Source organism: Agrobacterium sp. LR_9 (assembly GCF_041954855.1).
In the GTDB taxonomy this organism is placed as follows: domain Bacteria; phylum Pseudomonadota; class Alphaproteobacteria; order Rhizobiales; family Rhizobiaceae; genus Agrobacterium; species Agrobacterium leguminum.
In genome coordinates, this window is record NZ_JAVAYA010000016.1 from 1 (window position 1) to 56,968 (window position 56,968).

Here is a 56,968-nt window from a genome sequence, read left to right on the forward strand (position 1 = left end):
TGCAACATATTGATTTTATTCGACGTGATCAGATCCTCGGCACAGGGCCGAGGATGACGCCGAGAGAGTGTTGATACTCAGCGGCTGACTTTAACGGGTACTGGGGACCGTCCGGCATTTAAACCGGACGAAAGTGGCACAGGGGCCGATGATGAGAGAATGTAGGCTCACCACCGGCTTCAGAGCCGTTGAGGCCTCACCCTAAAAGTCCTGCCACTCCTCATGCTTGACGGCAACCGCAGCGGAACCACGCGCCGCAAGCGGGCGGGGTGCGCTGCGATGCGAGCTCACCGGCGCGGATTGCTGCTCGAAGCCGCTGCGCGCTGAGGCGGAGGATCGGGCCATGTCCTCGAACCGGAATTGCCCGAGAAGTTCGAACAGGGCCGCCGCTTCCCGCGCAAGGCTGTGGCTTGCGGCAGTCTGTTCCTCGACCATGGCGGCGTTCTGCTGGGTGCCCTGATCGACGGTGTTGACCGCCTGATTGATTTCCGCAAGCGCCGTGGACTGTTCGCGCGCGGCATCGACAATCGCAACGACATTGGTGTTGATATCCCGCACCTGCTCGGCGATTTCCTGCAGGGCCGAACCCGCCCGGGTGACGAGGCCAACGCCGTTTTCCACCTGCGCGCCGGAGGCATTGATCAGGCTCTTGATTTCCTTGGCGGCCGTTGCGGAACGCTGCGCGAGTTCGCGAACCTCCTGCGCAACCACGGCAAAACCTTTGCCCGCCTCACCCGCGCGCGCGGCTTCCACGCCTGCATTCAATGCCAGAAGATTGGTCTGGAAGGCGATTTCGTCGATCACGCCGATAATGTTGGAAATCTCGCGTGATGATTTTTCGATCTGGTCCATGGCGCCGATCGCATCGCGCACCACCTGGCCCGAATGTTCCGCATGGTCACGGGCACGGGCGACGATCTTGCCGGCCTCTTCGGCGCGGCGGCTCGAATCGTTGACGGCGGTGGTGATTTCTTCGAGCGCGGCTGCCGTTTCCTCAATGGAGGCGGCCTGCTGCTCCGTGCGTCTGGCGAGATCGTCGGCAGCGGACCTGATCTCGTTGGAACCGGAAGAAATGGCGCCGGCATTTTCAGACACCAGCGTCATGGCCCTTTTCAGCTTTTCCGAAGCCGCGTTGAAATCCGTGCGCAATCTTTCAAGCGAGGGGATGAAGGGTTTCTCGATGCTCTGGGCAAGATCGCCTTCGGCCAGATCGGTGAGACATTGCGCCAGCTTTTCGACATTTTCGACGCGGCCGGTCACGTCGGTCGCGAATTTGACGACCTTGAACACCTTGCCGTTGAGATCGAAGATCGGGTTATAGGACGCCTGAATGAAGACCTTGCGGCCGCCCTTGCCAAGCCGCATGAACTCATCCGCCACGAGATCGCCGCCGGCCAGCCTTTCCCAGAACTGCTTATATTGCGACGACTGCGTATAGGCCGGTTCGCAGAACATGGAATGATGCCTGCCCTGCACTTCCGCCAGCGAATAACCGAGCGCGGCCAGAAAATTCTCGTTTGCGGTCAAAACCTCGCCATTCGGGGAGAATTCGATGATGGCCTGCGCCCGTGACAGGGCGTCGATCTTGCCCGAATCTTCCGCCGCCTTCAGCTTGCGGTCGGTAATATCGGTGGCGATCTTGACCACCTTCACCGGCTTGCCGCGACGAAACACCGGATTGTAGGACGCCTCGATCCAGACTTCCCGGCCGCCCTTGCCGATGCGCTTATATTGCCGCTGATCGAACTGGCCGGCCGAGAGCTTGGACCAGAAGGCCTTGTAATCCTGCGAGGACACGACCGCCGGCTCCACGAACATGCTGTGGTGCCTGCCGACGATTTCCGATAGCTCATAACCGAGCGCCCGACAGAAATTTTCGTTGGCGTTAAGAATTTTTCCCGAAAGGTCGAATTCAATGATGGCCTGGGATTTGGAAAGCGCGGCGAGAACCGCAAAAGCATTGGCACCACGATCAAGAATACTCACGCGCGTTTCTCCGATGGAAAGGGATGATTCCTATTCAAAATCATTCGTGAATATTATGATTACATTCTTAAATAATATTTAAGGATAAAGTTGATGTTCATCATCTGAAGTTGCAGATACCGTGCAATGTGTTGCCTGCCGGCTTTTTTCTCGCCGCCTTTTTTTGGGAACGTTCGGCGCATGGTCGCATTCTATACCGAATGGGGAACCGGCAATGGCCGGCGAATTTCCGCGCCGGCGCTACGACGATTTCAATTTGGGAGGAGCACACAAATGGAAAAGAACACGATCTGTATCTGGTACGACAAGGATGCCGAGGCCGCGGCCAGATTTTATGCCGAAACCTTTCCGGATAGCGCGGTAACCGGCGTTCACCATGCGCCGAGCGACTATCCCTCCGGCAAGAAGGGAGATGTGCTGACGGTGCAGTTCACCGTGGCAGGCGTTTCCTGCATCGGCCTCAATGGCGGGCCGGTCTTCAAGCAGAGCGAGGCTTTCTCGTTCCAGATATCGACCGAAGACCAGGAAGAAACCGACCGTTACTGGAACGCCATCGTCGGCAATGGCGGGCAGGAAAGCGCCTGCGGCTGGTGCAAGGACAAATGGGGCGTTTCCTGGCAGATCACGCCGCGCGTGCTGATGGAAGCCATGGCCGCCGGCGGTGCGGAGGCCAAACGCGCCTTCGAAGCGATGATGGACATGAAGAAAATCGACGTCGCCGCCATCGAGGCTGCACGTCGCGGTTGACTGGCGAAAGCTGTTCAGCAGCAAGTAGCGAGGCAGGTCAAAAACCGGAAGCCCCTGATAAATCAGCTTAAATTCCGGTTTTTTGTATTTGTCGCCCATTTTTTGCCGCGCAGAATGGGCTGCGCGGCCAGTCATCATAAAACGTTCAACAAACTGTAAGCCATCCGTCAAAGACGGCTGTTAGCAGAGCCTCCGTGGCTTCGTGCCGGGGACGTGAAGTCCTTGCCGAGCAGGCCATCATTCCAGCAACGGGGCTCAACTCATGAAATCTTCCGCTCTGACTTCCTTCGTGGCCGGCGTCGCCATCGCCGCCGCCTTCGGCGCCACCGCCGCCCAGGCAGAAAAGACCAAGTTCGAATTCTGGTACGGTCTTTCCGGCGATCTCGGCGACCGCGTGCAGGACACCTGCAAGAAGTTCAACGACTCCCAGGCCGAATTCGAGATCGTCTGCACCTCGCAGAACGATTACGAATCCACCCTGCAGAACACCATTGCCGCCTATCGCGCCAAGAAGCAGCCCGCCATCACCCAGATTTATGACGCCGGCACGCTGGACATGATGCTGTCCAAGGCTTTCGTTCCCGCCAAGAAGCTGATGGCCGAGAATGGCTACAAGATCGACTGGAACAATTATTTCCCCGGCATCGCCAATTATTACGCCACGGCTTCGGGTGAATTGAACTCCTTCCCCTATAATTCTTCGACCGCGATGTTCTATTACAATGTCGACGCTTTCGAAAAAGCCGGCATCACCTTCAAGCCCGACACATGGGAACAGGTCGAAGAAGCTTCCAAGAAGCTGAAAGCCGCCGGTTTCGAATGCCCGCTCGCCTTTAACTTCGACACATGGATGCTGATGGAGCAGTTCTCCGCCATCCACAACCAGCCGATCGCCACCAAGGCCAACGGTTATCAGGGTCTGGACGCGGAACTTGCGATCAACAAGACCAAGTTCGTCGACCACGTGAAATTCTTCAAGAAGATGCAGGACGAGAAGCTGTTCGTCGTCAAGACCAAGCAGCTCGGCATGGATATCCTGCCGGCCTTCACCTCGCAGACCTGCCAGATGTTCATGACTTCCATCGCCAACCACGGCACCGTCGGCAAGTCCATGCCGGAAGGCGTGAAGTGGGACGTCGCCATGCTGCCGATCTGGAAGGGCACCGAACGTCACAACTCGCTGGTCGGCGGCGCTTCGCTGTGGGTCATGGCCGGTCGTCCGGAAGCCGAATACAAGGGCGCTGCCGCATTCCTGAACTTCATCGCCCAGCCCGACATGGTTGAGTGGTGGTCGACGGTCACCGGTTACATCCCGGTCACCAAGACCGGCTTCGACGCCATGAAGGCCAATGGTTTTTACGACAAGGCCCCCTATAAGGGCCGCGAAAAGGCCATCGAGAGCCTGACCTTTACGCCGCCTTCCGAATATACCCGCGGTATCCGCCTCGGCGGTTTCACGCAGATCCGCAAGGAAGTCGCCACCTCGCTCGAAGCCATCTTCATGCAGAACGCCGATATCCAGGCTGAACTCGACAAGGCCGTCGAGCGCGCCAACACCGGCCTGCGCCGCTTCGAAAAGACCTATGAAGGCGCCAAGCTGAACTAAGCGTTCTTTCCTCGCCGTCAAAGGCCTGTCCGGACAGTCGTTCGGGCAGGCCCGCCGAAATCTCGAACTCTGCCGGACTCCAATGGAAAAGCGTACCGTCTTCAAAAGCACATGGCTGCCTGTGCTCTTCGCCCTGCCGCAGTTTCTGCTTATCCTTCTGTTCTTCTATTGGCCGGTTGCGGCGGTGCTGAACTGGGCATTCACCCTGGAGCCACCCTTCGGCGGCCAGGCGGAATTTGTCGGTTTGGCCAATTTCATCGAAACCTTCGGCGATCCGCTTTATTGGCAGTCGATCCTCACCAGCCTGATCTTTGCGGTCGCCGGGCCGTTTTTCGCGATCCTCATCGGCCTTGTGCTCGCCCTTGCGGTCGATCGCCAGCTTCCTGGCTCCGGCTTTTTCCGGGTGCTTTATATCCTGCCCTACGCGATCGCCGGTCCCGCCGCCGGCATGGCCTTCCGCTTCATCCTGTCGCCGGAACGCGGCATCGCCGCATCGCTGAATGCCTGGTGGCCCGATATCTGGAACCCGGCCAAATATGGCGAGCACGCGCTCATCCTCGTCATCGTCATCTTCATCTGGAAATGGGCGGGTTACACTTTCATCTTCCTGTTCGCCGGCCTGCAATCCGTGCCGCGTTCGCTGACCGAGGCCGCCGCCATGGACGGTTCCGGGCCCATTCGCCGTGCCATCGACATTCAGGTGCCGCTGCTTGCACCCACCCTGTTCTTCCTCACCGTCATCATGATGACCGAGGGTTTCGTCGGCGCCGATACGTTCGGCATCGTCGCCTCCACCACCGAGGGCGGCCCCAACCACGCCACCGAAGTGATGGTCTACCGCATCGTCAGCGAGGCCTTCGAGGGGCTGAACTATTCCGGCGCCTCTGCCCAGAGCCTCGTCCTCATCGGCCTCATCATGGTCTTCACCTTCATCCAGTTCCGCTTCGTCGAGCGGCAAGTCCATTACAAGTGAGGCGGCGATGATCCAGCGCACACCCTATGCCGACGCCCTGACCTATGCGATCATGGTGGCCGGCTTCGTCCTGCTCATCGGCCCTTTCATCGTCGTCATCTCAGGCGCCAGCCAGACGGTCCAGCAGGTCAACAGCGTCCCCTTCAGCTTCATGCCGCAGGGCGAATTCTTCACCAATGCGCAGGCGGCCTGGCAACGCGCCAATCTTGGCAACGCCCTCCTCAACAGTATCATCATGGCGACGCTGGTGACCGTCGGCAAGGTGGCCCTTTCGGCCTTCACCGCCTTCGCCATCGTGTTCTTCCGCTCACCGCTCAGGCATCTGTTCTTCTGGACGGTGTTCATCACCCTGATGCTGCCGCTCGAAGTGCGCGTGGTGCCGACCTATTCGGTCGCCGCCGATCTTTTCCAGCCGTTCCGCTCCATCCTCGGCCTGTTCGGCATCGAGGTCACCTTGGAATGGAACCTGCTGAACTCCTATGCCGGCCTCACCCTGCCGCTGATCGCCACCGCCACCGGCACTTTTCTCTACCGGCAGTTCTTCATGACGATCCCGGACGAGCTGGCGGAGGCCGCGCGCATGGACGGTTCGGGTGCGGCGCGTTTCTTCGTGGACATGCTGCTGCCGCTGTCGCGCACCAACATGCTGGCGCTCACCACCATCATGTTCGTTTACGCCTGGAACCAGTATCTGTGGCCGCTGCTGATGATCACCGATCCGTCCTACAAGACGGTGATGATGTCGCTGCGCGCGCTTCTGCCCGCCGATGACGGCACGCCGGACTGGAACGTCACGCTGGCCGGTTCCCTCATCATCATCCTGCCGCCGCTTCTCGTCGTGGCCTTCCTGCAACGCTGGTTCGTCCGCGGCCTCGTATCGTCCGACAAGTAACAGCGCGGCTTTCAACAACAAGGTTTCCCATCATGGCTCAGATCGATATCCGTCAGGTCCGCAAATCCTATGGCAAGACGCCCACCCTGCACGGCGTGGACCTCACCTTCGACTCCGGCGAATTCGTCGTCATCCTCGGCCCATCGGGCTGCGGCAAATCCACGCTCCTGCGCATGATCGCCGGTCTGGAGGACATCACCTCCGGCGAGATCGCTATTGGCGGGCGGGTGGTCAACACGCTGGAACCGCGCGAGCGCGGCTGCGCCATGGTCTTCCAGAACTACGCGCTTTATCCGCATATGTCGGTGGCCGGCAATATCGGCTATGCGCTGAAGGTCGCCGGCGTTCCGAAGGTCGAACGCCAGCGCCGCATCGAGGAGACCGCAAAGATCGTCGGCCTTTCCGATTATCTTGAGCGCAAGCCCGCGGCCCTTTCCGGCGGCCAGCGCCAGCGCGTCGCCATGGCCCGCGCCATCATCCGCGAACCTGCAGTGTTTCTCTTCGACGAGCCGCTCTCCAACCTCGACGCCAAGCTGCGCGTGACCATGCGCGCGGAAATCCGCAAGCTGCACCAGCGTCTCTCCGCCACCTCCATTTTCGTCACCCACGATCAGGTGGAGGCCATGACGCTGGCCGACCGGCTGGTGGTGATGAACAGGGGCAATGTCGAGCAGGTCGGCCATCCGCTGGATATCTATCACCGCCCGGCCAGCACCTTCGTTGCCTCTTTCATCGGCTCGCCTGCCATGAACCTGTTCAACACGAGGGTGGAGGTAGAATCCCCCGCCGTGATGCTGCATGGCACGCCCATAAAGCTCTTCCCCGAAACCGCGCTGGAACTGCGCGGCCGCGACGTAACCGTCGGCGTCCGCCCGGAACAGTGCGTGGTCAGCACGGATGGCGCCGGCGTGCCGGCAGTCGTGGATTTTGTCGAAGAACTGGGCTCGGGCCGCATCGTCCATGCCGATATCGCCGGCGAGACCTTCTCCGCCGCCATCGGTGAGGACCTTTCGGTAAAACCCGGCCAGCGCATCCACCTCGATCTCCCCGCCGCCCACCTTCATTTCTTCGATCCGGCCACGGGAAAACGGATCGAAACCGAGGGCGCCGTCGAAACCACCCGCATCGGCAACGAGAAACTGCTGGCGGTTTAGGCCCGCGTAAGATGCCTCCGGTGCGGTTTCGGATATAGTCCACCCGCACCGGCTCCGGAAGCGATGGTGTCGAATGACTGATCAAGTCGGATAAATCACATCAGAAAACCTATTTAATATATTGAATATTATATATTTCTTCATGGAAATTTGACAGCGAAAGCATCCACCGTCAACTGTCTTGCCGTGGCCACTCCGCCGTTGCACTTCAAAGATGACCGAGCGGCTACCGCCACGGGATCATCGCCAGATGCAGAATTTCAGCAAAAATCTTTCGGTTCGGAAATCATAATCGGAATAGTCTTTGCCGCGCCAATCCCCCGGCGGGGATATCGTCGCGACGAGCAAAGGCCTGCCTGCGACAAACGCGCCGCGCAAGCCAAAACATCGACGAAAGTGAAGCCCAATGGCAAATGATCGCAAACTGCATCTCGGCGCCTTCATGCGGCCCGTCAGTCTCCACACGGGCGCATGGCGTTATCCGGGCGCCTTCCCGGATGCGAATTTCAATTTCGCCCATCTGGCGCGCTTCGCGCAACAGCTCGAGGCCGCGAAGTTCGATGCATTCTTCATGGCCGATCATCTGGCGGTGCTGAACATGCCCACCGAGGCGCTGCGCCGCAGCCACACCGTCACCTCCTTCGAGCCCTTCACCCTGCTTTCGGCGCTCGCCGCCGTCACCTCCCGCATCGGGCTGGTCGCCACCGCCTCCACCACCTTCGATGAGCCATATCACGTCGCCCGGCGTTTCGCCTCGCTCGATCACCTCAGCAACGGTCGCGCCGGCTGGAACATCGTCACCACGTCAAATCCCGACGCGGCCCGGAACTTCGGCCGCGAGGAACAGCCGGATCATGCCGAGCGCTATGGCCGCGCGCGGGAATTTTACGATGTCGTCACCGGTCTCTGGGATTCCTTTTCCGACGACGCTTTTATCCGGCATGTCGATAGCGGGCTGTTCTTCGATCCCGAAAAGATGCATGTGCTGGACCACAAGGGACCTGAATTTTCCGTGCGCGGGCCGCTCAATATCGCGCGTCCAGTGCAGGGTTGGCCCGTCATCGTGCAGGCCGGAGCTTCCGAGCCGGGACGCCAGCTTGCCGCCGAGACGGCAGAGGTGGTTTTTGCCGCAACACCCACGCTTGCGGCGGGCAAGGCTTTTTATAAGGACGTCAAGGACAGGACCGTCGCCGCTGGCCGTTCACGCGACGGAATTGTCATCCTGCCGGGCGCTTTCGTTCTCGTCGGCGACAGCGTCGAAGAGGCGAAGGCCAAACGCGCCCGGCTCGACAGTCTCGTCCATTATGACAGCGCAATCGCCTCGCTTTCGATTGCGCTCGGCCACGATGTTTCCGGCTTCGATCCTGATAGCCCCCTACCTGATATTCCGGAAACCAACGCCAGCAAATCCAGCCGTGAAAGGGTGATCGAGCTTGCCCGAAGCGAGGGCCTGACGGTGCGCCAGCTTGCCCAGCGGCTGGGCGGTTATGCGGGTCTTGCCTTCGTCGGTACGCCAAAGACCATCGCCGACGAGATGGAGCAATGGCTCCATGAAGAGGGTTCGGACGGTTTCAATGTCACCTTCCCTTTCCTGCCTGCCGGCCTCGACGACTTCACGACGAAGGTAGTGCCGGAACTGCAAAGGCGCGGGCTGTTCCGCAGGGACTATGAGGGGCCGACATTGCGCGACCATCTTGGCCTGCAACGACCAGCCAATCGTTTTTTCACCTGAATAAAGCGCCGTCGCGCCGATTGCGCTCCCGGTAGGGAGATTTTTCGCGCCACAGCTCTCCAGTCTCAAGAACGAGGTACTGACCGCCCTGCACAATGCCCACTCACCCCTTCACACCAGACGAAATCATGATCGCCTCCGTCACGCGCCGCTGGAAGATGACATAGGCGATGATGACCGGCAGGGCCGCCAGCATGGCGACCGCCATCAGCCGCGCATAGGCGACGCCGAAAGCGTCGTTGACCTGGGTGATGCCGACCGGGATCGTCATCATGTTTTCGGAAGTGACCACGAGGAAGGGCCAGAAGAAGGCGTTCCATACCGTAATGAAGGTCACGATCGCCATGGCGGTCGTGATGCCCCAGTTGAGCGGCAGATAGACCCGGAACAAGATCGTGTATTCACCGCCGCCATCCAGCACCACCGCTTCGCGCATCTCCTTCGGCACGCTATCGAAAAACTGCTTGTAGACGATGATGACGATGGGCGTGATCAACTGCGGCAGGATGATGCCCGCCCAGGTGTTGATGAGGTTGAGGTTCTTCATCAGGATGAACTGGGTGACGACCAGCGTTTGCGCCGGCACCATGAAGCTCGCCAGCACGATGCCATAAAGCAACCGCCTGCCCGGAAAGCGTATCTGCGACAGCGCATAGGCGCAGAGCATGGAAATGAACAGCACCGAGATCGTGACGATGACGGCGACGCCGATGGAGTTCACATACCAGGTCATCAGCCGGGTATTGAATATCGCATTAAAATAAGCGCCGAGGCGAAACTCGTCCGGCAAAAGCGACATGTTGCCGGCAACGTTCTCATCGGCGCGAAGCGAGGTGACGAAGCTCCAGTAGAGCGGAAAAATCCAGACGAGGGCCGCCGAAAAAGTCAGCAGCGTCAGAACGAGGTTCTCGAGTTTTCTCATCGGGCTCATGAATTCCTCCGGATGCGCAGCAACTGGAACTGGAAAACGGAAACGATGACGATCAGCAGGAAAAGCACCGTCGCGACGGCAGACGCATAACCGCCATTGTTCATCTGGAAGGCCTCGCGATAGACCTTGAGAAGCAGAACGAAGCTGGAATTGAACGGCCCGCCGCCGCTTAAGAGATAGATCTGGTCGAATATCTTCAGTTGCAGGATCAGTTGCAGCGTCAGCACCAGCGCCGTCACCGGCCACAGAAGCGGCCAGGTGACGCGGCGGAAGCGCTGCCAGGTCGTCGCGCCATCCAGAGCCGCCGCCTCATAAAGCTCGGCCGGTATGTTCCGCAACCCGGCAATGAAGAGGAGCACATTAAAGCCGTTCGTCCACCAGATGGTGACGACGGCGACCATCGGCATGACCCAGTAGGGGTTCTTGAAAACGGCGACGGGTTTGCCCGCCAGCAGCGATATGACCGGCTGGAGAATGCCGAACTGCAGATCGAGCATCCACGCCCAGATTTCGGTGACGACCGAAACCGGCAGCACATAGGGCAGGAAAAACAGGCTCATGGCAATCGTCTGTTTCACGCCCGAAAGGCGGCTGATGGCGAGAGCGATCATTAGGGCGATGACGGTCGTGGGCACGACGGTCAAAAGCACGAAATAGCCGTTGTTCTTGAGCGAGGTGACGAACAGGCGGTCGCCCAGCAGTTTCGCGTAATTCTCCAGGCCGACCCAGTTTCCCTCACCGATCAGCGGCGCATCGGTGAAGCTCGTGCGCACCATCTCTATCAGCGGATAAAGAAAGAAGGTGGTGAAGACCAGAACGAACGGCGTCACCATCGACAGCGCGATCAGCGATTTCTTGCGCCGGTTTTCAATCATTGCCATGGAATGTCTCCGGGAGCTTGCGCATTGCAGCCTGCCCTGCGGCCTCAAACCGTAGGGCAGGCTGTCGATTACTTGAGCTTGCCCTGCAGCTCATCCTTGATCTGCTCCACGGCGTCGGTGCTGCTCATGAAGCCCTGAATGGCAGGGGCGATGACGTTGAGAGCGGCGTCATAGGCGGGCGAAGCGACCCCGGTTATGGTGGTCTTCGGATCGAACACCGCCGCTTCCGCCAGCGAGGCATAGGTGGCATTCGGCTGCATCGCCTTGTATTCGCTGCTTTCGGTGATGGACTTGTAAGCCGGAATATGCCCGGCATCGGCCCAGCTGATGGCGTGTTTCTCCATCCAGCCGATCACCTTCATCACCGCAGCGCGTTTTTCGCCGGAGACCGTTTTGTCACCTTCATTCGGAATGGCGAAAGCATGGGAATCCGCCCAGGTGGCGCGCTTGCCCATCAGGGGCGGCACTTCCACCGCACTCCATTTGAAGCCGAGCTTGCCGTTCTTTTCCAGATCCTTGTAGGTCGGAACTTCCCAGACGCCGTTCAGCTGGAACGCGGATTTGCCGGCGGAAAACAACGCCACCGAGGCTTCATATTCCGCCTGTTCCGGGGCCCAGCCGTTTTCCCGCCATCTGGACATGGTCTCGATGGCCTTTGCCGCCTTTTCGGCATTGTCGCCGGCCAGAACCTCTTTTTCAGTGACGAGTTCGCCGCCCTGTTGCGACAGCAGCGTATAAAAGACGCGCCACACCCCGCCTTCGCCACCCGATTGATAGGTGATGGGCGTCTGAACGCCATTGTCCTTCGCCCAGGCCAGCGCCTTCTCGAAATCCTCGATCGTCTTGATGCCGGTCAGCTTGCCCTCGGCGTCGAGATAGGGCGAGTCTTTGAGAAGATCGGCGTTGTAATAAAGGACAAGCGCGTGGATATCGAAGGGCACGGCGTAGAGTTTGCCGTTCTGGGTGGCCGCATCCACGGGTGCGCTGAAGAAGTCTCCAGCCTTCAGCCCCGCATCCTCGAGATCCTTTTCGGTGATTTCGCTCAGCACTTTTTCTTCAAGGCCGAGCGGCGCGCGTGACAGGTGATAGGTCATGATATCCGGCCCCTCACCCACCGCGGAGGCCGTGCGCACCTTGGTATAAAAGGGCACGCCCCATTCGAGCGTCGTTCCCTTGATCTGGATGTCGGGGTGTTCCTTGTTGAAGGCATCGATCAACGCCTTCATGCGCACGCCGTCACCGCCCGACAGAAAGTCCCACCAGACGATATCCTGCTTCGCGAGAGCCGGCAGGGCGCTGAGACCCAGAGCCGCACCAACAAGCAATGTCTTGATCAGTCGCATCGTTCACTCCTCCCGTTTGATAGAACATCCCGTCGAGGGATGGTTTGCTGTTTCGAAAGACGCCTCCTCGCGCCTATCGCAACCGTCCGCCGTTATCGTCGAAGACAAGGACATGGTCGGGCGAGGCGGTAAGCGATACCGACCGGCCATCCAGCCTTTCCCGCGTGCCCTGCCGCTGCACGATGATTTCCTTCCCGGATCCGGTGCGGGTATAGAGGTAGGAAAGATCGCCAAGCTCTTCCGCGACCTCGACGACGACCGGCAGGGCGCCCTGTTCCGTAATCGTCAGATGCTCCGGCCGAATTCCGATCTCGACCCGCTGGCCGGGGGAAACGGACTGGGCAAGCCGGGCCCTGAAATGCCCCGCCCCGCCCTCGGGCGCGAGCGTCACGATGCCATCCACCTGGGAGACGATATCGGCCCGCAGGAAATTCATCGCGGGCGATCCGATAAAACCGGCCACGAAGCGGTTGTCCGGATCGTCGTAAAGGGAGAGCGGCGCCCCCGCCTGCTGCACGATGCCGCCCTTCAGCACGAAAATCCTGTCCGCAAGCGTCATGGCCTCCACCTGGTCATGCGTGACATAGATCATCGTCGCGCCCAGCTTGCGGTGAAGCCGGGTCAGTTCCAGCCGCATCTGCACGCGCAGTTCGGCGTCCAGATTGGACAGCGGCTCATCGAACAGGAAGACCTTCGGCTGCCGCACGATGGCGCGGCCGATGGCCACGCGTTGCCTTTGCCCGCCGGAAAGCTGCGAGGGCCGCTTGTGCAGATGCTCCTCAAGCTGGAGGATGCGCGCGGCCTCGCCCACCCTCTCCGTCACCTCCGCCTTCGGCCGGCGGGCAAGACGCAGGCTGAACGCCATGTTCTCGAACACCGTCAGATGCGGATAGAGCGCATAGTTCTGGAACACCATCGCAACCCCGCGATCCGCCGGTTCGACCGCGGTGACATCACGCTCATCGATGGCGATGCGCCCGCCGCTGGTTTCTTCAAGGCCGGCGATCATGCGCAACAGGGTGGATTTTCCGCAGCCGGAAGGCCCCACGAAGACCGCGAAGCTGCCGGCTGGAATTTCCATCGAAACATCCCGGATCGCCGCGAAGGATCCGAAGGACTTGGCGACATTGTTGAGACGGACACCCATGGCCGCCTCACTGAACCTTCAGCCGCAGCACATGATAGGACAGCGCCGGCACCGAACCCTTCAACGCCCCGTCCTCCACGGCGACGCCGCTGCCCGGCACCGGCACAACGCGATCCGGCTGATCCGGGCCGTTGCCGAGACGCAGATCATATCCCGCCATGGCAAGATGCAGGCTGAGAGTGGCGGATGAATAGCCGGTGAGGCTGACATCGATCTCCGCCGCTTCTGTCAGATGGCGATTGAGCACGAACAGCGTCACGACACCTTCCGCTTCGTCATAAACGCCGGCAACATCGAGATATTTGACGTCGTCGGCCGCGTTGCAATCGTAAGTCGGGCAATCGACGGCGACGTTCAGCGCGACGCCACGGCCATAAAGCGAGGCGAACTGATAGGGATAATAGATCGTCTGCCGCCATGCAGGCCCGTTCTTTTCCGCCCGGATGGGGGCGATGACATTGACGAGCTGGGCGATGCAGGCGATGCGCACGCGGTCCGAACGGCGAATGAACTCATTGAGCAGGCCGGCGACAAAAAGCGCATCTTCGAAGTTGTATGTCTCTTCCAGAAGTGCGGGCGCTTCCGGCCAGTCCCAGCTCTTGATGCGTTTGCCGTCTTCTTCGCGGATATGATACCAGACGTTCCATTCGTCGAAGCAGATGGAAACCTCGTTTTTGGCGCGCTTCTTGGCCTTCACGTAATCGATGACGCCGGCAATCGTCTGGATATAGCGCCCGGTTTCCTCGATCTTGCCGAAATAATTCAGCGTGTCGCGGCTGTTATTGCCGAAATATTTGTGCAGCGAGATGTGGTCGACATTCTCATAGCACTCCTCCAGTACCTCACGCTCCCATTCGGGATAGGTCGGCATGCCGTCATTGGAGCTGCCGCAGACAATCGCTTCAATCGTCGGATCGAAACCCTTGAAGGCCTTGGCGGTTTCATTGGCCAGCCGGCCATATTCCACCGCCGTCTTGTGACCGATCTGCCAGGGACCGTCCATTTCGTTGCCGAGGCACCACATTTTCACGCCGTGGGGCTTTTCCGCGCCGTGGCTGCGGCGCATATCGCTGAGCGTGGTGCCGCCCGGAAAATTCACATATTCGAGGAAATTGCGGGCGTCATCCAAACCGCGGGAACCGAGATTGACGGCGAGCATCATCTCGATGCCGGCCATCTGCGCCCAGTCGGCGAATTCGTTGATACCGATCTGGTTGGTTTCCTTGGAGCGCCATGCGAGATCGAGACGGATGGGGCGCTGGTCGCGCGGCCCAATGCCGTCTTCCCAGCGATAGGCCGAAACGAAGTTGCCGCCGGGATAACGGATGGCCGGAATTTTCAGGTCCTGCACGAATTTCAGAACGTCCCTGCGAAAGCCGTTCGCGTCCGCCTGCGGATGGCCGGGCTCATAGATGCCGCCATAGATGGCACGCCCCATATGTTCGATGAAGGCGGAATAAAGACGATCGTCGATACGCCCAATCCGGAAGTCCCGGTGGACTGAAACCCGCGCTTTCATAAGGCTCTCCTCCCTGCGCATTTATATCTTAAAATATGATATGAACCATATTTGATAATATAGTTGCCGAGGGAATCCGCGCCTGTCAACCGCGAAAATCATACTTTTGAAAATTGGCTGGATCAGCCTGCGGTGCGCAGGCGCAGAACGATGTCCTGATCGTAATTCCCGAAGCCGCGGCCAAAGATATTCAGCCCGCCCGGATGTTTTGCATCGGCCTTGACCTCGATGCGCAAGCGGATGGAGCGGTGGCTGGTCAGATCGATATCCGCCAGCGTCACATCCGAAATCCGGGTTCCGTCGACATAGGTTCCCTGCGCGGTGATGCGCCAGGTCTTGAGCATGCCATATTGGGAACCGGAGAGCTTCCACCAGTCCGGCGTAAACGCACCGCGCTTGTCGCCGAAGTCGCCGGGCGAGGTCCAGACCCCGATTTCCCGGCCGTTGACGGATAGCGTAATATCGGACGGCCAGTTGCTGTGCGTTCCCGGCACTTCGGAGCTGACCTCCATCGAAAACTCGATTTCTTCGACTTCCCGGCCTTGAATCTTGGCATTATTGGGAAACTGATATTCCACGAAGCCGGAGGTCAACCACAACAGCGCCGCCTTCATGCGGTCCGGATCCATGAATGTATCGGGCACATCGAGAAGGCCGATGATGCCCTCCGGCGAGCAGATGCCGCAGGGCGCGGTTACCGAACTTTGGGTGTAGAGACCGAGCGGCATGGCGACCGCGATGTAATTTGATGCGGCCGGCGCCTCGGGTTTTCGGAAGGAAACAATGAGTTCGTCACAGGTGGCGAAACATATTTTTTGGTTGCCCTTGCGCGCCTTGCGCGTTTCGGTTCGCAGCAACCCCGCTTCCTCGAGAACGGCCACGCCGGCGGAAACGGTGGACTGGGGAAGCTCCAGTCTCTGCGCAATTTCGTTGACGTTGAGGCCGCTCGCCTCATGCAGTAACTTCAATATCTGCACGCGGATCAGCGACGCCGCCGCTTTCAGGACATCGAATTCTTTTTCAGCATCAACGAGGAGGAAATTGGGCGCCATATTCTAATCTTCAGATTTATCGATCCAGATCAGAATTTCTGGCTTAAATGCCATGCACTTGTCCAGTGCTGTTTGTCATGCAGGCGCTTTTGAAAGGCGTGAAGCGCCATCCACCCCAGTCACTTCACAAAAAAGGCACCGCCACACGGTCTCGATACCGCGTGGCGGTGCCCGTTTCGTCGTCAGCCGCGCTTGCGCAGGGTCCGCGTGCCGGTGTCGACGAGGTTTTGCGCCGCTTCATCCACGCTGGCGCGGCCGAAGGCGAGCGAATCGGCAATGGGGCGCATCACGCCACGGTCGAACTCGTTGGCGCCGATCGGCGCGGGTTCCGGATAGGTATCGAGCTTGCCCGACAGGCTTTCGATATAATCCACCGTCTTGCGCTCGGTCTCGTTGAGACTTGGCAACAGGGCCTCGCGCACGACCTTGGCCGGCGGCACGCCACGCTCGACGCCGAGCACCTTGCCGGCTTCCAGATCGTTGACGAAGAAGTTGATGAATTTCGCCGCCGCTTCCGCATTGGTCGAGGTGGACGAAATGGACCAGATGAGGCCCGGCCGGTAATAATGCCCGGTCGGCTTGCCCGGCCCCTCGCCCGGCAACATGCCGATGGACAGCGTTTGTTTATTGAGCTTCTGATAACCGACAAGCTGGTTGGAATAGGCAAAGCCGATGGCCGAATTGCCGAGCGTCAGGGCATTGGATTCGATGGTATTGTCGTCACGCGTCTGGATATCGGCGGAAACGCAGAGCTTGTTCTCGCGCAGGTCCTCCCAATAGGCGAACCATTCCTTCGCATCTTCCTTGTTGAAGCCGATGGTGCCGTCCTGAAACAGCAGCTTGCCGCGCTGGCGCAGCCAGACATCGAAAACATAATGATAACGCGCGCCATAGGGCACCGCCCAGTAGTTCCGTTTTGCCGGACCGTTCTTCTTGAAATCGCGCGCCAGTTCCGAGAGCGCCTTCCAGGTAATCTGGTCCTGCGGTAAGGAAACGCCGGCTTCCTTCAGCGTGTCGGCATCATACATCATGCAGAAGGAATTCAGCCCGAGGCCGACGCCGTAAAGCTTGCCGTCGATGCGGCAGAGATCGACCTCGCTTTTGCCGAAGGTGGAAAGATCGAGCGACTTGCCGACGAACTGGTCCAGCTCCATGCAGGCGCCACGGCCGGAATAATCGGCGATGGTGGAAGGTTCAAGCTGGAAGATATCGGCGACATTGCGCCCCGCCATCGATGTCGCAAGCTTGGTCCAGTAATCGGAACCGGCGATCATTTCGCCGCTGATTTCCGTTTGCGGGTTAGCCTTCTGGTAAAGGGCGATCACGTCGTTGGTGCGCTTGCTGCGGTCGGCCGATCCCCACCATACGCAGCGAAGCCGGGTCTCAGCCGCGGCCGCGCGAAAACCGCCCCCCACTGCACCAAGACCAACCACGCCGAGACCGGCCAGCGCCGCCGTCACCAAAAATCCACGTCTGTCGATAGTTTGCATCTGCTCCTCCCGCGTTTTGCAAATTTTTCACTGACTACTAAAATTCTTGCAAATTTTCCTCGTTTGCAATATTTGCATCATATCAGAATTTTTTGCAAGCGCAGGAGACGATATGAACGATACGCCCGACATCAGCCGCCCGCGCCAGTCGGATATCGCCCAGCGCGCTGGCGTTTCCATCAGCACCGTCTCGCGCGTTCTTGCGGGAGAAAAATGTATCAGCGCGTCGATCCAGACCAAGGTTCTGGGGGTGGCCGCGGAGCTCGGTTATCCGTTGCGACCGGTCGCGAACCAGACCGGCGGCGTGCCGCTGGGGGGCAAGAAAATCCTCGCACTCATGTCCGCCGAAAGGGCGACCGGCGATATCGGCGCTTTTTATCACGATATTTTCGACATGCTGCGCAGCCTTGCCCAGACCGACGGTTTCGAACTCGACATCCGGCTCTTGCACCAGAAACAGGTGGATGATGCGCTGACCCAGCGGGTCTGCGAGGTGGACGGCCTTCTCGCCATCGGCCTCGATCCCGAGGATGAAATCATCCACCGCATCACGCAGGGTGTACTGCAACCGGTTCTGGTCAACAGCGCCGATCCCTCCATGATGCTGGACTGCGTCTCGCCCTCCAATTTTTACGGCGGCGCGCTGGCGGCGCGGCGGCTGCTGGAACTCGGTCACCGCAAGGTCGCCTATATCGGCCCGCATCATCGCCACACCATCAGGGAGCGTATGCGCGGCTTCCGCCACACGATCCTTGAGGAAGAGGGAACGACCTATGAGGAGTTTCTGCTTTCGACGGCGGATAGCGGCTTCGGACAGGCGGGCGACGCGGTTCGCCAGCTATTGGCCCAAAACCCTGAACTCACCGGCATTTTCTGCATGAATGACGCGATTGCGCTCGGGGCGCTCGGGGCGGCGCAGGAGCTTGGCCTCGCCGTGCCGGACGATCTTTCCATTATCGGCTTCGATGACCTGCCCTTTGCCGAACTCTCCACGCCCCGTCTCAGCACGATCCGCGTCGACCGCCGAGAAATCGCCCGCGAGGCGGTGGAACTGATGCGCCGCCGGCTGACGGAACCCTCCGCCAATGCCCGCCAGGTGCAGCTCGGTGTGCAGCTGGTGGAAGGACAGACGGCCGGCAAGGCGAAAAAGACAGGAAAGGCGGCACGCGATGCATGACACCATGAGTAAGCCCACCATGGCCAGATTCAATCCGCTGCACGGCAATCCGCTCAAAAGCCGCGCCGATGTCCGGCGGGCGCTCGACGACAGTTTTGCGCCGCTTCTTCCCTATTTTTCGCCGGGCGGTGCAAGAGTGACGCTGAGCGGCACCGCCGCGCATTTCGACCGGGCGGCGGCTGATCTGGAAGGTTTCGCCCGGCCGCTCTGGGGCATCGCACCGCTTGCGCTGAGCGGCGATCATTTCGACCATTGGCCGCTTCTGGCACGGGGAATAGCCAACGGCACCGATCCTTCCCATCCCGAATATTGGGGCGACGTGCGCCAAAGGGATCAGCGGCTGGTAGAGCTTGCCGCGCTCGGTTTTGCGCTGCGGCTTGCGCCTCAGCACCTGTGGGAACCGCTCTCCGACGCGCAGAAAGACAGTGTGCGCCGCTATCTGCTGACGGCGCGCGAGCGCAATTACGCCGATAATAACTGGAAGTTTTTCCGGGTGATGGTCGACATGGCGCTGGATCATCTCGGCATCGACTTCGACCGCAGCCTGACAGAAACATTCCAGAAGGAACTGGATGAATTCTATATCGCCGACGGCTGGTATCGCGATGGCAATTACCGCCGCATCGACCATTACATCGCCTTCGCCATGCATTTTTACGGCCTGATCTACGCGAAACTCAGCAAGCCTGAGGATGCCTACGCCGCACGCTACCGGGAACGGGCGCGCCTCTTTGCCGGCGATTTCGCCAGCTGGTTCGATGAGGATGGCGGCACGCTCGCCTTCGGCCGCTCCATGACCTACCGCTTCGCCTGCGGCGGCTTCTGGGCGGGTCTCGCCTTTGCCGATGAGGAGGCGCTGCCCTGGGGCGAGATCAAGGGGCTTTATCTGCAACATCTGCGCTGGTGGGCGAAAAAGCCGATTGCCGATCGCGACGGCGTGCTTTCCATCGGCTACGCCTATCCGCAGCTCACCATGTCGGAAAGCTATAATTCGGCGGGCTCGCCCTATTGGGCCTTCAAGGCCTTCCTGCCGCTCGCCCTGCCGGAAAGCCACCCCTTCTGGCAGGCGGAGGAAAAGCAGCCCGAGGCCTCCGCAAAACCGAGACCGCTCATTCACCCCGGCATGGTGATGATGCGGACCAGCGGCAATGTCACCGCGCTTTCCAGCGGGCAGGAAAACCTCTCCATGCGCGGCGGGCCGGAGAAATATGCCAAATTCGCCTATTCCTCCCGTTACGGTTTCGGCGTCGAAGTGGATGAGCGCGGTTTCAGGACCAACGGTTTCGACAATATGCTGGCCTTCTCCGAAGATGGCCTGCATTACCGCGTGCGCGAGACCAACGAAAAGGTTCTGCTGGCCGGGGAAAGCCTGCGGGCAACGTGGAAGCCCTTCCCGGATGTGGCGGTTGAAACGACGCTGGTTGCGGCTGGCGGCTGGCATATCAGGCTGCACCGGATCACCTCCGCCCGCCCCCTTTCGGTGACCGAAGGCGGCTTCGCAATCAACCGCAACGATGGCGACCGCGATGCCGTGCGCGAAGAAACCGGCCGGGCGACCGCCGATTGCGGCACAGACATATCCGCCATCGTCGATCTCGGCTCCAGCATAAGCCGCCACGGCGTGGCGCTGAAGGCGCTGCCCAACACCAATCTCATCAACGCCAAGACCACGGTGCCGCAACTGCGGGGCGAGATTCCGGCGCGCGAGACCCTGCTTGCCTGCGCGGTCTTTGTCGGGGTGACCGGGCCAGAAAGCGAAACAGCGTTGGCGAACGTTCCGGCACTTCCGGATATGGAGGCGCTCGACCGCCTGTTTGCGGAACGGGGCGTTCCGGTCAGCAGCATGGCGGCAACGGGAGAGCCGCAATGACGCGCCCGCTTCCGCGTCTCAGCCTTGCCATGGACCCGGAGCGAACCCAGCATGTGCTGACACCGCAGGCGCTCGAAAGGCTGTCGCAGAGCGTCGATATTCTCGACACGGGGCGGATCTGCGATTTCCACGATCCCACAGTGAAAGAGCAGCTGGCGCGGACGGATATTCTTCTGACCGGCTGGGGCTGTCCGGATATCGGCGCGCGGGAGCTGGCGCTGATGCCGCGCCTCAGGCTGATTTCCCATGCCGCCGGCACGGTCAAATATTTCCTGTCGCAAGCGGTGTTCGATCGTGGCGTTACCGTGTGCAGCGCGGCTGAGGCGAATGCACAGCCGGTCGCCGAATTTTCTCTGGCGATGATCCTGCTCGCCGGCAAGCGCACCTTCGGCTTCCGACGCCTTTATCTGGAGCATCGCGACCGCGCCCCTGTCGAGCTGTTACAGGCGCAGGCCATCGGCAATCTCGGCCTGACGGTCGGCATCGTCGGCGCATCGCGCATCGGACGTCGCGTCATCAATCTGTTGCAGCCCTTCGATCTCAACCTCATCCTTTTCGATCCGCTTCTAAGCCCTGCGGAGGCGGAAAAGCTCGGCGTGCAGCTTGTGTCGCTCGAGGAGCTGATGGCGGTGAGCGATGTCATTTCCCTGCATGCACCCTCCCTGCCGCAGACACGGCATATGATCGGCGCGGCAGCGCTTGCCCGCATGAAGGACGGCGCGACCCTGATCAATACGGCGCGCGGCGCGCTGGTGGATGAAGACGCGCTTCTGGCCGAACTGAAAACCGGACGCATCGAAGCCGTCATCGACGTGACCGACCCGGAAGTGCCGCCGCCGGATTCACCCTTTTACAGCCTGCCGAACGTCTTCCTGACGCCGCATATCGCCGGCGCCACCGGGCTTGAACGCGCAAGGCTCGGCGACATGGCGATTGCCGAAATCGAACGCTTCTGCCGCGCGGCACCTCTGCAACAGCAGGTGCGGCCGGAACATCTGGAACTGATCGCATGAGATTTTTCGAGCCGGGCCTCTGCTCCGTCACCTTTCGCTCCCTGTCGCCACAGGCCGTCATCGAGCTTGCCGCCGCAAACGGCATCAGGTCCATCGAATGGGGTGCGGATATCCATGTACCGCCCGGCGATCTCGAAAATGCAAGGGATGTGGCGGCGCGGACAGCGCAAGCCGGCCTCTCCGTCTCCTCTTACGGCTCCTATATCTTTGCGCCGGATTTTGCGCCGGAAGATGTGACCGCCGTGCTCGAAACCGCAAAGGCCCTCGGAACCGGCCATATCCGCATCTGGCCCGGCAGCCGCAAACGCCCATCTGCCGATTACTCCCCCGGAGAACGCCGCGCGGCAACGGAAGCGCTGGCGACAATCGCCCGCCGGGCGCACGACCATGGCATCACAATCGGCCTCGAATATCACCCCAACTCCCTGACGGACACCCTGCCCTCTGCCCTGCAACTCATGCAGGATTTGCCGATGCCCAACCTCTTTTTCTACTGGCAACCCGCCCCCGGCCTGCCGCTGGAGGACGCACTCGCGGAAATATCCGCACTCGGCCCACGCATCTGCCACCTGCACGTTTTCGCCTGGCTCACCGACGCCAGCCGCCTGCCGCTTCACGAACGCGCGGATTATTGGCGAGCGTGCGTGAATGCATTGCCGGAAGGCGACTGGAAAAAACCGGCTTTCGCGATGCTCGAATTCGTCAAGGGTGACGATGTCGGACAGTTCGCGGAAGATGCGGCGGTTCTCAGCGACATTCTTTATAGAACATAGAACCCGCCCTCTGACTGCGCAGTGACTGGAAATATGCTTCTTTGCCTCCCTTCACATAGTGAAATTTATGCACTATGTTTTATTGATGCCGTGGAGGCTGCATGGGCAAACTGGTTCAGATCGGGAACATCATCATACGCGTCTATGCGAACGATCACTTGCCACCGCATTTTCACATCGTAACACCGGATGCCGATGCCCTTGTCGACATCGAAACTCTGGAAATCCTGCGCGGCAAGCTGTCCCGCAGGGCTGAAGCCGAAGCTTTGGCATGGGCGAGAAGCAATGGGAATCTGATTGTCGATGAATGGAATCGGACGAACCCGCGTTTTCCCATTGTAGGAAGGGGAAAGAAGTCATGACACCACGCATCAAAACCATCCTCCCCAAACCGCCTTGCATGCTCATCATCGACTGGGCGGACGGGAGCCAGTCGACCGCCGATCTGACAGGATGGATAGCGACCGGAGGAGAATTGCTCAATCCGCTCCATTCGGCAGAGATCTGGCAGACCGCGACAGTCGCCGACTATGGCGCGACTGTAGAATGGGACGGAGACGACCTGGCAATCGATGCCCATCACCTTTACCAGATCGCAGAGGACCAGCGGGACTTCGATGTGGACGACCTGCGTAAATGGCAGGAGGAAATCGGCCTTTCCAATAATGAGGCGGCGGATTTTCTCGGAGTCACTTTACGGACGTGGAACAACTATCGCGCGGGCACGCCCGTAAGCCACGCGGTCAAGATGCTGTTGCGGGCCACCCAGCGCGACCCGCTTCTCATGCATGCGCATTTCCGGCCACGCCGTCCCGGACGCCCGAAACACGCGGCGTAAGACGGCTGCCGGCAGCGCTATATCCGCCGCCCATCCGCCCCGAACAGATGCGTCTTAGAAACATCGAACGCAAAGGGAATGGTCTCGCCGATGCGGATATGGCGCTGGCCGTCCAGCAGCACGGTGGCGGGCTGGCCGTCGGGGGTCGCGGTGTAGACCACCGTTGAGCCGCCGAGATGTTCGACGAGCTGGATGGAGGCCTCACCCAGCGAGGCCGATTGCGCCTGCGGGTTCACATGTTCCGGGCGCACGCCGAAGGTGAGCGGTTCGTCCTGTTGCGCCGCGACCGGTTTTTCCAGCACGATGCGCTGGCCGGCCACTTCGATGGTGCGGTTGGAACTGTCGCCTGAAGCCACTTTCGCGGAGAGGAAATTCATCTTCGGCGAGCCGATGAAACCGGCGACGAACTGGTTGGCCGGGTTGTTGTAGAGATCGAGCGGGCGGCCGACCTGCATGATGCGGCCGTCGCGCAGCACGACGATCTTGTCGGCCATGGTCATGGCTTCCACCTGGTCGTGCGTTACATAGATCATGGTGCTGCCGAGCGTCTGGTGCAGCTTGGCGATTTCGACGCGCATCTGCACGCGCAGTTCCGCATCGAGGTTGGACAAGGGCTCGTCGAACAGGAAGATTTTCGGTTCGCGCACGATGGCGCGGCCGATGGCGACGCGCTGGCGCTGGCCGCCGGAAAGCGCCTTCGGTTTGCGCTGCAAAAGCGGGCCGATCTGCAGGATATCGGCGGCCTTCTGCACCCGCGCCTGGACTTCCGGTTTCTTGTAGCCTGCCGTCTCCAGACCGAAGGCAAGGTTTTTATAGACGCTCATATGCGGATAAAGCGCATAGGACTGGAAGACCATGGCGATGCCGCGCTTGGAGGCGGCGGTTTCATTGACCCTTTCGCCATCGATGCGCAGATCGCCTTCGGAGATTTCCTCAAGCCCTGCAATCATGCGCAGAAGCGTGGATTTTCCGCAGCCCGAGGGGCCGACGAAAACGGTGAACTCGCCCGGCTCGATCTTGAGATCGATGCCGTGAACGACCGGAAAAGCGCCGAACCGCTTGACGATTTTTTCGAGCGTAATGCTGCTTGCCATGCTGTTTCTCCCGACTGTCGCGCCGCATGCGGGGCGGCAGCGACAGTGTTGATTGTCTTAAAATGCGTTCCCGATGCGGGTTCTGTTCAGCGTTTCATTCCGGTGGTGGCGATGCCTTCGATCAGCAGCCGTTGGAAGAACAGGAAGAACAGGAAGACCGGCACCAGCGACAGGTTGGACATGGCGAAAAGCGAGGTCCAGTCCGAGCTGCCGGTGGAATCCACGAAAGACCTGAGACCAAGCTGCACGGTGTAGGTGTTGATGTCGTTCAGATAGATCAGCGGACCGAAGAAGTCGTCCCAGGTCCAGATGAAGGAAAAGATAGCGGCCGTCGCAAGCACCGGCAGCGACAATGGCAGCATGATCTTCCAGTAGATGCGGAAGGGCGAGCAGCCATCCATCACCGCCGCCTCGTCCAGCTCACGCGGGATACCGCGAAAGAACTGCACCATCAGGAAGATGAAGAAGGCGTCCGTCGCGAGGTACTTCGGCACGATCAGCGGCAGCGAGGTGTTCACCCAGCCCATTTCTAGAAACAGGATATATTGGGGAATGAGCACGACGTGATAGGGGAGCATGAGCGTGCCGAGCATCAGCGCGAACCAGAAATTGCGCCCTCCGAAGCGAAGCCGGGCAAAAGCGAAGGCGGCGAGCGAGCAGCCGACCACGTTGCCTATGGTGGCGAGCACCGAGATGAAGAAGGAGTTCCAGAAGAACTGCCCGAAGCTCACCTGCAGCCCGGTCCAGCCGCGAATATATCCGCCGACATCCACCGCCGAGGGAATGAGTGAGGAAGAGCCGAACAGCTCGTCCTGCGGCCGGAAGGAACCCGAGATCATCCACAGGATCGGATAGAGCATCGCGAAGGACGCGATGATCAGCGCCGTGTGGAGCATCACCGATTTCAGCGGCGAACGTTGCGGGCCCTGGCCCGGCCGGGGGGCGGTAACAGCATCAGTCATCGTAGTGCACCCAGTATTTCGCGCTGAGGAACGAGAAGGCCGTGAACAGCGAGATGATGATCACCAAAATCCAGGCAAGCGCCGAGGCATAACCCATGCGGAAGAAACCGAAGGCTTCCTGATAGAGGTAAAGCGTGTAGAACAGCGTGGAGTTGATCGGACCGCCGGTGCCTTCGGAGATGATGAAGGCGGGGGTGAAGGCCTTGAAGGCATCGATGGTCTGGATCACCGCGTTGAAGAAGATCACCGGCGTCAAAAGCGGCAGGGTAATGCGGAAGAACTGCCGCACCTTGCTTGCACCGTCGATTTCGGCGGCCTCATACATGTCCTGCGGGATTTGTCTCAGACCCGCGAGGAAGATGATCATCGGCGAACCGAACTGCCAGACGGACAGGATGACCAGCGTGTAGATCGAATAATCCGGATTGGAAATCCAGCTCGGCCCTTCGTAACCGAAGGCCTGCCACAGGATCATGTTGACGAGACCATCCGAGGCGAAAAGCTGGCGCCAGAGCACGGCAATCGCGACGCTCGAACCCAGCAGCGACGGCAGGTAGAAGATCGCACGATAAAGCGTCAGCCCCTTGATGCCGCGGTTGAAGGCGAGCGCGACGAGCAGCGCGAAGATCAGCTTCAGCGGCACCGACAGCAGCACATAGGTAAAGGTTACCTGCATGGCTGCGGCGAATTTCGGATCGGCCGTGGCGATGCGCACATAGTTTGCCGCCCCCACCCAGTCCGGCGACTGCAACAGGTCGTAATTCGTGAAAGACAGGTAAAGCGACGCAAGCGCGGGACCGAGGGTGAGGCCGAAAAAGCCTATCAGCCAGGGCAGCAGAAACAGGTAGGCGTGAATGTTGCGGTCGAAAATCCGCTTCACGCCGCCCCGTTTCGGGAGAGCCGCGCCACGGCTCTCCCCCACAAGAGTTTCAGATCGAAAGGCCATAAACCATCACTTCCGTTTGATAACGGTTTCGGATTCCTTGACGAGGCGGTCACCGCCCTCTTCCGGCGTGATCTTGCCGAAGCCGATTTCCTCCGCCGTGCGTTTGAGGACGAAGGCGAATTCGCCCGCGCCCGGAGGCGGCGCCGGCGGCAGATCGCCGACGCCGGGGGTAATCTCGGCAATATAGTCCACCATCGTCTTGCTGACCTCGTCGAGCTTGCTGCTCAACTGGCTACGCATGGATTCCGAAGCCGGAACGCCGCGCTCGACGCCGAGAATATCGATGCCCTGCGGTTCAGCCACAAGGAAGTTGATGAAACCGACGGCCTGCTCGATGCCGGCGCTGCCATTGGCGACGCTGATGAGCATGGAGGGTTTCAGATAATGGCCGGAAGGGCCATCCTTGGTGCTCTTCGGATAGGAGCTTATGGCAAGCTTGGACTTGTTGAGCTTCTGATAACCGACGAACTGGTTGGAATGGGCGAATGCCGTTGCCGCCTTGCCCGTCGTCAAAGGGTTCGTTTCGATGTTGAGCTGGTCGAGCGCCTGCACATCGGCCGGCACACAGGCGCCGCTCTTACGCAGATCCGCCCACAAAGTGAACCACTTGGTCGCATCGGCAGGATCGAAGCCGATGCCGCCATCCTGCGTGTAGAGCGACTTGCCGTTCTGGCGCAGCCAGTTCTCGAAGCTCGGCTCCACGCCGCTGGCGTCGGCCGTGGCGTAATAGCCGGGCTTCGGCTTGTTCTTGCTGAGCTTGGCGGCGTTTTCGGCAAACTCCTCCCAGGTCTGGCCGATCGCCGGCGGCGTCGCACCGGATTTTTCCCAGGCCGCCTTGTCGAAGAAGACGGCGCTTGAATTGACGCCCAGATTGATGCCGTAAAGCTTGCCATCGACCCGGCCGGAATCGATGTTCATCTTGCCGAAATCTTCGATCTTCAGGCCCTTGCCGATATATTCATCGAGGGGTGCCAACGCGCCGCGACGGCCATATTCGAAGATGTAACGATAATCCATCTGAATCAGGTCGGGCGCATTGCGGCCCGCAACCTGCGTGGCAAGGCGCGGCCAATAATCGCTCCAGCCTGCGAATTCACCGGCAATATCGAGATCCGGCTTGACCTGCTTATAGGCTGCTATCGCCTTGTTGGTGCGGTCGGCGCGCTCCTGCGAACCCCACCACAACATGCGAAGGCGCGCGGCCTGGGCCTGCGCCGACCCTCCTCCCAATGTTGCAAGCGACAGGGCCGCAAGCCCTGCTGAAAGCACACCTCTTCTGTGAAGCATCATGGGCATTGGCAACTCCTCCCTATTGACTGCCAATTGATGATGAACGTAAACGACACTTGCCGTTTTATAACTAATTGGTTACATGGGAACACTGATCGCAAACATTGTCAAGCGGGTGCTGAAATGGAAGAAACGACAAAAAACCAGCCGTCCGATCCTGCCCCCGATGCGGCCATGGAGAAAACGCCGTCACCCAAGCGCAAACGCGCGACGACACAGGTGCGAAACCCGGAAAGAACGCGCGCCGCCATTCTCGAAGCCGCCCGCCGCGAGGTGGCCGCCAAGGGGCTGGCAGGGGCGCGAATCGATGTCGTCGCCCGGCGCGCCGGCACCAACAAGCGGATGATCTACCATTATTTCGGCGACAAGGATGCGCTTTATCTCGCCGTTCTGGAAGACGCGTACCGCCATATCCGCCATACCGAGAGACGGCTTGACCTGGCCCGCAAGGCCCCTTCGGAGGGCTTGCGGGAGCTTGCGCTTTTCACCTGGCACTATTTCCTCGACCATCCCGAATTCCTGAGCATTCTCGCCACGGAAAACCTCAATAAAGCCCGCTATCTCAGGCAATCTCCGGCAATTACGGCGATGCATTCGAATTTCATTTCAGAGCTGGAAGACGTGCTGCGGCGCGGCAGCGACGCGGGCGAATTCCGTGACGGTCTCGATCCGATCGACGTCTATCTGACCATCGCTTCGCTCGGCGCCTTTTATCTTTCCAACCGGTTCACGCTGTCGACGATCTTCCAGCGCGACCTGACAGACCCCGCCGAGCTGGAACGCTGGGGCCAGCATATCGTCGACACCCTGCTTGCTGCAGTGCGGCCGGTCTGAGCCGGCCGAACTGAATTCCTCTTTAACAACAGCGACGACGCGCCATTCGCATCCGCGAAGCGCGTCGTTTTCTTTTGCGGCGCGGTGGAAACACAAAAACGCAACGGTCGTCAGACCATGAATTTTTCCTGTCAAAAACACCTTGACAGATCGCATCCTTCACGACCACAAATAACCAAATGGTTACAAATTGCCATGTTTGACGGAAGCGGCTTTCGGGAAGAGGCCGCCTTGGGAGGAAATTCATGAAACGTATCGGCGTCATCATGCACGGCATCACCGGCCGCATGGGTTACAACCAGCATCTCGTGCGCTCCGTTCTCGCCATTCGCGATCAGGGCGGCGTGCTGTTGAAAAACGGCGAAAGGGTCATGCTCGACCCCATTCTGGTCGGCCGCAACGGCGCAAAGATCGAGGAAATCGCGAAAAAGCATAATGTCGCGCGCTGGACGACCGATATCGATGCGGCGCTGGCGAACCCCGACGATACGCTGTTCTTCGATGCCGGCACGACACAGATGCGCGGCAGCCTGCTGGAGAAAGCCATCAAGGCCGGCAAGAACGTTTACTGCGAAAAGCCGATTTCCGACACGATGGAAGAGGCGCTGGCCATTGCCCGGCTTGCCGAAAGCGCCGGCATCAAACACGGCGTCGTTCAGGACAAGCTTTTCCTGCCCGGCCTGCGCAAGCTCGCTATGCTGCGCGACAGCGGCTTCTTCGGCAAAATCCTCTCGGTGCGCGGCGAGTTTGGTTACTGGGTGTTCGAAGGCGACTGGCAGCCGGCGCAGCGCCCTTCTTGGAATTACCGTCTGAAAGATGGCGGCGGCATCATTCTCGATATGCTGTGCCACTGGCGTTATGTGCTCGACAATCTGTTCGGCCCGGTGAAATCCGTCAGCTGCCTCGGCGCGACCCATATTCCGGAACGTTTCGACGAGCAGGGCAAAGCCTATAAGGCGGATGCCGACGATGCCGCTTATGCCACCTTCGAGCTGGAAGGCGGCGTCATTGCCCATATCAACTCCTCATGGGCGGTGCGGGTGCGCCGCGACGACCTCGTCACCTTCCAGGTGGACGGCACCCATGGTTCGGCGGTGGCGGGCCTGACCAAATGCTTTACCCAGCACCGCACCAATACACCGAAACCGGTGTGGAACCCCGACCAGCCGCAGACCATCGATTTCTACAAGACCTGGCAGGAGGTGCCGGACAATGTCGTTTATGACAACGGCTTCAAGGCGCAGTGGGAAATGTTCGTGCGCCACCTCGTCGACAACGATCCGTGGCCCTATGGCCTGATGGAAGGCGTGAAGGGCGTGCAGCTTGCCGAACTTGGACTGAAATCATGGAAGGAACGCCGCTGGCTCGACGTTCCCGCTATTTCGTAAGGAGGCGATGGTGAGCGAACTCAAGCTTCCGAAGGATGACCGCAGCATTGAGGTCTACAGACTATCAGGCACGCCGGTCGCGGTTGAGAAACGAAGTGTGGCGGATTTCAACCGCGTCGCCTTCGCGGCCGCCCATGTGGTGGCCGATCCCCTTGCCGATAACGACCCATGGCTCACGCCCGCCATCGACTGGGACGCCACCTTACGTTTCCGTCACCGCCTGTGGGATCTCGGCCTCGGTGTCGCCGAGGCGATGGATACGGCACAGCGCGGCATGGGGCTCGCGTGGCCGCAGGCGCAGGAACTGATTTCCCGTTCGCTGAAGGAGGCGGCCAGTCGCAAGGATGCGCTGATTGCCTGCGGCGTCGGAACCGATCATCTGAATGGCGGCGGTTACGACCTGAACCAGATTGTCGACTCTTACCTGGAACAGCTTGATTTTGTTCAGGGAGAAGGCGGACGCGTAATCCTGATGGCGAGCCGTGCTCTGGCCGCTGCCGCCCGTTCGCCGGATGATTATCTCAAGGCTTATGCCAGAGTTTTATCCCAGGCTGACCAGAAAGTGGTGATCCACTGGCTGGGCGAAATGTTCGACCCGGCGCTTGAGGGTTATTGGGGGGCTGGCGACCATATGGCGGCGATGGAAACCTGCCTTACCATGATCGAGGAGAATGCCGACAAGATTGATGGCATCAAGATTTCGCTTCTCTCCAAGGAAAAGGAAATCGTCATGCGCCGCCGTCTGCCATCAGGCGTGCGCATGTATACCGGTGACGATTTCAACTATGCCGAACTGATCGCCGGTGACGAGAAGGGCCATTCGGATGCCCTGCTCGGCATTTTCGACGCCATAGCGCCTGCGGCTTCGAAAGCGCTGGCCTGCCTGAAGCGCGGGGCGGACAACGAGTTCTTCGATATACTGGAGCCGACGGTGGCGCTGTCGCGCCACATCTTCAAGGCCCCGACCCGCTTCTATAAGACCGGCGTGGTGTTCCTCGCCTATCTCAACGGGTTGCAGGACCACTTCACCATGGTCGGCGGGCAGGAAAGCACCCGCTCCACGCAGCATTTCGCTGAGCTTTTCCGACTGGCGGACAGGGCCAATGTGCTGACCGAGCCGGATCTGGCGACGCAGCGCATGAAGGCGTTTCTGGCCGTCCGTGGCATCGGGTGAAGCAAAACAAGGGGAGATACCGAGATGAGCCTTGAAGGCCTTTCCATCAATTTCGCCACCGTGCGTCAGGGCGGAGACTTCGGCGCGATCGTCGATGCCTGCCTCGCGCACGGCATAACCGCCATCTCGCCCTGGCGCGAGCAGGTGCATGGCGTTGGCCTTACGGAAGCCGCCCGCATTGTCGAGCAGAACGGGCTGCGACTCAGCGGCCATTGCCGGGGCGGCTTCTTCCCTGCGCCCAATGCGGAAGGCCGCCGCCTCGCCATCGAGGACAATAAACGCGCCGTCGATGAGGCAGCCGCCATGAAGGCAGACTGCCTTGTGCTGGTCGTGGGCGGCCTTCCCGCCGGTTCGCGCGATCTGAAAGGTGCACGGCAGATGGTGGAGGACGGCATGGCCGAGCTTCTTCCCTATGCGCGGGCTGCCGGCGTGCCGCTTGCCATCGAGCCGCTGCATCCCTTCTATGCCGCCGACCGCGCCTGCTTCAACACGCTGAAACAGTCGCTCGATCTCTGCGACAGGCTGGGTGCCGGCACCGGTGTCGCCATCGATGTCTACCATGTCTGGTGGGATCCGGAGCTGGAAGAACAGGTGGCGCGTGCGGGCAGAAACGGGCAAATTCTCGCCCATCATATCTGCGACTGGCTGGTGCCGACCACCGATCCGCTCAACGATCGCGGCATGATGGGCGACGGCGTGATTGACCTCAAGGCATTTCGCGCCATGATCGAGGCCGCCGGCTTCCACGGCCCGCAGGAAGTGGAAATCTTTTCGCATCGCTGGCAGGCGCGCCCGATGGACGAGGTCCTCGCCACCGTGGTCGAGCGTTTCAAGACTGTTTGTTGATTATCCGGGAGAGAGACGATGCCTGAAAAGGTGAAACGCAAACGCTATGCGCTGGTCGGCACCGGCAATCGCGGCACCACCATGTGGGGCCGCGAACTTCTGGCCGGCTGGAGCGACTATGTCGAACTGGTCGGCATTTGCGACCTGAACCTGATGCGCGCCGAGCGCGCCCGCGCCATGATGGGATCGAACGCGCCGCTCTACGACGATTTCGACCGGATGATGGAGGAGCAGCGACCCGAGCTGGTGATCGTCTGCACACCTGATGACACACATGACGACATCATCATCCGGGCGCTCGAAGGCGGGGCCGATGTCATCAGCGAAAAGCCCATGACCACCACCCCGGAAAAGATCGACCGTATTCGCGCGGCGGAGGCCAAAAGCGGCCGCCGCGTCGACGTCTCCTTCAATTACCGTTTCTCTCCCACCGCTGCCCGCATCAAGGAGCTGATCGACGAAGGCGCCATCGGCACCGTCACCTCGGTCGATTTCCACTGGTATCTGGATAACCAGCACGGCGCAGATTATTTCCGCCGCTGGCACGCCTTCACCGAGCATTCCGGCAGCCTGTTCGTGCACAAGGCCACCCACCATTTCGATCTCTTGAACTGGTATCTCGATTCCGATCCCGTGGAGGTGAAGGGCTTCGGGCAATTGCTGCATTATGGCAAGAACGGCCCGTTCCGCGGAACGCGCTGTCGCACCTGTCCGCACAAGAACGAGTGCGATTATTTCATGGATCTCGGCGCCGATCCTTTTCTCGATGCGCTTTATGAAGACCCTTCGACGGTGGACGGTTATGTGCGCGATGCCTGCGTCTTCCGCGAGGAGATCGACATTCCCGATACGATGAGCGCCTCGATCCGTTATGCCAGCGGCGTGCAGGTCTCCTATTCGCTCAACACCTATATGCCGATCGAGGGCCATCACATCGCCTTCAACGGCCATAAGGGCCGCATCGAGATGCGCCAGTATGAAAAGCAGCCCTGGACGGAACCGCCGGCCGATGAAATCCTGCTGGTGAAAAGTTTCGGCGGCGGTGTCGAGCATATCTGGGTGCCACATGAGCCGGGCGGCCATTATGGCGGCGACAACCGCATGCGCGACATGATCTTCAAGCCCGGCTCCAACGACCGGCTGCGACAGCGGGCGGGCTCGCGCGCCGGCGCCATGTCCGTCCTGACAGGGGTGGCGGCGCTGAAAAGCGCCCGTGAAGGCGGCACGGCAGCGGTGAAATCGCTGCCGGTTTAACCGCCTTCGTCTGCGGCCCATCGACAACTGGGCCGCAGATGGCAATTGCCAAAAAAGAACGGACGATATTCCACAGATTACGCGCTTCTTCCATACCGGTAAAATGGTCGCCGGGGGAAGAAAGAGTGAGTCATGTCCAGTTTTGAATCCTTCGTTCCGCTCATAATCATCGGCCTCAGCCTCGTCGTATTTTTCAAATGGGTGGGGCGAGATATGAACCGGGAAGAGAAAAAGCCGCGTTCCCGCCGCTGACGGAGGAAAAGCGCGCCCGCGCGGCGTGGAAACGGAACCCGCGCCTTTTCCCCTGCGTTTCCCCTTTAAAAGGAGGACGCGACATGACGAACAAAACGAAGCCGAAAACAGTTGACAAACGGCCTTCCAGCCCGAACGACATTCCTCCCGCCGGCCCGCACGCCAAACCGTCCCTCACCGACTATGACAAGACGCCGGGGGCAGGCAGCCTGCCGGATGACCGTGCGAAGGACGTGTCTCCCGGTGGAGGTTGATGCGCGCGAAACCAAAGGCCGCGCCAGACCGGCCGCACGATTGGGTCAGCGGGAAATAGCACCGTGAACCAGATACTTAGCCAATGATCGGTCGCTCGCCAGTGCTTTTTCCTTCAATGCCCATTGCAAAATCAAAAATTGCGCCTATATTTTCTTTATCGACCATTGCTTGTGACGTCGTTCTGGAACAGACTGTTCCCCGTCGGATTTCCTCTCAAATAATCGATCTTATCCCGCAAGGTATCGCGGGAACCACAACGATTCTACGAAAGGAAATCGTTATGAACACTGGTACTGTAAAGTGGTTCAACGCCACCAAGGGCTTCGGCTTCATTCAGCCTGACAATGGCGGCACGGACGTTTTCGTTCACATCTCCGCTGTTGAGCGCGCTGGCATGCGTTCGCTGAACGACGGCCAGAAGATCAGCTACGAGATCGTCCAGGACCGTCGGTCCGGCAAAAGCTCGGCTGATAACCTTCAGGCAGCTTGATATTCGTCATTTGACCCCGCAGACCACGGATGTACTGGCTGCAGGTTAGAATGATTGTGAGAGGTCGGGTCAAAGCCCGGCCTTTTGTTTTTGGGCCAGGGAAAAAGCGCGTCCGCGAAGAAGCCTAAGCCGTGCGCCACCGCCGCAAGGGGTAAAGAAGAAAATTCAGCGCGAAGGGCTGCTGCCTGCCCCAAAAAGGTTACCCGCCCCCGACAGCCTTCCGATACCGCTCTTCCATAAAGGAGAATGCCATGGCCGCGTCAAAGGAAGCTTTTTTCAAACCCGGCAAACTATCCGCACATGACAGGGCGTCATTGACGGATAACGCCGCAAAGCAGATCATAAACGCCGAGGCCGACCAGCGCGCCCGCAAAACGGAACGCCTTCGCCAGCTTCGCGAAGCACAGGAAGCGACGATCATCGCCGATGCGCCGGTTTCCGCAAAAAAACGATCCGGCAAGAATTGACTGGCCGGATTTCCAGCATCGCCAGGTCGAACGGGCCTTGAACGGATTGTCTCATAGCCGCTCGAGGCCGCATCGATCCAAGAGGAGGAGGACACCATGGCCAAGGGTCAATTGCGCAGCAACAAGGAAATCCGCAAACCGAAGAAGGACAAGACGAAAGCACCTGCCGCGCCGCCCACAGGTTCGCAGGTCAAATTCGCAAACGCCACGACAGCGGATAGCAAAAAGAAATAGGCGCCAAGCCGGCCGACAAGTCACGGCGAATAAAGCATAGCCATCCATGCCGGACTTGTTTTGGCCACATTACCCATTTAAACAGCTCTCATGGCAACTGCTGGTGAGCGCGAATGAAATCGACGTTCGCAGTTGTTTTAGTCGCTTCAGACTTTTGACCACGGATGTACTGGCACGGGTGTTGAGAGCGATATGAGGAAGGTCGGTGCAATATTGCCCCGGCCTTTTTTGTTGCCTGCGGGAGCGCGTGCTAAATTGCCCATTCTACGAGACAGAATTAACTTGCCTATTCTCCTCAAAGGGCGCACCCTTCCCTATCGGTAATTAAAGGGCGTTGCCGCCGTAAGGCCTCTTGCAATCTTTGCCCTGTCCCGCCTGTTGACCAGGGGAACGATCTCCAAGCCACGCGACATGCATGACGGTACAGGCCGGAGACGGTTTGCCTGATGCTGTGCGCGTTTCGAGGCGTTGAAGCGTCCTCGCGCCACTTATGGGTGGCGACGCGACGCTCCAGCTTTTTTGACCCCCACGGGAAAGGAGGACGTCATGTCTTCCGCATATGAAAATTGCATCATCACATCGCAGGACCTGAAAATGCTGCAGTCAGTGCTGGAAGGTCTCGGTTATGACAGCCACACCATGGATGACGAAGTCATTCTCTACAACAATGCCGCCCGCAAGGTGATCGAGCTCTTTCAGGATGGCTTGACCGACCCTGCCGATATTTCGGAAGAAATGCTGTTCCTGTTCGGCGTTCACAAACATGAACGCGTCAAACCGTGGAAACCGCTGCCGCGTTACGCCATTCAGGGCTTGCCGCCTCTTTACCGGTGATGGACTTGCCGCCCTTTCCGTGGCGGCCTTCAAAATCACCGATGAAAATAACGGCTTGGCAAAAGCCGTATATCAGGCAACACTGAAATTGGGCGTCCCGCGCGCGATCAGGCGCGTCCCGGGAAGCTTGGGTATGGAATGTGCACCCTGTGCGTTGCGGGACCATGACCGGTCTTTGCCAAGCGTCGGTTGTTTCCCATGCCGGTAAGTTTTGCGTCTGCGTGGAGGTGAGTATGACGTATGACTGGAGCGGCCGCAAAATGCGCCGCATGCGAGCGGCGAAACTGACGATCATCAGCCTCGTCGCGGCTTTCGTGCTGACTGCCCCGATTTTTGCCCATTATTGAGGTTTTCAGCCGCGAGGCAGGGTCATACCGGCTGGCGGATTTCACTCGGCTTTCTCAACCGGTTCTTCAGCCATTTCTGAACGGGCTGATCGTAATGGACCGTCAGCCACCATGACAGGTACGTCGTGCCGATGAGGAAAACAATGCCGGCCGGCAAAGCAAGGTTTTCCCGGTGCACAGCGGGGATCAGAAACTCCGTCCAGGCCAGAAGCGGAATATGCAGTACATAGACCGCGTAGGACGCCGTGCCGAGAAACACCGAAACCATTCCCACACCGCGCCCCGGAACCGTCTTGCTGGCGACGAACAGCAGCATCGGCCAGACGACGAGGACCACCGCAAGATCGAAGAACGGTCGAAGCTCGCGCGACATGGGCACGGCCAGAATGAAACAGACCAGCAGAAGGCAAAGCGCCGCCTGAAAAGGTTTCAACTGCGGCACGCGATTGCGAAAACGGTAAATCAGCACGCCGGCAAAAAACGAGAAGAACACCCGCCCCATGCCGGCATACATTTCATGCCAGCGAAAACCGGCATGCAGACGGCCGAACTGGGCGGCGGCCACCATCAGCACAAGGGCGCTGATAATGAGCACCGCGGCGGTCTGTTTCGTCGTGGCCCGGACACCGAAGCGGGCGTAAAACGCATTCACCACCAGCTCGTTGAAAAGCGACCATGCCGGGCTGACGAGAAACAGCGCGCCGTTCAGAGTGAGCGTGAAGGGCGCCGGCAAAAAGAGCAGCCCCGTTACCAAGGCGAAAGCAAGCTCGCCGGGATCGATAAGACGATGCAGATCATCGATCGGCGTCGGCAGGCCCAGCACGTAGAGGCAGATGAAATAGGCCGCCATCAGGGCCAGCGCCAGCCCATAAAGAGGGTAAAGACGTGCAAAGCGCGCCTTCATGAAAAAGCCTGGCGTAATCGCCCCTTCGGCCAGTTTCCGGCTATAGGCATGCGCGAGCACGAAACCGCTGAGCGCAAAGAACAGATCCACGGCGAGATAGCTCGAAGCCGTGCTTTTCCCAAACAGATCCTCGGCATGGCGGTGGACGATGAAAAGGGCGGCCACGCCCCTTATGCCATCGAGCAATATAAAGCGTTCCGGGGACGACTGGACCATGGCATGAGGCTCGGTTTGGCTGACGGATTTGAGGTTCGCAGGCAACGAGCTTTACCGCGTTGCGGTTCACCGCTACCAGTCACAAACTGTTTAACGTGGCGAACATCCCATATTATTATGGAATACTAACGGGTGATCGACACTCTTTCGCGGCTGCGAAAGGCGTGCTACGTCCGGATGTCATCGATCTTCCGAGCCTTTGACTCTGTGCCCTGTCCTTTCGAAATTCAGCTTGATTTCGCTTGGATATCTTCGGCGCAAATTCAGATGGAGCGGCGTTCGGCGGCAGGCAACTTTCGCGGAGTCTCACCATGTCCACCATTGCAGAACGTATCAGAAAAATCATCGTGGACCAGCTTGGTGCAGACCCTGCCACCATCGTGGACGAGGCCAGTTTTGCTGACGATCTCGGTGCGGATTCGCTCGAGACCGTTCAGATCGTCATGGAAATCGAAGAGGAATTCGGGGTGGAAATTCCAGATTCCGCCGCAAGCACGATCCTGACCGTTGGCGACGCCATCCGCTTCGTCGAAAAAAACAAGGCGTGACCGGCGGGGGGATTTACCCCGCAGACAAAGCCGCGACGGGATCGAGCTTCGACGCGTTGCGCGCCGGCAGATAACCGAAGACAACGCCGATCAGCGTCGAGCAGACGAAGGCGGCGATGATCGACGCCGTGGAATTGACCATGGCGAAATTGCTGCTGAAGGCGGAGAAAAGCGCGCCGAAGCCGAGGCTGCCGAGCACGCCCAGCGTACCGCCGATGATGCAGACCAGCACCGCCTCGATGAGGAACTGCCGCAGAATATCGGTGCGGCGCGCGCCCACCGCCATGCGCACGCCGATTTCCGATACGCGTTCAGACACAGAAACGAGCATGATGTTCATCACCCCGATGCCGCCGACCAGCAGCGAAATCACCGCAATGGCCGCAATCAGAAGGGTCAGCGTCTGCGTGGTGCTGGTGATGGTCTGGCGGATATCGTCGGTATTGAGAATGTAGAAATCCCGTGTGCCGTGCCGCTGGGTCAGAAGCGTCGTCACCGCCTGCTCGGCGATTGAGGCATCGACATCGTCGGCCACCTGCACCGTGATGCTGCGCAGCGACAGGCTGCCGAGAAAGCGCGACTGGACGGCGGTATAGGGCAGGTAAAGCGACAGGTTCTGGCTTGAGCCGAAACCGCCCTGCTGCGCCTGCGTGACGCCGACGATGCGGGCCGGCACCTTGCCGATGAGAATGACCTGACCGACAGGACTGCCATCGAAATCCGCAAACAGCGATTTGCGGGTATTTTCGTCGATCACCACTTCCTGCGCCTTCTGCGCGACGCTCCCACCATCGAAAAAGCGGCCCTGCGACAGCTTGGTGCCCTTGGCGACGAAATAGCGCTCACTGACGCCGTTCACCAGCGCATTCGCTTCCTTCGCGCCGAAACGCACCGTGCTGGAGGTCGAGACCGTCGGCGTCACCGCCGCGACATAGGATTGCTTGGCAAGCGCTTCGGCATCGGAAACGACGAGCGTGGTGATCTTGCCCGACCTTATGTCACCGAAATCCTTGCCGGCGAAGATTTCCAGCGTGTTGGTGCCAAGACTCGATATGTTCTGCAGCACCCGCTGCTGCGACCCCTGCCCCAGCGCCACGACGCTGATGACCGAGGCGATGCCGATGATGATGCCGAGCATGGTGAGAAAGGTGCGCAGCTTGTGCGCCCGCATCGACAGAAGCGCCATGCGCAACGCCTCGCGCAGAGACGAAACGAGACCCGCAAGACCGGAAGACCCGGCGGAAACGGCAGCGGGTTTGGCATCGACCTGCGGTACGGTCGTCGCATCCGTCCTGCGGTCGGAAATGATCGTTCCGTCGCTGATTTCGATGATCCGCCCGGCGCGTCTGGCAATCGACATATCGTGGGTGACGATGATGACGGTGCGGCCTTCAGCATGCAGCTCGCCGAGGATGCGCAACACCTCGTCGCCGCTGGCGCTATCGAGCGCGCCGGTCGGTTCGTCGGCAAGAATGATCTCGGCACCGTTCATCAGGGCGCGGGCGATGGAAACGCGCTGCTGCTGGCCACCGGAAAGCTGGCCGGGACGGTGATCGAGGCGTTCCGCCATGCCGAGGCGGCCAAGCAGCCTTGCGGCATTGTGCCTGCGGTCGCCCTGCGTCTTGCCGGCATAGATCGCCGGAATTTCAACATTGCCAAGCGCCGTCAGCTCGGCCAGCAGATGGTAGCGCTGGAAGATAAAGCCGAGATTTTCACGCCTGAGCGCCGAAAGCGCGTCGGCATCGAGATTGCTCGTTTCCCGGCCCCTGATGCTGTAGCTACCCGATGTCGGGCGGTCGAGGCAGCCGAGAATATTCATCAGCGTCGACTTGCCCGACCCGGACGCGCCGACGATCGCCACCATCTCACCGGCCTCGATGGTGAGGTCGATGTTCTTCAGCACGCTGATCGTGCCTTCGCCGGAGGGATAATCCCGCCGCACGGATTTAAGCGAAATCAAAGGTTCAGCCATGGTTCAAAGTCCCATCGGCGGGCCGCCCGGCCCCGGCATGGCGTTTGCGGTGGTGTCGGTGGAACGCTCGCCGGTCACCACGCGCTCGTTTTCGGCAAGGCCGGAACGCACTTCCGCCGTGACCTTGTTGTTGAGCCCGATTTCGACCTTGCGCTCGGAAACCCTGCCATCGGCGCCGGCCACGCGCACGACATAGCTGCCGTCGCTGTCCATGCTGCCAAGGGCTGCCGAGGGGACGGTCAGCACGTCCTTCGCTTCGCCGAGAACGATATGGACCTCCGCCGTCATGTAGGTGCGCAGCTTGCCGTCCGGGTTCGGCACTTCGAACACGCCATTATAATAGATCGCCTCGGATGACGACGTGCTGGAAGAGGACGAGCTGGAGGATGAAGAGGTCGAGGAACTGAAGCTGGAATCGCTGCGCACGGATTCCGGCGCCGGCTCTATCGAGGCGAGCGTCGCGTCGTAACGCTGCTGCGGCTCGCCCAGCACCGTGAAATAGACCGGCAGGTCCGGCCTGACCCGCGTTACATCCGCCTCGGAAATTTCCGTGCGCACCGTCATCCGGTCGAGCTGGCCGAGGATGACGATGGTTGGCGCGGATTGGGTGGCATTGACGGTCTGCCCTTCCTGACTGACGATCGACAGAACGGTGCCTTCGATGGGCGCGGTGATCTTCGTATAGCCAAGATTGGCCTCGGCCGTTTCCACCGCGACCTGCGCTTCCTCGATCTGGGCGTCGATGGCTTCGATCTGCGCCTCGGTGACGGCAAGGGCTGCGGTGGCGCTTTCGAAATCGGCGCGGGAGGCCGCGTTCTTTGACACCATCTCCTGCTGACGGGCAAGGCTCTGGCGGTTGAGAAGAAGCGTTGCCTGCTTCTCCACCCGCTGCGCCTTCACGTTCGCCAGGGCCGCCTGCGCCGTGCGCAGGCTGTTCGTCTGGGTAACGGAATCGATTTCGGCGATCAGATCGCCTGCCTTGACCGTATCGCCGAGCGTCACCTTGACGGCGGTGATGCGGCCGGAGGCCTGCGCGCCGACGGCGACAAGGCGAACGGGTTTCAGCGTTCCCGTCGCCAGCACCGTCTGCTCGATATCGCCGCGCGTCACCGGTGCGGTTATGTAGTCGGGTGTGGCCGCCCGCGTATATTGCGAGGACAGCCAGTAGCCGCCCACAGCGAGAGCGACAACCGCCAGCAATGCGCCTGCCTTGCGTGCCGTTTTCATATTGATGTCCTGTCCAGCCGGTTCACTCGAAGGAAGAAACCGGCGTCATGTCGTGTTTTACGAGGATGAAACCCCTCTCCGCTTCGATCCATTCATAGGCAGAGGCGGATTTTCGCACCGCGGCCTTGCGGCAGGTGCTGCGAAGACGTCTCGAATCCATCTTTTCGCGCTGATCCTTCGCACAGGCGGGCTGACGCCGTTGTTCATCCTGCCGGGATTTGGCCGCCGGCTGTTGCACGGGCTTGTCCTTTGCCACGGCCACCGACCAGGCAAAGCTCAAACCAAAAGCCGTTGCCAGCACCAGATAGAAGTATCTCATCATCGTCTTCCTGCTTGAAAATCACGCGGGGGATCGCAGGCGTGCGATCCCCCGGCTCCAGCCGTCGCCGGCTGATTTCCTCCTTTACTGGGGGGCAGATTAAAGGAGGAAACTTCGAATAGTTGCCTCAGCCCCGTTCCGCCTCGGGAACCGGCGGCCTCATATCGCCATGCGGGGGAGCAAAGCCGCCGCGGTCTGCGGGGCCATGACGCGGGCCGGGAGGCGGAGGCGGCATCAGTGCACGCTCAAGCTCGGCAAGCTTCAGCACCTGCTGCGGCGAAAGCTTCGGTTTCAGCGCCGCAATGGCGTCCTGCAGGGCTTTGGCCTTTTCCGCCTTCTGCGCGATGATGCCTGCCAGCTCCTCTCCCGCAAGACGCGGCTCGGGCCTGGCCTTGCCTTCACCCGGCACCGACGGCGGCGGATTGCGCTCTGGACCGGGGGAAACGAGATCGATCAGCGCCGCGGTATAGGCGCGCCATGGACCGAGCTGTTCCGGCCTGACGCCGAGATAGATTTCAGCCGCCGAAAGCTTCGTCGCCAGCCCTAGAACATCCGGGCCGGGCATTCTGCGCATATGCGGCGGCAGCGGCCTTTCATCCGGACCCCGATCCGGGCCGATGTCCGGGCCGAGATCGAGATTGGCGTGCGGCGGCGCAGCCTGTTCGGTCGCCTGGGGTGCGGGCGCATTCTCTTCCGCTGCCTGCGCGGCGGCGGAAACGCCAATAGTTGCTGTCGCGATGGCGGCGGCCAGTAGCGAGTTTCTCATCTTACCTTCCTTCCGTTTTCCAACATGAAAGGACGATAGGAGCATCGCGTTTCCGGCTTTGGTCCGAATGTTTCCGGGCTGCTTCCGCAAACCGCCTATTTGTAACCGAATGTTGCCAGAACGGCCCCGGAAAGCTTTCGTTGCAAAAATCCGCCGTTTCTTTTCAGCGCTTATGTATAGTGGCATCAAAAGGTTGGACGATATGACGACAGTTTCGGTGACACATATATTGATCGTCGATGACGATCCGGAAATACGCACATTGCTCGCGAAATATCTCGGCTCGCAGGGGTTTCGCGTGTCGATGGCCGCCGACAGGCGTGAGTTCGAGGAAAAGATCGCCAGCTCCGATCCCGATCTCATCGTGCTCGACGTGATGCTGCCCGATGGCTCCGGCCTCGATATCTGCCGCGATCTGCAGGGTCGCCGGCCGCGCACGCCGGTCATTCTCCTGACGGCGCTGAAGGAAGATGTCGACCGCATCGTCGGGCTGGAAATCGGCGCCGACGACTATCTCGGCAAACCCTTCAATCCGCGCGAACTGACCGCGCGCATCAAGGCCGTGCTCCGCCGCGCCACGCCGCAGGAGGCTCCCCGCCCCTCATCCGCCGCCTATGGTTTTGCGGATTTCACCGCCGATCCCGAGCAGCGCTCCGTCATCCGCGCCAGCGGTGAAAAGATAGATTTGACGGGAGCGGAATTCGATCTGCTGAAAGTCTTTCTCGACAGGCCCGGTCGGCTGCTCTCCCGCGATCAGCTTCTCGATCTCACGCAGGGCAAGGATCGCGGCCCGTTCGACCGCTCCATCGACGTGCTGATGAGCCGCTTGCGCAAGAAGCTGGACGCCGACACTCAAACGCCGATATTCAAGACCGTGCGCAATGGCGGTTACCAGATGACGGTTCAGGTCAAAACCCTGCCGGTGCAGCGATGAGCTCGCTTAAAAACCGCATCACGGCGCTGATGATCGTCTCCATCATCGCGGTCATCGCACTTGCGACTTTTGTAGCGGACCGGACGTTGCAGCCGCCGCCGCCCGACGCCACCATCGAGCCGCTGGCCCGCAGCCTCGCCTTTGCCGTAACCATGGCCGAGCGCGATCCCTCGCTGCAGCAGCCAGGTTATTTCCAGATAGAACAGAGGCCGCCGCAAGGCGATCTCGACGGCATGCTCTCGGAATTTCTGGAAAAGGCGCTGGCCCGCGTCGGAGAGCCGCGCACCGCAATGGTCATCCGCTCACCGGGAAACCCTGCGCCCGTGGCGGCTATCGCGCTGGAAAAAGGCGGCTGGCTGGTCGCGGAAATCCCGCATATGGGTCCGCCGCCGGGCGGCTGGAAGATTTTCGGCATGTGGATCGGGCTGATCATCCTCGGCAGTGCCGCCGTTTCGATCTTTGCCGCCAGCAAGATCACCCGCCCGCTCGACATGCTGGAAAATGCCGCCGCCAGCATCGGGCCTGACGGTTCGCTGCCGCACCTGCCGGAAACCGGACCGGGCGAAATCCGCGCCACCGCGCGGGCGCTGAACGAACTCGCCACCCGCCTGAAGGCGGCGATGGAAAGCCGCATGCGCCTCGTCGCCGCCGCCGGCCACGACCTCAGAACACCGATGACCCGCATGCGGCTGAGGGCGGAATTCATCGAGAACGACGAGGAACGGGCGAAATGGCTGGCGGACCTCGAGGAGCTGGACGCCATCGCCGACAGCGCCATTCTTCTGGTGCGGGAAGAGGTCAGCCAGGATAGCGTCAAGACGATCGACATCGGTACGCTTCTCAGCGAGATCGTCAGCGATGTTTCCGATCTTGGTCATGCGGGCGCGCTCGACTTCATCGAGCCGGAAGCCGCCATGACCATCAAGGCGGCACCGCTGGCGCTGAAGAGAGCCCTGCGCAACCTCATCCTGAACGCCGTTACCCATGGCAAGAAGGCGCATATCGATCTGACCGGAGACGACAGCGAAATCGTCGTGACGATCAGGGATGAAGGCCCCGGCATTCCGCAGGAACTGATCGGGCGGGTTTTCGAACCCTTCTTCCGGGTGGACCTCGCGCGGCGTAAATCAATCCCCGGCGTGGGTCTTGGTCTTGCCATCGCCAAGGAAATCATCGAGCGCTTCGGCGGCACGATCACCATTGCCAACCATAAGAAACAGGGCCTGATCCAGACCGTGATCTTCACAAGGGCGGCGTGACGTCACGCCGCTGAAACAGCCTGCGCCTGCGGCTTGGCCAGAAGCAGGCATTCGGCATAGGCCATCATCAGCGGCCCGACCCCCTTGGCATCGTCGGACACCACCGGCTCGGTCAGATAATATTCCGGCGTTCCATCGCGATAATTGCCCTCAAAGCCGCCAAGGCCCGCGACATGAACGATGCCGGTGAGGCGCGTCACGCCCTCTTCATCGGCTTTCAGCCGGGTTTCAAGAAGCGCCTCAAGCGCGCGACGACCCGCCGAAAGGGCGGCATTCGCCTCTTCGCCCTGCACGAGCTTCAGCCGCACTGCATGCAGCAAGGCATAGGCAAACATGGCTGAGGCGGATGTTTCCTCGTAATTGCCCGCAAGGCCCGGATTGTCGAGAACCTGCATCCAGAGCCCTGTCTCGGTCTGCCGTGCGATGATGCCGGTCAGAAGCGACTGCGTCTTGTTGCGAAGCGCCGCCGTCGCGCCGTCTTCCGGCAGGATGGCCAGCGCGTCCACCAGCGCCATGGCCAGCCAGCCGACCGCGCGCGCCCATATGGCTGGAGACTTGCCGCTTTGAGGATCGGCCCAGCGCTGGCTGCGGCTGTGGTCGTAACCATGGGCATAGAGCCCACCGCTATCCTCGGTCGCCGCGAGTGCCGCTGAAAACTGCCGCAGTGCATCGTCGATCAGTTCCGCCCGGCCCGTCTCCTGCGCATATTCGATCTGGAAAGGAAGCCCCATATAAAGCCCGTCCAACCAGACCTGATGCGGATAACGCTTCTTGTGCCAGTAATTCCCGGATGCGATGCGTGGATGGCTGCGCAGTTGCCCCGCCAGATGTTCCGCCGCAGCGAGGTAACGCGGATCGCCCGTTTCCGCCGCAAGGGGAAAGAGGATACGGCCGGCGAGAATATGGTCGATATTATATTCCTGCGGATCGTACCCGGCGAGCGTGCCGTCTGGCGCTATCTGCGCATCGGCGAGACGATGCAGATGGTCGTTCCAGCGCGCATCACCCGTCGCCTCGAACAGCTGCTGCAGGCCGCGATAGACGCATCCATCCTCATAACACCAGCTTCCGCCCTTGTAATGTTTATAGCGACTGGAGAATTGATCAAAATATTCAGTGGCTTTCATCGGCTTTCTCAATCGAAATCTGACACAATGGAAACGGAAGCATCGCTCAACAGGGCGGGATTATCGCTGACTATATGCGCCTGCTCGAAAACAATCGCCTCATGGCGCATGGGGCGCACCCGGTCGGCCATTATCGGCGGCGTTGCGGTGGCCGAAGGATCACGCGAGACAATGGTGAGATTGCGGATGGCGATGTTGCGGATGGGCGCTTCGGCAAGGCCGAGAAAAGCACCGGCCGCATGGGAGAGATTGCGGATTTCGACATCCTCCACGGTAATACCGTCGATAAAGGGCGTGCCGCCATCGACCGGCGCAGGCTTTCGCGACTGCACCCAGTCGTCATGTCCATCGGCGTCGCAATGGTAATGGGCATTGGCGGAAAGCGCGGTGTGCACGCCATCCAGCAGCACCCGGCGCATGGCGATGTTGCTGACTGTTCCGCCCCGCCCGCGCCGTGTCTTGAGGCGCAGGCCGCGATCCGTGCCGACCATGTCGCAATCCTCGACCGCCACGTCATGCACACCGCCGGACATTTCCGAACCGATCACCAGCCCGCCATGGCCGCGCTGCATCAGGCAATGGCGCACCCGAATGCCGCGCGTTTCCGCGAGATGATCGTCCTCGCCATCGGGGCCGCGCTTTCCCGCCTTCACCGCGATGCAATCGTCGCCGACGGAAAAGCGCACGCCTGATATCGTAACGTTGCGGCAGCTTTCGGGGTTGAAACCATCGGTGTTCGGGCTGTCATGCGGTGCGACGATGCTGAGGCCGGCGGCGATCAAGTCTTCGCAGCCCTGCGGATGGATCGTCCAGGAGGCGGCGTTTTGGATGGTGAAACCGAGCAGGTTTGTGTTCCGGCAGGAAACGAGATGCAGGCCACGCGGCCGGCGCGCGCCGTCGCGAGTTTCTTTCGGCCAGCTCCACCAGTCGCCGCTATCGCCCGAACCATCGAGAACGCCCCTGCCCTCGATGACGAGATTGTCTGCCGCGATGGCATGAACCGGCGCGGCAAAACAGGCATCCGGCAAGCCTTCCCAGCTTCCGAGCATACGGCCTGCCCCATCGCGGGCAGGCAGGATCGGCCAGCCCCTGCGGGTGGAGGGCGCGCGCAGCACGGCTCCTTCGGCAAGGTGGAAGGTCATGTTGCTTTTCAGGCGAACGGGAAAGGCTGTCCAGAGACCGGCCCCGAGACGCAACGTGCCACCCTGCGGAACCGCAGCCACGGCCCTTTCCAGCGCCTGTGCATTGGCGCGCGCACGTGTCTCATCATCCAGCGCAACACCCGGCATCAGGGAAAATTCCGCAGCCTCGACAAGCCCGGCACAGGGGGCGGTTCTGAACTCCAGCCGCCCGAACCCCTCCGCTTCGAAAACATAGCGCGTATCCGGGGAGAGATCATGCAGCAGCATCACCACGGTCGCGGTTTCGCCTCTCCTTTCGGCGCCATCCGCCGACGTCAAACGCCATGCCGTTTTGGACGGAAGGAAATAGCGAGCGCCGGGCACGGCAAGGCAAAGCGCTGCCGTTCGCGCCGAAGACGCGATGATAAGGGGTTCGTTCATGCTCTTTTCTCGTCTTTGGTGCCTGTCCGGCCAAACCCTTGGCGGACATGCCTCACATCATCCGGCAGCCGGATAGGGAGCCTGCCGCCATTGAGGCGGCAGGCCATCGTCGTCAATCGAATTTGGCAAGAACATCGTTGGTCGTATCGATGATCTGCTCGGCCGCTTCTTCCGCCGTCAGCTGGCCATAGGCATATTCCTCAAGCGTATCGATGAAGCCCGAGCGGATTTCAGGATGCTCGTTGAAGGGTGACACCACCGGTCCGGATGCCGCCATGACGATGGCGTTGGCGGCCCGCACCTCCGGCTCGCCCTTGTCACCCAGACGCGCCGCCGCTGCCTTCGAAGCGGGCAGGCCGCGTGAGGTGCCGAGCGCATCGATGCCCTCAGGTTCGTTCAGCAGGCAGTTCAGGATTTGCGCGGCCGCCTCCGGGTTCTTAGAGTTTTTCGAGATCGAAAACACCATGGAGGGCTTACGATAGACGCCCTCGGTTACGGCATCGGCAAGCTTCAGCATCGGGAACGGTTTCAGAACCTGCCCTTCCTTGAGCGGATCGGCATATTTCGAATAGGTCGAATCCCATTCATAGGAACCGGCAATCCGGCCTTCGGACCAGGACGGCTTTTCGTAAAGATTGACGTTACCGTCGGCCGCTTCCTCTTTCTGCGAGCGGATCGATGCGGTTTCGACCAGCTTGCCGACGAAGGAAATGCCCTCGGCCAGCTCCTCCGGCGTCCAGGCCACGCGGTTGGTCTTGGGATCGACCAGATCCTTGCCGGTCTTCTGCACGACAGCCAGCGTCACCAGCAGCTGGGCAGTCTCCTTCACGGCATTGAAGGTGTAATAGTCCTTGCCGAGCTTTTCCTTGATGGTCTTGGTTGCCGCGAAAAACTCGTCCCAGGTCTTCGGAATTTCAACGCCGGCCTTTTCGAAGGTGGTGGCGTTGAAGAAGAAGACGCGGCCGGTGGTGGAAACGGAAAGCCCCTGCAACACGCCATTCATCGAACCGGCGTCCAGATCGCTCTCCGCCCATTGCGAAAGATCGAGCGGTTTCAGCTGGCGCAGATCGGCAAAACCTTCTCCGTTCTTGGAAAACAGCGGCAGCCACGGCCAGTTGACCTGAACGATATCGGCCTCCGTCTTGCCTGCCATCTGCGTGGTGAGCTTTTCCAGATAGCCGTCGAAGCCGGTGAATTCCCCCTTCACCGTGTGGCCGTATTTCTCGCCGCAGGCGGCAATGGCCTTCTGGGTGGCGACGTGGCGGCTTTCACCGCCCCACCACGACATGCGCAGTTCCGCAGCACCTGCCGCCGGGGCCGTCGCCATCGCCACATAAGCGGCGCCGGCGAGCATCGCCATCATTCTTGTCATCGTCTTCATTGTTCTTCTCCTCCTCGAAAAATCAGGCACGCCCGTCCCCTCCTCACAGCGAGACGTTGCGACCATCGGCCTTGTCGAAAATATGCAGCTTCTCCGGGTCCGGCTTCAGCCGCAGGATGCCGTCGCGCCCAAGCGCCTCGAACTCTGCCGCACCGACCACGCTCACCAGCTTCTGGCCGCCGAGATCGGCGTGCAGATAGACCTCGTGGCCCATGAATTCCGCATTGGTGAGTTTCGCCTGCAGCGCCGGGCCATCGGCTTCTCCCGCCAGCGAAAGATGCTGCGGGCGGATGCCGATGACGGCGTCTGCGGGTCTCGCCGATAGCCGCTGCTCCAGATGCGTACCGACGGGCAGCCGCTGGCCGGCGATGACGAATTCCGCGCCGTCGATTGCCACATCCACCAGGTTCATTTCCGGCGTGCCGATAAAGCCGGCGACGAAAAGATTGGCGGGATGGTTATAAAGCTCCTTCGGCGTCGCGACCTGCATGATGCGGCCCGCCTGCATGACGCAGATACGGTCGCCCATGGTCATGGCCTCCGTCTGGTCATGGGTGACGTAAATGACCGTCGAGGACAGGCCTTCCGCCTTCAACTGACGGTGCAGATCGGTGATGCGCACCCGCATGGAGGCGCGAAGCTTTGCGTCGAGATTGGACAGCGGCTCATCGAACAGGAACACGCCGGGCTTCTTGATGAGCGCGCGGCCCAGCGCCACGCGCTGCGCCTGCCCGCCCGAGAGCTGTTTCGGCAGACGGTCGAGCAGCGGCTCGATTTCGAGAATGCGCGCGACATTGTCGATTGCCTTTTCGATCTCGGGCTTCGCGACACCGGCGATCTTCAGGCCGAAGGCGAGATTGCCGCGCACCTTCATATGCGGATAAAGCGCATAATTCTGGAACACCATGGCGATGGAGCGCTTGCCGGGCGGCAGGTCGTTGACGCGCTGGTCGCCGATCAGGATTTCGCCGCCGGTGATTTCCTCCAGCCCCGCCACCATGCGCAGCGTCGTGGATTTGGCGCAGCCGGAAGGGCCGACGAACACCATGAACTCACCATCCTCGACCTCGAGATTGATGCCGTGCACGGCCTTGAAGCTGCCGCCATAGATTTTTTCGAGATTTTTAAGTTGAACGCTTGCCATTTTCAGCCCTTGACCCCGCCAGACGAGATCCCTTCAATGAAATACCGTTGCGCCGCGAAGAACACGATCAGCGCAGGCGCGATCGTCAGCACCGACATTGCCAGGATGCGGTTCCATTCGAAGGCTTCGGTAGTGTCGATGGAGAGTTTGAGCGCGAGGCTCACCGGATATTTGTCGACCGATGACAGGTAGATCAGCGGCCCGAGGAAATCGTTCATCGTCCACATGAACTGGAACAGGCAAACCGAGATCAGTGCGGGCGCCAGCATCGGCACCACGATATAGATGAGGGTCTGCAGGCTGTTGGCGCCATCCACCCGGGCGGCCTCTTCCATGTCCGATGGCAGCGAGCGCAGAAACTGCACCAGCATGAAGACGAAGAAGGCATCGCCGGCGAGCGCGGACGGCACCCAGAGCGGCAGGAAACTGTCCAGCCAGCCGAGATCGCGAAACAGGATATATTGCGGAATGCGGGTAACGACATTCGGCAGCAGCAGAATGGCGATGACCGAGCCGAACAGGATCTTCTTCAGCGGAAAATCGAAGCGGGCAAAGGCATAGGCCGCCATGGTGCAGGAAATCGCCGTGCCGATGACTTTCGGCAGGATGATCAGGAACGAATTCCAGAAGAACCGGCCGAACGTATAGGGCGTCGAGGTTTCCCAGCCGCGGATATAGCCGTCCAGAGTCGGGTTTTCGGGAATGAAACCGGCCCCGGAGAAGATTTCCGAATTGGTCTTGAAGCTCGCGCCCACCAGCCAGATCAGCGGATAGAGCATGATGAGGCCGACCGCGAAGAGAAGCACGTAACGGACCGAGGTGGAGACGAGCCTCAGCCGCGCCCGGCGGGCCGCCTGCATGTCGTTTAGGGTTGCGATATCGGTCATGGCATCAGTTCCGCTTGTCGCCGGCGTAATAGACCCACTTCTTCGACGACCAGAAGGCCACGAGGGTCAGCACGGTGATGATGGTGAAGAGCACCCAGGCGATGGCGGAGGCATAGCCCATGTTGAACTTCTTGAAGGCCTCGTCATAGATGTAAAGAGGCAGGAGATAAGTTGACTTCAACGGCCCGCCCTGGGTGATGATGTAAGGCCCGTTGAACTCCTGGAATGCCTGAACCATCTGCATGATGAGGTTGAAGAAGATCACCGGCGTCAGCAGCGGCAGCGTGATGAAGAAGAATGTTCTCACCTTGCCTGCGCCATCGATGGCGGCGGCCTCGTAAAGCGACTTGTCGATGGATTGCAGCGCGGCGAGGAATATCACCATGGCCGAACCGAACTGCCAGCAGCGCAGCAGCGTGATGGTGAAAAGCGCGTTGCCCGGATCGCCGAACCAGTCCACCGGCGACAGGCCGATGGCGACCAGCGCCATATTGGCGAGTCCCTCGCTTGCGAAGATATAGCGCCACAGAACCGCAATCGCGATGGAGCCGCCAAGAATGGACGGCACGTAAAAGGCGGTGCGGAAGAAGTTGATGAATTGCAGCTTGTAATTGAGTATGGCCGCAATGAACAGCGCGAAGGCAAGCTTCAGCGGCACCGTCAGAAACACGTAGAACAGGGTAACGTTCAGCGATTTCATGAAGGTGCGGTCGCGGGTGAACAGCCGCTCGTAATTGGCCAATCCAGCCCAGCTGGGATCGCTCATCAGATCGTAACGGGTGAAGCTGAGATAGAGCGAGCCGAGAAACGGGATGGCCGTGAAGACCAGAAGCCCGACGATATAAGGCGTCAGATATCCCAGCCCGAGGAAGCGCTGAGATTTCATAATGCTCCTCCCCGCGTCCCAGTGGAACGCGAATGACAGAATACAATTTCGTACAAGTGATTCTCCCGGAACAGCCAGCGGCGGGCGCGTGATGGGGCAATTTCTCGCCGCGACCGATCTCCTCCCTCATTGATACGGCGCGTAAAAGCAATTTATGCGGTGACAAAACCAAATTTCCGCGCCAAGGTGAATTAACAAAGACGAGGAAAAAGATGGACGAAATCGAAGGTGGCATTCTATCGTCCGTTCCACCTGCGGCGCTCAACCTCAACCTGACGCGCGCAACGATCAAGATGGAGCATTCGCGCACCTGGCAGATCGACAAATCCAACCAGGTGGACGACCTCATCATCTGTCTGGAAGGGCGCGGGCATTATCTCGTTGATGGCGAGGCGCGGGTGCTGGAGCCGGGTGACGCCATGCTGATTTTCCGGGGGCAGCGCTTTGTCGGCTGGAACGAGCAGGCCGTCACCTATCGCGGGGTGGCGCAGCATTTCACGCTGGATATTTACGGCCGCCACAACCTGATCGCGCAGATGGACCTGAAGCCGAAAGTGAGGCTGAGCCGCTGGGCGCTCTTGGAACCGCTGGTGCGCCACTACCGGCAGAGCGCCCCGCCCTCCTCCGTCACGCTTGGCCAGCATCATCTCTTTATGGTGCTTCTCATCGCCTTCATTGACGACGCCTTCCTCGGATGGGTGGACCGCCCGAGTTTCCAGCCGGAGGGCACGGAAGGCCTCGACCTTGCGGTGATGAAGGCGATCACCATGATTTCGGCCAATCCGCTGGACCCCGACATTGCCAGCCGGGCGACCGAGGCGGCTCCCTATAATCGCGATTATTTTCTGCGCGAATTCCAGAAACGGGTGGGACGGACGCCGCGCAAATATCAGGAGTTCAAACGCATGGAACGCGCCATGCATTTTCTCGAGGCGGGGCTTTCGGTCTCGGCGGCGGCCGCCGAAGTGGGCTATGGCGACCCCTATTATTTCTCGCGCATGTTCAAACGGACATTGGGGTTAAGCCCGCGCGACCATATGAACCGCATACGCCGCAGCAGGCACGGCAATCTCATGGCCTTTGACGAACACGAACAGCAAAGGCTGCTTGCCACTGAAACGGAAAAGGCCCCGGCATAGCGGGGCCTTCTCGTTTAAAAGCGCTGGAATTACCGGAACAGTGACGGCAACCACAGGGACAGCGACGGAATATAGGTGACGGCAAGCAGCACCGCGATGCTGGCCCCAAAGAACGGCCAGATCGTCCGCATCGCTTCCCGTATCGATATGCCGCCCACCGCGCAGCCGACGAAAAGCACCGTTCCGACCGGCGGCGTGTTGAGCCCGATGCCGGCGTTCAGGATCATCACCACGCCGAAATGCACGGGGTCGATGCCGAAGGCCTTCACGACGGGCAGAAGCACCGGCGTGGAGATGATGACCATCGGCGCCATGTCCATGAAGGTGCCGAGCAACAGCAGGATGACATTGATGACGAGCAGCACGATGATCGGATTGTCCGAAATCGCGCTGATAGCGGCAATCATCAGCGTCTGCACCTGCAGGAAGGCCATCAGCCAGCCGAAGGACGCCGCCGTGCCGATGACCAGCAGAACCATGGCCGTCGTGCGCACCGCACCCATCACCGCCTCGACGAAACCGCTCCAGTCCAGCTCGCGGTAGACGAGCATGGCAACGAGGAAGGCGTAGAGAACCGCGATGCAGGAACTTTCCGTCGCGGTGAAGATGCCCGAACGCACGCCGCCGAAGATGATGCCGATCAACAGGATGCCGGGGAACGAAGCCAGGAGATAATACATCAGCTTCGAGAAGCCAGGGAACGGCTCGGAAGGATAACCCTTGCGCCGGGCAACGATATAGGCCGTCACCATCAGCGCCGCTGCAAGCAGGAAACCCGGAACGATGCCGGCGGTGAAGAGATCGGCCACCGAAACATTGCCGCCCGCCGCAATCGAATAAAGGATCATGTTATGCGAGGGCGGTATCATCAGCGCGATGATGGCCGCATTGACCGTGACATTGACCGCATAGTCCCTGTCATAACCGCGCTTGGCCATTTGCGGGATCATCAACCCGCCGACGGCCGAGGCATCGGCCACGGCCGAGCCGGAAATGCCGCCGAACAGCGTCGAGGCCACGATATTGACCTGGCCGAGGCCGCCGCGCAGGTGCCCCACGAGACCGGCCGCAAAGCGGATGAGGCGATGGGCGATGCCGCCGCGCACCATCAGGTCGCCGGCGAAGATGAAAAACGGTATCGCCATCATCGCAAACACGTTCATGCCGGAATTCATCTGCTGGAACACCACGATGGGCGGCAGGCCGAGATAAAGAACCGTGGCGAAAGAGGCGATGCCGAGGCAGAACGCGATCGGCGTGCCGATCAGCATCAGCAGGGTGAAGACCCCGAAGAGAATGGTGTAAGCCATTTATGCGGCCTCCTGCACGATCACGTCGGCCGCAATCTCCTCGCCGATGGCGAGATCGACGAAACGTTCAGCCGCAAACAGCGCGATGAGGAAACCGCCGCCGATCAGCGGGAAGAAATCCGTGCCGCCCGGCCAGCCGAGAACTGGGATCGTCGCCGTCCATGTGCCCATGGAAAGCGAGGTGCCATACCAGGCCATGCCGGCACCGAAGAAGAAGATCAGCGCAAGGCTTGTCAGGTCCATGCCCTTCTGCACGCGCGGCGGCATCATGTAGCGCAAAATATCAAGCCCCAGATGCACGCTCTCGCGCACGCCCACTGCCGCCCCCAGCATGATGAACCACGACATGAGATGCAGCGACAGCGGCTCCGACCAGCTGGGTGAATCGTTGAGAATATACCGCGCAAAGACCTGCCAGCCGACGATAAGCGTCATGGCGATCATGCCGATACCGGCAATATAGAGCGACGCGTGGCTGAGCGCGCCGAGAAAGGGGCGAATGGCCCGCATGAAATTTCGCATTGTCTGTTCCTCCGCGTCAACGGCGACAAAAGAAAACCGGCCCTGTTCCCAGGGCCGGTTTTCCGCGCATTATTTGACCGCTTTCACCCGTTCCAGAAGGTCTTTCATCTTCGGATCGGTGACGAACTTGTCGTAGACCGGACCCATCGCGGCAGCGAATTCCTCCTTGTTGACCTTGATGACATTGACGCCACCGGCGCGGACCTTTTCTTCCGATGCCTTTTCGCGGGCGCTCCAGAGTTCACGCATCTTGCCGACGGAATCCTTGGCCGCCTGACGCAACAGCTTCTGATCTTCCGGAGAGAGCTTGTCGTAAGAGACCTTCGAAATGACGAGGATTTCCGGGTTCAGCGAATGTTCCGTCAGGGAGTAGTTTTTCGCTACCTCGTAGTGACGGGCGGATTCGTAAGAGGGCCAGTTGTTTTCCGCACCGTCGACAACGCCGGTTTCAAGCGAGGAATAGACCTCGCCCATCGGCATCGGCGTCGGGTTGGCGCCGAAAGCCTGCATCATCGAAATCCACAGATCCGACTGCTGCACGCGGATTTTCAGGCCCTTCAGGTCCGCGAGTTTTTCGATGGGCTTTTTGGTGGTGTAGAAGGACCGTGCGCCGGAATCGTAAAAGGCGAGACCGACGAGGCCGTGCGGTTCGAAGGCCGCCAGAACCTCATCGCCTATCGGGCCGTCAACCGTGTTGTGCATGTGCTCCGTCGAGCGAAACAGGAAAGGCAGGCCAAGAACGGTGGTTTCCTTGACCAGATTGTTGAAAGGCGCGGCATTGACGCGGTTCATGTCGATGACGCCGAAGCGGGTCTGCTCGATGGTATCCTTCTCGCCGCCGAGAACGGAATTGTTCATGACCTGTATCTTGATGCGGCCCTTGGTGCGCTCGGCCAGAAGCTCGCCCATATATTTCACGGCTTCGACCGTCGGATAACCGTCGGGATGAATATCGGCAGAACGCAAGGTGATTTCCTGCGCCTTGGCGGAAACACCGGCGAGCGCGATCCCCATCGCGACGCACATCATGCTTGCAATCTTTTTCATGCTTTCCTCCTCCATTGTTGAAACGATCCAGCCCCTCCAAGGCTATCGGACCGTATTTTTCACGCCCATCCGGGCCGGCATGCAAAGACCTTTCAGTTTAAAAGGACGATGGGGACCTCCCTTCCCCAGCCATCCCCGATTGACCTATCCCGCCGTGACTGGCGGCAGCTTGAACAGCGCTTCCGGGTTTTCCACCAGCGCGCGATGCCGCGCCGCTTCATCCGGCAGCCAGCCGAGTATAACTTCCGCAAGGCGAGCATCGTCGGGATAGGCCGCAGTCTCGCGGATGGAGTTATGCGGCCAGTTTGTGCCCCAGACGATGCGCTCCGGCGCATGGGCGGCGATGACGCGCGAAAAGGCGGCGATGTCCTCATAGGGCCAGCTCTCACGCGAGCTTTCGTAGACGCCGGCGAACTTGAACCAGAGATTGCCGCGGTCGATGAGTTTCAGAAGCGCCGCCATTTCCGGGCCATCGGTTCTGATGCCCTTGAAGAACTTGCCGTGGTGATCGAACACCCAGCGCGAGCGGATGTTCTGAAGGCGCGGCAGGTGATCGAGCAGCGTATTGCCGTCGAATTGCACCGCCACCATCCAGTCGGCCGCGTGCGCGCGCTCGTCCACGGCTTCCAGCTCGGAAAGATTCACCGCACCACCCGGCAGATCCATGATACGCGCACCGACGGCCCCTGAGGCGGCAAGCTTTTCCATGTCCTTTTCGGTCGTTCCCGCATCGATGATGACCACCGCGCGGGCCGCCTCGCCCATTTCCGCGACACAGGCGAGTGTGTTGCCGTTATCGCGCTGATGGGCGTTGCCCTGGGTGATGATGACCCGGTCGATGCCGAGCCATTGCATGAGGCTGCGATAATCCTCCGGTCCGGGCAGAGCGCCCGGCGGCAGGCCCGGTCCACTAGGCAGGGCGGGATAGTGGGGCAGATAGAGATGCATCTGCGTATCGACGGCGCCTTTCGGGAAAGCGGGCCGGGGCGCTGTGCCGCTCAGTTTTCTGACAAGTTCGCTCACGGGTCTGGCATCCTGAATTCAAGCAATGCGTCGCGGTTGATCTCTAATCCGAGGCCGGGGCCGTTCGGGATCGTGACGACGCCGTTTACCGCCTCTATCGGCTCGCTCAGCACGGCCTGCCGGAACGGATTATAGGTACGGTCGAATTCCATGATCGGCTCAATGGGATTGACCCGCACCGGATCGGGCGTCATCGCCGCCATGAATTGAAGGGCGGCGGCAATCTGTACGCCGGTGCCCCAGACATGTGGCACAATGCGCACGCCGTGCAGCGTGGCGAGCGCCGCAATCTTCTGTGTTTCGGAAAAGCCGCCGCAGCCGCAGAGATCGGGCTGGAGAATATCCACGGCGCCGGCGGAAAGCGCCTGCCACATGCCATAACGCCCGTGCCAGGTCTCGCCGCCCGCAACCGGGATCGGCTGGCCGGCCCGCACCCGGGCATAGGCATCGAGCTGCTCGGGAACCACCGGCTCCTCGAACCAGTCGATACCATAGTCGGCGGCGCGGTTGCCGAGCGCGATGGCCTCGGTGACGGTGTAGCCGTGATTGGCGTCAATCATCAGCCGCATATCCGGCCCAATCGCCTCGCGCACGGCGGCGATGACGTGGAGGTCTTCCTCTATGCCGAAGCCGATCTTGATCTTGCAGGCATGAAAGCCGTCCGCCCGACGCTCCGCCATCTCGGAGGCATTGTCGGAAACGCGGTCGACGCCATCGCGCTTGAAGCTGCCGGTGGCATAGGCGCGCACGCTTTCGCGCCAGCGCCCGCCGAGCAGCATCGAGATGGAAGCGCCATAATGCTTGCCCTTGATGTCCCACAGCGCGATATCGATGCCGGACAGGGCCGTGAGGCTGAGGCCGCGCTGGCCCTGATCGCGCAGGGCATTATAAAGCACGGCCCAGATCTTCTCGGTCTCACGCGGGTCCTGGCCGATGAGCCAGCCGGAATAGGCCTGAACCACGGCGGCGTTCGGCCGCGCCGGTCCGAGGCATTCGCCCCAGCC

At 60.3% G+C, this 56,968-nt stretch carries 54 protein-coding genes (1 of these 54 cut by a window edge); 26 read left to right on the forward strand and 28 right to left on the reverse strand.

Translation table 11 applies throughout. From position 1 onward, the window contains the following. Positions 1–201: 201 nt before the first annotated feature. On the reverse strand, positions 202–1,986 hold the full coding sequence (locus RAC79_RS17765; protein ID WP_174039800.1) for a PAS domain-containing methyl-accepting chemotaxis protein: 1,785 nt from the start codon (positions 1,984–1,986) through the stop codon (positions 202–204). A gap of 273 nt (positions 1,987–2,259) precedes the next feature. Here RAC79_RS17765 and RAC79_RS17770 point away from each other — a divergent pair, with 273 nt between their 5' ends. The 6 genes from RAC79_RS17770 (at position 2,260) to RAC79_RS17795 (ending at position 9,090) form a co-directional block, all read left to right on the forward strand. Next, complete coding sequence (locus RAC79_RS17770; protein WP_174039801.1) at positions 2,260–2,733, forward strand: VOC family protein; 474 nt, start codon at positions 2,260–2,262, stop codon at positions 2,731–2,733. 262 nt (positions 2,734–2,995) lie between these two features. Continuing rightward, a complete protein-coding gene (locus RAC79_RS17775) occupies positions 2,996–4,339 on the forward strand; it encodes an extracellular solute-binding protein (protein WP_078053603.1) in 1,344 nt (447 codons plus the stop codon). An 82-nt stretch (positions 4,340–4,421) separates the two neighbouring features. Continuing rightward, positions 4,422–5,312: a carbohydrate ABC transporter permease gene (locus RAC79_RS17780; protein ID WP_065656065.1), complete on the forward strand. Its 891-nt coding sequence runs from the start codon at positions 4,422–4,424 to the stop codon at positions 5,310–5,312. Between the two features lie 7 nt (positions 5,313–5,319). After that, the gene (locus RAC79_RS17785; RefSeq protein ID WP_080857156.1) at positions 5,320–6,204 is read left to right on the forward strand and encodes an ABC transporter permease subunit; all 885 of its coding nucleotides are present in this window, start codon (positions 5,320–5,322) and stop codon (positions 6,202–6,204) included. Between the two features lie 32 nt (positions 6,205–6,236). Further along, on the forward strand, positions 6,237–7,358 hold the full coding sequence (locus RAC79_RS17790) for a sn-glycerol-3-phosphate import ATP-binding protein UgpC (RefSeq protein ID WP_174039802.1): 1,122 nt from the start codon (positions 6,237–6,239) through the stop codon (positions 7,356–7,358). Between the two features lie 406 nt (positions 7,359–7,764). After that, positions 7,765–9,090 (forward strand): LLM class flavin-dependent oxidoreductase, encoded by a 1,326-nt coding sequence (locus RAC79_RS17795; protein ID WP_174039803.1) that lies wholly within the window; start codon positions 7,765–7,767, stop codon positions 9,088–9,090. A 103-nt stretch (positions 9,091–9,193) separates the two neighbouring features. Here the strand turns inward: RAC79_RS17795 and RAC79_RS17800 are convergent, their stop codons facing one another. The 7 genes from RAC79_RS17800 to RAC79_RS17830 form a co-directional block, all read right to left on the reverse strand. Beyond that, positions 9,194–10,021, reverse strand: coding sequence for a carbohydrate ABC transporter permease (locus RAC79_RS17800; RefSeq protein ID WP_003520165.1), 828 nt, complete (start codon positions 10,019–10,021; stop codon positions 9,194–9,196). After that, positions 10,018–10,902 (reverse strand): carbohydrate ABC transporter permease, encoded by an 885-nt coding sequence (locus tag RAC79_RS17805; protein WP_174039804.1) that lies wholly within the window; start codon positions 10,900–10,902, stop codon positions 10,018–10,020. The genes RAC79_RS17800 and RAC79_RS17805 overlap by 4 nt, the downstream gene beginning before the upstream one ends. 68 nt (positions 10,903–10,970) lie before the next feature. Then, complete coding sequence (locus RAC79_RS17810; protein ID WP_174039805.1) at positions 10,971–12,245, reverse strand: extracellular solute-binding protein; 1,275 nt, start codon at positions 12,243–12,245, stop codon at positions 10,971–10,973. Positions 12,246–12,318: 73 nt separating this feature from the next. Next, a complete protein-coding gene (locus RAC79_RS17815; protein ID WP_174039806.1) occupies positions 12,319–13,392 on the reverse strand; it encodes an ABC transporter ATP-binding protein in 1,074 nt (357 codons plus the stop codon). 7 nt (positions 13,393–13,399) lie between these two features. After that, a complete protein-coding gene (locus RAC79_RS17820; protein WP_174039807.1) occupies positions 13,400–14,911 on the reverse strand; it encodes an alpha-N-arabinofuranosidase in 1,512 nt (503 codons plus the stop codon). Between the two features lie 122 nt (positions 14,912–15,033). Then, the gene (locus RAC79_RS17825; RefSeq protein WP_065656073.1) at positions 15,034–15,963 is read right to left on the reverse strand and encodes a transcriptional regulator; all 930 of its coding nucleotides are present in this window, start codon (positions 15,961–15,963) and stop codon (positions 15,034–15,036) included. A gap of 182 nt (positions 15,964–16,145) precedes the next feature. Continuing rightward, positions 16,146–17,453 (reverse strand): ABC transporter substrate-binding protein, encoded by a 1,308-nt coding sequence (locus tag RAC79_RS17830; RefSeq protein ID WP_174039808.1) that lies wholly within the window; start codon positions 17,451–17,453, stop codon positions 16,146–16,148. Between the two features lie 112 nt (positions 17,454–17,565). Between RAC79_RS17830 and RAC79_RS17835 the strand changes: the two genes are divergently transcribed. The 6 genes from RAC79_RS17835 to RAC79_RS17860 all read left to right on the forward strand — a co-directional run bounded on the left by RAC79_RS17835 (position 17,566) and on the right by RAC79_RS17860 (position 23,124). Beyond that, a complete protein-coding gene (locus RAC79_RS17835; protein ID WP_174039809.1) occupies positions 17,566–18,630 on the forward strand; it encodes a LacI family DNA-binding transcriptional regulator in 1,065 nt (354 codons plus the stop codon). Continuing rightward, positions 18,623–20,500 (forward strand): DUF2264 domain-containing protein, encoded by a 1,878-nt coding sequence (locus RAC79_RS17840; protein ID WP_174039810.1) that lies wholly within the window; start codon positions 18,623–18,625, stop codon positions 20,498–20,500. The genes RAC79_RS17835 and RAC79_RS17840 overlap by 8 nt, the downstream gene beginning before the upstream one ends. Beyond that, the gene (locus RAC79_RS17845; RefSeq protein ID WP_174039811.1) at positions 20,497–21,513 is read left to right on the forward strand and encodes a hydroxyacid dehydrogenase; all 1,017 of its coding nucleotides are present in this window, start codon (positions 20,497–20,499) and stop codon (positions 21,511–21,513) included. The genes RAC79_RS17840 and RAC79_RS17845 overlap by 4 nt, the downstream gene beginning before the upstream one ends. Continuing rightward, positions 21,510–22,286: a sugar phosphate isomerase/epimerase gene (locus RAC79_RS17850; protein ID WP_174039812.1), complete on the forward strand. Its 777-nt coding sequence runs from the start codon at positions 21,510–21,512 to the stop codon at positions 22,284–22,286. The genes RAC79_RS17845 and RAC79_RS17850 overlap by 4 nt, the downstream gene beginning before the upstream one ends. 101 nt (positions 22,287–22,387) lie before the next feature. Next, on the forward strand, positions 22,388–22,648 hold the full coding sequence (locus RAC79_RS17855; protein ID WP_174036699.1) for a DUF4160 domain-containing protein: 261 nt from the start codon (positions 22,388–22,390) through the stop codon (positions 22,646–22,648). Further along, positions 22,645–23,124 carry a hypothetical protein gene (locus RAC79_RS17860; protein ID WP_174036700.1) on the forward strand — a complete coding sequence of 160 codons (480 nt, stop codon included), beginning with the start codon at positions 22,645–22,647 and terminating at the stop codon, positions 23,122–23,124. The genes RAC79_RS17855 and RAC79_RS17860 overlap by 4 nt, the downstream gene beginning before the upstream one ends. 17 nt (positions 23,125–23,141) lie before the next feature. Here the strand turns inward: RAC79_RS17860 and RAC79_RS17865 are convergent, their stop codons facing one another. The 4 genes from RAC79_RS17865 to RAC79_RS17880 all read right to left on the reverse strand — a co-directional run bounded on the left by RAC79_RS17865 (position 23,142) and on the right by RAC79_RS17880 (position 27,422). Continuing rightward, a complete protein-coding gene (locus tag RAC79_RS17865) occupies positions 23,142–24,218 on the reverse strand; it encodes an ABC transporter ATP-binding protein (RefSeq protein ID WP_174039813.1) in 1,077 nt (358 codons plus the stop codon). An 86-nt stretch (positions 24,219–24,304) separates the two neighbouring features. After that, on the reverse strand, positions 24,305–25,180 hold the full coding sequence (locus tag RAC79_RS17870; protein ID WP_020809242.1) for a carbohydrate ABC transporter permease: 876 nt from the start codon (positions 25,178–25,180) through the stop codon (positions 24,305–24,307). Next, a complete protein-coding gene (locus RAC79_RS17875) occupies positions 25,173–26,126 on the reverse strand; it encodes a carbohydrate ABC transporter permease (RefSeq protein ID WP_003520181.1) in 954 nt (317 codons plus the stop codon). Before RAC79_RS17875 ends, RAC79_RS17870 begins: the two co-directional genes overlap by 8 nt. A gap of 6 nt (positions 26,127–26,132) precedes the next feature. Further along, positions 26,133–27,422, reverse strand: coding sequence for an ABC transporter substrate-binding protein (locus RAC79_RS17880; RefSeq protein ID WP_125146367.1), 1,290 nt, complete (start codon positions 27,420–27,422; stop codon positions 26,133–26,135). A 117-nt stretch (positions 27,423–27,539) separates the two neighbouring features. Between RAC79_RS17880 and RAC79_RS17885 the strand changes: the two genes are divergently transcribed. From RAC79_RS17885 to RAC79_RS17930, 10 genes are all read left to right on the forward strand, one after another. After that, positions 27,540–28,250: a TetR/AcrR family transcriptional regulator gene (locus RAC79_RS17885; protein ID WP_080857166.1), complete on the forward strand. Its 711-nt coding sequence runs from the start codon at positions 27,540–27,542 to the stop codon at positions 28,248–28,250. A gap of 245 nt (positions 28,251–28,495) precedes the next feature. Continuing rightward, positions 28,496–29,638, forward strand: coding sequence for a Gfo/Idh/MocA family protein (locus tag RAC79_RS17890; RefSeq protein ID WP_065656148.1), 1,143 nt, complete (start codon positions 28,496–28,498; stop codon positions 29,636–29,638). Between the two features lie 10 nt (positions 29,639–29,648). Beyond that, the gene (locus tag RAC79_RS17895; protein ID WP_142844524.1) at positions 29,649–30,812 is read left to right on the forward strand and encodes a dihydrodipicolinate synthase family protein; all 1,164 of its coding nucleotides are present in this window, start codon (positions 29,649–29,651) and stop codon (positions 30,810–30,812) included. Positions 30,813–30,836: 24 nt separating this feature from the next. Beyond that, entirely contained in the window at positions 30,837–31,658 is an 822-nt protein-coding gene (locus RAC79_RS17900) for a sugar phosphate isomerase/epimerase (protein ID WP_078053612.1), read from the forward strand. Between the two features lie 18 nt (positions 31,659–31,676). Beyond that, entirely contained in the window at positions 31,677–32,912 is a 1,236-nt protein-coding gene (locus tag RAC79_RS17905) for a Gfo/Idh/MocA family protein (RefSeq protein WP_065656150.1), read from the forward strand. Between the two features lie 335 nt (positions 32,913–33,247). After that, positions 33,248–33,418 (forward strand): hypothetical protein, encoded by a 171-nt coding sequence (locus tag RAC79_RS17910; RefSeq protein WP_162856817.1) that lies wholly within the window; start codon positions 33,248–33,250, stop codon positions 33,416–33,418. A 281-nt stretch (positions 33,419–33,699) separates the two neighbouring features. Beyond that, positions 33,700–33,909: a cold-shock protein gene (locus RAC79_RS17915; RefSeq protein ID WP_003508146.1), complete on the forward strand. Its 210-nt coding sequence runs from the start codon at positions 33,700–33,702 to the stop codon at positions 33,907–33,909. Positions 33,910–34,160: 251 nt separating this feature from the next. Next, a complete protein-coding gene (locus tag RAC79_RS17920; protein WP_174039814.1) occupies positions 34,161–34,376 on the forward strand; it encodes a hypothetical protein in 216 nt (71 codons plus the stop codon). Between the two features lie 96 nt (positions 34,377–34,472). Continuing rightward, entirely contained in the window at positions 34,473–34,610 is a 138-nt protein-coding gene (locus tag RAC79_RS17925) for a hypothetical protein (protein WP_162856819.1), read from the forward strand. Positions 34,611–35,156: 546 nt separating this feature from the next. Further along, on the forward strand, positions 35,157–35,444 hold the full coding sequence (locus RAC79_RS17930; RefSeq protein ID WP_078053615.1) for a hypothetical protein: 288 nt from the start codon (positions 35,157–35,159) through the stop codon (positions 35,442–35,444). A 369-nt stretch (positions 35,445–35,813) separates the two neighbouring features. On the opposite strand, the gene RAC79_RS17935 is transcribed toward RAC79_RS17930, so the two are convergent. After that, complete coding sequence (locus RAC79_RS17935; protein WP_174045066.1) at positions 35,814–36,911, reverse strand: acyltransferase; 1,098 nt, start codon at positions 36,909–36,911, stop codon at positions 35,814–35,816. A gap of 311 nt (positions 36,912–37,222) precedes the next feature. On the opposite strand from RAC79_RS17935, the gene RAC79_RS17940 reads away from it, so the two are divergent. Next, positions 37,223–37,459 (forward strand): acyl carrier protein, encoded by a 237-nt coding sequence (locus tag RAC79_RS17940; RefSeq protein WP_003520197.1) that lies wholly within the window; start codon positions 37,223–37,225, stop codon positions 37,457–37,459. Between the two features lie 13 nt (positions 37,460–37,472). Here the strand turns inward: RAC79_RS17940 and RAC79_RS17945 are convergent, their stop codons facing one another. The 4 genes from RAC79_RS17945 to RAC79_RS17960 form a co-directional block, all read right to left on the reverse strand. Further along, on the reverse strand, positions 37,473–39,431 hold the full coding sequence (locus tag RAC79_RS17945) for a MacB family efflux pump subunit (RefSeq protein WP_174045069.1): 1,959 nt from the start codon (positions 39,429–39,431) through the stop codon (positions 37,473–37,475). 3 nt (positions 39,432–39,434) lie between these two features. Continuing rightward, positions 39,435–40,658 carry an efflux RND transporter periplasmic adaptor subunit gene (locus RAC79_RS17950; protein WP_374997421.1) on the reverse strand — a complete coding sequence of 408 codons (1,224 nt, stop codon included), beginning with the start codon at positions 40,656–40,658 and terminating at the stop codon, positions 39,435–39,437. A 22-nt stretch (positions 40,659–40,680) separates the two neighbouring features. Next, complete coding sequence (locus tag RAC79_RS17955) at positions 40,681–40,977, reverse strand: hypothetical protein (protein WP_338809902.1); 297 nt, start codon at positions 40,975–40,977, stop codon at positions 40,681–40,683. Positions 40,978–41,104: 127 nt separating this feature from the next. Next, positions 41,105–41,743 (reverse strand): hypothetical protein, encoded by a 639-nt coding sequence (locus tag RAC79_RS17960; RefSeq protein WP_080857175.1) that lies wholly within the window; start codon positions 41,741–41,743, stop codon positions 41,105–41,107. 202 nt (positions 41,744–41,945) lie between these two features. Between RAC79_RS17960 and RAC79_RS17965 the strand changes: the two genes are divergently transcribed. Next, positions 41,946–42,677, forward strand: coding sequence for a response regulator (locus tag RAC79_RS17965; protein WP_003522672.1), 732 nt, complete (start codon positions 41,946–41,948; stop codon positions 42,675–42,677). Further along, entirely contained in the window at positions 42,674–43,936 is a 1,263-nt protein-coding gene (locus RAC79_RS17970; protein ID WP_374997422.1) for an ATP-binding protein, read from the forward strand. The genes RAC79_RS17965 and RAC79_RS17970 overlap by 4 nt, the downstream gene beginning before the upstream one ends. Positions 43,937–43,938: 2 nt before the next feature. Here RAC79_RS17970 and RAC79_RS17975 read toward each other — a convergent pair whose 3' ends face one another. From RAC79_RS17975 to RAC79_RS18000, 6 genes are all read right to left on the reverse strand, one after another. Then, a complete protein-coding gene (locus tag RAC79_RS17975) occupies positions 43,939–45,063 on the reverse strand; it encodes a glycoside hydrolase family 105 protein (RefSeq protein WP_374997423.1) in 1,125 nt (374 codons plus the stop codon). 8 nt (positions 45,064–45,071) lie between these two features. Beyond that, on the reverse strand, positions 45,072–46,625 hold the full coding sequence (locus RAC79_RS17980) for a glycoside hydrolase family 28 protein (protein ID WP_174039821.1): 1,554 nt from the start codon (positions 46,623–46,625) through the stop codon (positions 45,072–45,074). A 112-nt stretch (positions 46,626–46,737) separates the two neighbouring features. Further along, positions 46,738–48,006, reverse strand: coding sequence for an ABC transporter substrate-binding protein (locus RAC79_RS17985; protein WP_174039822.1), 1,269 nt, complete (start codon positions 48,004–48,006; stop codon positions 46,738–46,740). Between the two features lie 43 nt (positions 48,007–48,049). Beyond that, the gene (locus RAC79_RS17990; protein WP_174039823.1) at positions 48,050–49,150 is read right to left on the reverse strand and encodes an ABC transporter ATP-binding protein; all 1,101 of its coding nucleotides are present in this window, start codon (positions 49,148–49,150) and stop codon (positions 48,050–48,052) included. Between the two features lie 2 nt (positions 49,151–49,152). After that, complete coding sequence (locus tag RAC79_RS17995) at positions 49,153–50,037, reverse strand: carbohydrate ABC transporter permease (RefSeq protein ID WP_059757080.1); 885 nt, start codon at positions 50,035–50,037, stop codon at positions 49,153–49,155. A gap of 4 nt (positions 50,038–50,041) precedes the next feature. Further along, complete coding sequence (locus RAC79_RS18000) at positions 50,042–50,923, reverse strand: carbohydrate ABC transporter permease (RefSeq protein ID WP_003522679.1); 882 nt, start codon at positions 50,921–50,923, stop codon at positions 50,042–50,044. Between the two features lie 212 nt (positions 50,924–51,135). Here RAC79_RS18000 and RAC79_RS18005 point away from each other — a divergent pair, with 212 nt between their 5' ends. Next, entirely contained in the window at positions 51,136–52,062 is a 927-nt protein-coding gene (locus RAC79_RS18005; RefSeq protein WP_174039824.1) for an AraC family transcriptional regulator, read from the forward strand. Positions 52,063–52,091: 29 nt separating this feature from the next. On the opposite strand, the gene RAC79_RS18010 is transcribed toward RAC79_RS18005, so the two are convergent. From RAC79_RS18010 to RAC79_RS18030, 5 genes are all read right to left on the reverse strand, one after another. Further along, the gene (locus RAC79_RS18010; RefSeq protein ID WP_059757073.1) at positions 52,092–53,372 is read right to left on the reverse strand and encodes a TRAP transporter large permease; all 1,281 of its coding nucleotides are present in this window, start codon (positions 53,370–53,372) and stop codon (positions 52,092–52,094) included. Continuing rightward, on the reverse strand, positions 53,373–53,894 hold the full coding sequence (locus RAC79_RS18015; RefSeq protein WP_003522682.1) for a TRAP transporter small permease: 522 nt from the start codon (positions 53,892–53,894) through the stop codon (positions 53,373–53,375). Positions 53,895–53,963: 69 nt separating this feature from the next. After that, positions 53,964–54,941: a TRAP transporter substrate-binding protein gene (locus tag RAC79_RS18020; protein ID WP_078053649.1), complete on the reverse strand. Its 978-nt coding sequence runs from the start codon at positions 54,939–54,941 to the stop codon at positions 53,964–53,966. A gap of 144 nt (positions 54,942–55,085) precedes the next feature. Next, positions 55,086–55,964 (reverse strand): amidohydrolase family protein, encoded by an 879-nt coding sequence (locus RAC79_RS18025; protein ID WP_174039825.1) that lies wholly within the window; start codon positions 55,962–55,964, stop codon positions 55,086–55,088. After that, on the reverse strand, positions 55,961–56,968 hold the 3' portion of the coding sequence (locus RAC79_RS18030) for a D-galactarolactone cycloisomerase (protein ID WP_174039826.1). 129 nt of this gene lie beyond the right edge of the window; 1,008 of the gene's 1,137 nt are visible here — the last part of the coding sequence; its start codon lies off the right edge, out of view; the stop codon is at positions 55,961–55,963. Before RAC79_RS18030 ends, RAC79_RS18025 begins: the two co-directional genes overlap by 4 nt.

Bases quoted from the DNA above. Each gene is read 5' to 3' on its own strand.
- RAC79_RS17770 (WP_174039801.1), top strand. From the start codon at position 2,260: ATGGAAAAGAACACGATCTGTATCTGGTACGACAAGGATGCCGAGGCC.
- RAC79_RS17775 (WP_078053603.1), top strand. From the start codon at position 2,996: ATGAAATCTTCCGCTCTGACTTCCTTCGTGGCCGGCGTCGCCATCGCC.
- RAC79_RS17780 (WP_065656065.1), top strand. From the start codon at position 4,422: ATGGAAAAGCGTACCGTCTTCAAAAGCACATGGCTGCCTGTGCTCTTC.
- RAC79_RS17785 (WP_080857156.1), top strand. From the start codon at position 5,320: ATGATCCAGCGCACACCCTATGCCGACGCCCTGACCTATGCGATCATG.
- RAC79_RS17790 (WP_174039802.1), top strand. From the start codon at position 6,237: ATGGCTCAGATCGATATCCGTCAGGTCCGCAAATCCTATGGCAAGACG.
- RAC79_RS17795 (WP_174039803.1), top strand. From the start codon at position 7,765: ATGGCAAATGATCGCAAACTGCATCTCGGCGCCTTCATGCGGCCCGTC.
- RAC79_RS17800 (WP_003520165.1), bottom strand. From the start codon at position 10,021: ATGAGCCCGATGAGAAAACTCGAGAACCTCGTTCTGACGCTGCTGACT.
- RAC79_RS17805 (WP_174039804.1), bottom strand. From the start codon at position 10,902: ATGGCAATGATTGAAAACCGGCGCAAGAAATCGCTGATCGCGCTGTCG.
- RAC79_RS17810 (WP_174039805.1), bottom strand. From the start codon at position 12,245: ATGCGACTGATCAAGACATTGCTTGTTGGTGCGGCTCTGGGTCTCAGC.
- RAC79_RS17815 (WP_174039806.1), bottom strand. From the start codon at position 13,392: ATGGGTGTCCGTCTCAACAATGTCGCCAAGTCCTTCGGATCCTTCGCG.
- RAC79_RS17820 (WP_174039807.1), bottom strand. From the start codon at position 14,911: ATGAAAGCGCGGGTTTCAGTCCACCGGGACTTCCGGATTGGGCGTATC.
- RAC79_RS17825 (WP_065656073.1), bottom strand. From the start codon at position 15,963: ATGGCGCCCAATTTCCTCCTCGTTGATGCTGAAAAAGAATTCGATGTC.
- RAC79_RS17830 (WP_174039808.1), bottom strand. From the start codon at position 17,453: ATGCAAACTATCGACAGACGTGGATTTTTGGTGACGGCGGCGCTGGCC.
- RAC79_RS17835 (WP_174039809.1), top strand. From the start codon at position 17,566: ATGAACGATACGCCCGACATCAGCCGCCCGCGCCAGTCGGATATCGCC.
- RAC79_RS17840 (WP_174039810.1), top strand. From the start codon at position 18,623: ATGCATGACACCATGAGTAAGCCCACCATGGCCAGATTCAATCCGCTG.
- RAC79_RS17845 (WP_174039811.1), top strand. From the start codon at position 20,497: ATGACGCGCCCGCTTCCGCGTCTCAGCCTTGCCATGGACCCGGAGCGA.
- RAC79_RS17850 (WP_174039812.1), top strand. From the start codon at position 21,510: ATGAGATTTTTCGAGCCGGGCCTCTGCTCCGTCACCTTTCGCTCCCTG.
- RAC79_RS17855 (WP_174036699.1), top strand. From the start codon at position 22,388: ATGGGCAAACTGGTTCAGATCGGGAACATCATCATACGCGTCTATGCG.
- RAC79_RS17860 (WP_174036700.1), top strand. From the start codon at position 22,645: ATGACACCACGCATCAAAACCATCCTCCCCAAACCGCCTTGCATGCTC.
- RAC79_RS17865 (WP_174039813.1), bottom strand. From the start codon at position 24,218: ATGGCAAGCAGCATTACGCTCGAAAAAATCGTCAAGCGGTTCGGCGCT.
- RAC79_RS17870 (WP_020809242.1), bottom strand. From the start codon at position 25,180: ATGACTGATGCTGTTACCGCCCCCCGGCCGGGCCAGGGCCCGCAACGT.
- RAC79_RS17875 (WP_003520181.1), bottom strand. From the start codon at position 26,126: ATGGCCTTTCGATCTGAAACTCTTGTGGGGGAGAGCCGTGGCGCGGCT.
- RAC79_RS17880 (WP_125146367.1), bottom strand. From the start codon at position 27,422: ATGCCCATGATGCTTCACAGAAGAGGTGTGCTTTCAGCAGGGCTTGCG.
- RAC79_RS17885 (WP_080857166.1), top strand. From the start codon at position 27,540: ATGGAAGAAACGACAAAAAACCAGCCGTCCGATCCTGCCCCCGATGCG.
- RAC79_RS17890 (WP_065656148.1), top strand. From the start codon at position 28,496: ATGAAACGTATCGGCGTCATCATGCACGGCATCACCGGCCGCATGGGT.
- RAC79_RS17900 (WP_078053612.1), top strand. From the start codon at position 30,837: ATGAGCCTTGAAGGCCTTTCCATCAATTTCGCCACCGTGCGTCAGGGC.
- RAC79_RS17905 (WP_065656150.1), top strand. From the start codon at position 31,677: ATGCCTGAAAAGGTGAAACGCAAACGCTATGCGCTGGTCGGCACCGGC.
- RAC79_RS17910 (WP_162856817.1), top strand. From the start codon at position 33,248: ATGACGAACAAAACGAAGCCGAAAACAGTTGACAAACGGCCTTCCAGC.
- RAC79_RS17915 (WP_003508146.1), top strand. From the start codon at position 33,700: ATGAACACTGGTACTGTAAAGTGGTTCAACGCCACCAAGGGCTTCGGC.
- RAC79_RS17920 (WP_174039814.1), top strand. From the start codon at position 34,161: ATGGCCGCGTCAAAGGAAGCTTTTTTCAAACCCGGCAAACTATCCGCA.
- RAC79_RS17925 (WP_162856819.1), top strand. From the start codon at position 34,473: ATGGCCAAGGGTCAATTGCGCAGCAACAAGGAAATCCGCAAACCGAAG.
- RAC79_RS17930 (WP_078053615.1), top strand. From the start codon at position 35,157: ATGTCTTCCGCATATGAAAATTGCATCATCACATCGCAGGACCTGAAA.
- RAC79_RS17935 (WP_174045066.1), bottom strand. From the start codon at position 36,911: ATGGTCCAGTCGTCCCCGGAACGCTTTATATTGCTCGATGGCATAAGG.
- RAC79_RS17940 (WP_003520197.1), top strand. From the start codon at position 37,223: ATGTCCACCATTGCAGAACGTATCAGAAAAATCATCGTGGACCAGCTT.
- RAC79_RS17945 (WP_174045069.1), bottom strand. From the start codon at position 39,431: ATGGCTGAACCTTTGATTTCGCTTAAATCCGTGCGGCGGGATTATCCC.
- RAC79_RS17950 (WP_374997421.1), bottom strand. From the start codon at position 40,658: ATGAAAACGGCACGCAAGGCAGGCGCATTGCTGGCGGTTGTCGCTCTC.
- RAC79_RS17955 (WP_338809902.1), bottom strand. From the start codon at position 40,977: ATGAGATACTTCTATCTGGTGCTGGCAACGGCTTTTGGTTTGAGCTTT.
- RAC79_RS17960 (WP_080857175.1), bottom strand. From the start codon at position 41,743: ATGAGAAACTCGCTACTGGCCGCCGCCATCGCGACAGCAACTATTGGC.
- RAC79_RS17965 (WP_003522672.1), top strand. From the start codon at position 41,946: ATGACGACAGTTTCGGTGACACATATATTGATCGTCGATGACGATCCG.
- RAC79_RS17970 (WP_374997422.1), top strand. From the start codon at position 42,674: ATGAGCTCGCTTAAAAACCGCATCACGGCGCTGATGATCGTCTCCATC.
- RAC79_RS17975 (WP_374997423.1), bottom strand. From the start codon at position 45,063: ATGAAAGCCACTGAATATTTTGATCAATTCTCCAGTCGCTATAAACAT.
- RAC79_RS17980 (WP_174039821.1), bottom strand. From the start codon at position 46,625: ATGAACGAACCCCTTATCATCGCGTCTTCGGCGCGAACGGCAGCGCTT.
- RAC79_RS17985 (WP_174039822.1), bottom strand. From the start codon at position 48,006: ATGAAGACGATGACAAGAATGATGGCGATGCTCGCCGGCGCCGCTTAT.
- RAC79_RS17990 (WP_174039823.1), bottom strand. From the start codon at position 49,150: ATGGCAAGCGTTCAACTTAAAAATCTCGAAAAAATCTATGGCGGCAGC.
- RAC79_RS17995 (WP_059757080.1), bottom strand. From the start codon at position 50,037: ATGACCGATATCGCAACCCTAAACGACATGCAGGCGGCCCGCCGGGCG.
- RAC79_RS18000 (WP_003522679.1), bottom strand. From the start codon at position 50,923: ATGAAATCTCAGCGCTTCCTCGGGCTGGGATATCTGACGCCTTATATC.
- RAC79_RS18005 (WP_174039824.1), top strand. From the start codon at position 51,136: ATGGACGAAATCGAAGGTGGCATTCTATCGTCCGTTCCACCTGCGGCG.
- RAC79_RS18010 (WP_059757073.1), bottom strand. From the start codon at position 53,372: ATGGCTTACACCATTCTCTTCGGGGTCTTCACCCTGCTGATGCTGATC.
- RAC79_RS18015 (WP_003522682.1), bottom strand. From the start codon at position 53,894: ATGCGAAATTTCATGCGGGCCATTCGCCCCTTTCTCGGCGCGCTCAGC.
- RAC79_RS18020 (WP_078053649.1), bottom strand. From the start codon at position 54,941: ATGAAAAAGATTGCAAGCATGATGTGCGTCGCGATGGGGATCGCGCTC.